This window comes from Modestobacter sp. VKM Ac-2979 (assembly GCF_026967995.1).
Classification (GTDB): domain Bacteria; phylum Actinomycetota; class Actinomycetes; order Mycobacteriales; family Geodermatophilaceae; genus Modestobacter.
The window spans coordinates 394,622-451,354 of the sequence record NZ_JAPVBO010000003.1 but is presented as its reverse complement, the minus strand read 5'-3'; the positions used below and the strand labels follow the sequence as shown (position 1 = coordinate 451,354).

Below are 56,733 nucleotides of genomic sequence, written 5' to 3'. Positions count from 1 at the left end.
GGAGTAGGGCCCGGTCCAGCGGGCTGCCCGTGACCGCGCAGGTCGACGCGGAGTGTGCGAGGCGCTCGGCCAGCGGCACCCCGCCCCAGAACGTGCGCTCCTCGGTGAGGCCGTGAACGGTCACCAGCAGGGCGCCGGTACCGGCGACGTCGGGCGGAGGGGGACGGCCAAGGTCACGAGCGGACGCCGGCCGGGCTGGCCCCGAGGTGAACTCCGGGTGCCCCGGGGACGGCGACCGTCTCCGTGTCCCGCCGGTCTGGCGGTCACGGGGCGCGCCACACCCAGTTCGGCCGCTCGTACAGGTCGACCAGTCCGGCAGCCCGCAGGTTGGGCAACGAGGAGTTGGGTGACTCTGGTGTCTCCGTCGAGGTCTCCGCGCTGACCCAGCGGGCACCGGCGTCGACGGCAGCGCCCAGCCGGGCCGCGATGAGTGCCGACTGCGCTCCCTGCCCCCGGTGGCCGGGCAGGGTGCTGGCGCCGAACAACCCGGCCGCGTCGCCGTCGACGACGACGCTCGCGCTGGCCACCAGGTCCCGGCCGTCCCAGGCGGCGAAGCGGTGGACCAACTCGGGGTCGGCAGCTGCGCCCAGCCCCTCGAACACCGGGGGCATGCCGAAGCCGCTGATCAGCACCCGCGCCCACTCGTCGTGCTGGTCCTCGGGCACGGGCCCGATCCTCAGCCGGGTGGCGGCCGGCTGGAAGGTGATCGGATCGGGGACGTGGCGTTGCAGCTTGATCCACGTCGAGCTGTGGACCAACCCGAGCTCCGCGGCGATCTCCGGCCAGTCCTCAGGCAGGGCGGCGGGGGCGATCTGGAGGGTGGCCACGGCCACTCCGCTGCTCCGGTAGAAGGCGCAGATCTCCTGCACGAGCGACCGCGTCACCGGCTCGGTGACGCCGAAGCCCAGGGCCTTGCTCCAGTAGTGGGTCGGGTCGTTGGCCACCGCGACGACCACGCCGCCGCCCAGTCGGGCCGTGCTGATCCCCAGCTGGCGGTGTGCTGCGGGTGAGGCGTCACGGACGAAGGTCTCCATCGCGCGGGCCTCGATCTGCTCGGCGCGGGCCGCGGTCTCCTCGATCACGCGGCACCTCCCGGAAGTCCGTGGTGCTGGGCTGCGCAAGTGGATCGGCGGAGACGCGTTCCGGTCATGGTGATCAGGAGTTCCTCTCGGGGTGGACGTCATCGGACCTCTCGGCGACGAGGTCGAGCCGCCGGGTGGAGCGGTGAGGGCGCGACGGGCGGCGGCTGTCGCGGGCGGGCACACCCGGCCGTCGTCGTGCGTCCGCGGGTCGGGACGGCCGGGCAGCCTGTCAGCCGCGCTCCGTCTTGTCGGCTGCCGGTCAAGACACAATCTGGCCGCGGGTGGAGCGCAGGCGAAGCCCCTGCGCTACCAAGATCAGGTACAGCAGGCTGTACCTCTCGGCAGCCGATCGGTCGCTCATCACAAGCGGAATCGCCCGACCAACATCTCCGGTCAGTACACATGGTGCCCTGACCACGGACGTTCACGGTGTTGGGACCGTGTGTTGGGTGCAGGAGACGCGCCGGCTGTCATGGGCAAGAGTGGTGGTCCTGAAGGGCTGGCCCGCGGGCGTAGTGAGCAATACGGTGGGGAGCCCGTGAACTACGACGTCCTGAGGCCCGTTGTGGTGGGCGCGTTGTCGGCCGTGGTTCGGCTGGTGTTTGCATGCTGTCTGGAGGATGAGTTGTGAGGGTCACTGTCATCGGGGTCTTTGCGGTTGCCGTGGAGCGGCAGCAGGATCTGATCGATGCGATCCATCGCGCCGGCGAGGTCATGCGGAAGAAGTCGGGTTTCCTCGGCTCGACTGTCTACGCTTCTCTGGACGGCGCCAAGGTGGTGAATCAGTCGCATTGGGCCAGCAGTGATGCTCTTGCCGCCGCGCGTGAAGATCCTGAAGGGCTGGCCCTGGCCGAAGCGATGTTCGAGATCGCGAAGCCCGATCCGATCATCTGCGTGGAGCGCGGTGAGCTTCGTCCGGAGTAGTGCCGTGTGACCACGATCTTCGAGGCGCCGAAGGGGCGTAACGGCCCGAACTGCGCCTCGATCGGATTGGCCCAGGACGCGTGAGTCGGGGTGGAGCACAGCTCGACCTCGTGCCGTGCCGCGCACGCCCGGACCCCCTTGTCTCGTCCGGCGGAATGATCTCAGCGCGGCCAGGGTGCTCGCCGTGCTCTTGCGCCGGTGCACGACGCCCCAGAGCTGGTCGTCACCGACGCTGTAGCAGCCGTGGAACTGTCGGACGCCGTGCAGCTTCTGGTGGTTCGCGGGCGGCCTCGGGTGCCCAGTCGGAACCGGCCTGCGGACGGATGACAAGCGGCCCGCACTCGTCGAAAGCGGACACCCGTTGCGGGGAGTCGGTGGTCACGTACTCGCCACGGGCCAGTCCGAGTCGGATGCGCGCTGGACAGGCTCCCTCCGCGGACTGCCCCCGGCGTGGGCGTTGGTGCCGTCGGTGGATAACCACGACAGCGCGGAGTCGTCAATACAGCCTGCTGCACCTGTGACTGAGCAGTCAGCTGGATGGAACGAGACATCGGTGTCCGCGCACCATGGACGCATGTTGATCGGTCACGCCGGTTGATGAGCTTCCGCGCCTGACAGGCAAACCGCTTGCCGCTGGATTGTGGAGAAGGGCGACCTGCCCGTTGCAGGAGTGGGTGAGCGAACGCGCGTTCAGCTCGAGCCCCGCGTAATCGTCGGACAGTGCAGCGGACCGTGGCGCGGCGGCTGTGGAACACGAGTGGACCCTGATGTATCGAGACGTGGGGACGACATGCGAATCCTGTTCACCAGCACGCCCGCCTACGGTCACCTCCTGCCGATGATCCCCTTGATGCGGGCGGCTTCGGCGGCGGGTCACGAAACCGCCCTGATGACCCATCGATCGGTCGCTCCACTTGCCGCAGACGTGCGTCTGTTGCCGGCTGGACCGGACTTGGCCACGACCCTGGCTGACGTGTCGCGTCGGACGGGTGCGGAACCTCTCGAGGACCCACTCGTGTCGGCTGTGGAGATCCTCATCGAAACCCGGCTGACCTTGGGAGCGGAAGCGGCGATGAGCGCCGCTGACAGCTTCGCGCCCGACGTCATGATCTGCGACCTGGTGGACTACCTGGGGCAGCTCGCCGCGTCCTCGAGAAAGACCCCGTGGGTGGCGCACGGTGCGTCGCTTCCCATGATCCCGCTCTTGGCCGATCAGTTCGCTCAACGTGCGGCCCGACGCTTCGCCGACTTCGGTGTCGTGCCGAGTGCGCCGATCGCATACCTCGACCCGTGGCCGGATGCTCTGGTGAGCGAGGCTGACCGCTACCCAGCTCCTCGGATCCCCGTTCGCCCTCAGCCTCACGGCAGCGGGCCCGGGCACGAGGGGCGGGTACACAGCTCTCACCCTGACGGTGGTGGCGACGTGGTGGACGCGGAGCGCCAGCGCGCAAGGGTGCTGGTGACCCTGGGCACCGTGGTCGACGATGCCGATGTCCTGGTCGCCGTCGTTGCGTCGGCGGCAACCGCAGACGTCGACCTGCGCATCGCAGGTGCCGAGGGGATCGACCTGTCCGGCAGCGACGGTGTGCCAGACCGCTTCGAAGTGGTCGGCTTCGTGCCGATGCACGACCTGCTGCGAGACGTCGATGTCGTCGTCTCCTCAGGTGGCGCCGGAACAGTCCTGTCCGCCCTCAGCGCAGGCGTGCCGCTGGTGCTGCTCCCGCTGGGCCTGGACAAACCGATGAACGCTGAGCGGGTCGCTGTCGCGGGAGCGGGGTTGGTCGCCACCGCACCCGGAGACGTCGGAGCGCTGATCGCCGCAGTGCTCACCGACCCGTCCTACCGGCGAGCCGCTGAGGCAGTAGCCGCCGACATGGCGCAGATGCGCAGCCCGCACGACGCTCTGACCGACCTCATCGATGCCATCTCCTGACGCAGACGTCGCGCACCCGCGAGTACGGCCGACAGCGTCCGCCCAGCGGTGGTGCCGTGCGTGCGCACCGACATCGCGACCCCGGCCACGGGGGTCGTGACGGACAGGACCTCCATCGCCACACCCGCGGCGTCCATGCGGGCCAGGTTGCTCGGATAGGCGGCCCGTTTGGCAGAACCAAGTCGAAGTCCGGGTCAAGATAGTCGCGCCAAAGATCTGATCAGTAGATCGTCGAGATGTGAAGGCCACGGGAACAGTGGAGCAGTCTGGCGTAAGCCCGCCATTCCGTGCAAGGCAACCCAGAGGGCGGTGGCGTCGGTAAAAGGATCCGAACTGTCTGACACGCCCGCCTCACTGCACGCATCAAGGGCCTCGACCAGAACGTTGAAGGCCGATCGGCCGACGCGCGCACGTTCCTCCAACTCGACCTCATCGTCGGTATCCGACACCTCCCAGACGCCACCGAACATCAATCGGTAGCGTTCCGGGAAGTCGCGCGCAGTCGAGATAGCCTCGGCAGAGGCTGAACAGCCGGTCTACCGGGTCGTCGTCCTGTGCGCCTGTGTGTAGGACGGCGATCAATTCATCGAAGGCCTCAGCGACGACCGCCCGCAATATAGATTCGGGCCTGAACCGAAATGCCGGCCCGCCAGTGCATGAGGGGCTGGTCGACCGGAAATTCACCGCGACCGCGCCCGACGTCACCTGGCTGACCGACATCACCGAGCACAACACCACCGAGGGCAAGCTCTACCTCTGCGCGATCAAGGACGTCTGCTCCGGCCGGATCGTCGGCTACTCCATCGACTCGCCGTGAAGGCATCACTGGCGGTGGCCGCACTGCGGAACGCCACCATCCGCAGAGACCCGGTCGGCACCGTGGTCCACTGTGACTCGCGGCAGCCAACTCCGGTCGAACGCCTTCGTCCGCATGATCACGAACAACGGCCTGGTCGGCTCCATGGGCCGAGTCGGTGCCTGCGACGACAACGCAGCCACGGAGTCGTTCTTCGCCCTGCAGCATGAATACGTTCTGGACCAGCAGCGATAGAGCACTCGCGAAGAACTGCGGCTGGCGATCATCACCTGGATCGACCGCACCTACCACCGCCGACGCCGGCAACGCTACCTCGGACGACTCACACTCCCCGAGTACGAGACACTCCACCTCGCCGCTACCGCGGCCTGACCACCACACCCGACGAGTCAACTGAACTCGGGGCAGTCCCGTCCACCGGGTCTGGTCAGTGTTCTCCGTCAAGAACCGCATCAAGGCGGTGGAGTACTTGCTGGAGGGTGGTCGACTGTGTGGCGAAGTTCAGCCGCGCGAACGTCGTGGTGTCCACAGGGGTGTACTGGCTGAAGTCGGTACCTGGGCTCAGTTGCACGCGGGCACGCTGCATGAAGTTCCCGGCTGGATCGGCGGCAACGGCGCTTCGGGCGAAGTCGATCCAAGCCAGGTAGGTCGCCTCGGGCGGCACGAGGTCGATGTCACCTCGCCGACGGACCCAGTTCTCGACCAGCGCTCGGTTGGCAGTCAACCCGTCCATGACGATCTCGAACCACTCGGCCGACTCGCGCCAGGCGGCGACGGCAGCGATGCGGCTCAGCACGCTGGGTGTCCCGAAGTAGTCGAGTGGCGCCTTCGCCAGTGCTTCCGCCGTCGGGGTGTGCCCGACGTGGGCGATGGCACACCGCATGCCGGCGAGGTTGAACGCCTTCCCCGGTGACGTCGTGGTGATGGTCAGGTCAGCGATCTCATCGCTGAGGGAGGCGAATGGGGTGTGCGTGTGGGGGGCGTAGGTCAGGTCGGCATGGATCTCGTCAGCGAACACGGGGATCCGGTGGGTGAGTGCGATGTCTGCGATGCCGAGCAGTTCGTCCTGCCGGAAGGCCCGTCCGGTCGGGTTGTGCGGGTTGACCAGGACCAACAGCCGTGGCCGGTGGTGGGCCACGAGCCGCCGGTGCTCTTCGAGGTCCAGGTGCCAGCCATCGGTGGCCCGGTGCACCGGCAGCGGCACGATGGTGCGACCTGCCCGGGCGATGGACGCCAGGAAGGGGGGGTAGGTCGGCACATGGAGGGCGATCGCGTCACCCGGCTCGGTCGTGTGCTCGATGGTGACCTGCAGGATCTGGATGAGGTCGCTCATCACCCGGCTCCGGCCCGGAGCTGGTCGCCACCCGAAGCGCGTGAGCATGTGCTCCTCGAAGGCATCGACCACCGGGTCACCTGCCGCCCAGTACGGGTACCCGAGGTCGCCGCGCTCGATGGTCTCGGCGAGGCGCTCGCGAACGGGGCCCGGGATCCCGACGTCCATGTCGGCGACCCACGCCGGGATGACGTCCTCGGGGACGGCGGTCCACTTGGCGCCATGACCACCGCGCAGGCGAGCCGGGTCGAGCCCCGCGATCTCGGTCACGCGTCCACCCGTCCGGCCCGCTGCAGGACCAGCAGGTCCCGCAGGATCTCCATCTGCCCGTGGTGCTGGGCGAGCTCCTCGAAGACGTGCTGGAGTGCGGCGCCCTGTGTCAGGCTCCGCCCGGGACCCAGGAAGTCCGCGGGCGGCTCCACCGCCAACCGATCGTGCGGCTGGGCGGTGGCCACATCGCGACGGAACTGTTCCATGACTGGTCCGGCGCGGTCCGCCAGTGCGCCGACCTCGCCGCTGGCCTCGAATTCCGCGTCACGGTCGCGGTCGACGGTCCGGCCGTGCACGAAGCCCCCCGCCCAGGTCTCGACCACGGCGAGGCAGTGGCAGAGCAGCGCGTAGGGCGTGTTGGCCCCCTCATGGGCACGCCGGTTGGCCGCGTCGTCCCCCAGCTCGAGGACGATCCTGCGCATGCCCGTCAACGCCCTCTCGGCGAAGTAGAGGTAGTCGTACTCGTCGATCACTCGCGGCCTCCCGTCACCTGTCAGAGTGGTGACGAGCTTGAACCGCGCCGTCGTCACCTGTCAAGATGGTGACGTGGCCTTCTCCTTCGTCAGTGGCAACCCGGCCCTGGACCTGGCCGGGACGCGCAAGTGGCGCAACGACGCTCAGCCGGAAGAGCTGCTGCGCGGGGCGGCCGACCTGCAGCGATGGCTGGTGGAGGTCGCCGACCTCGCCCCGGACCTGCCGGTCGACCACACCGCGTTGGAAGCGGCGCTGGCCCTCCGCGAGGCTGTGTACCGGCTGGCCAGCGACCGCTTGCAGGGTGTGCCCTTCCATCCGTCCAACCTCGCGGTGGTCAACGCGCTGGCTGCGCTGCCCGGCGTGCGGGTGCGGCTCTCTCCCGATCGCGTCGAGCGGGATGGGAGCGCCCAGAACGCCCTCGCCGACGTGGCGCGCTCGGCCATCTCGGTGCTGTCGGACCCGGACGCGTGCCTCAAGGAGTGCGGCCGCGCGTCGTGCACGCGGATCTATCTGGACCGATCGCGCGGCGCCCGGCGAACCTGGTGCGGCATGGACGAGTGTGGGAACCGCATGAAAGCGGCTGCTTACCGCGCGCGTAAGCGGGTCGCGGCGGACACTCAGGCGCACGTCACCACCTGACCGGTGCGCTCCCGAGTACCGATCACCGCCGGCGTCGCCTGGGCGTGAGGCGCACGAACTCCCGGCCGTCGTCGGTCGCGGCGCCCTGCGTCAGGCACTGCGCGATGGAGTCGGCCGACACCGCTCTGGGTCAGGGCCTGGATGAGCTCGGGCTTGCCGCCCACACCGGCGTACACGGTGGTCACCGCCACGCCTGCGGCCGCTGCCACCTGCGCCACGCAGGCTGTCCGCGACGGCCGGCCAGGCAGGCGGCCGGGACTCAGGGCCGATCTCGGCCGCTCGGCGCCGGGCGGCCCGCTGGGCCGGGAGCCGGGCTGCGCCGGCGGGCCGTTGAGGGCGGGGAACACTGGGGGCCCTGAGTGGAGACACCGCCCGACGCCGGACCCCGTCGTCCGGCGCCGGGCTGTGCTCAGCCCTGCGGGATGGACGCGCTCGTCGACGCCCTCTCGCCGACCAGCGTGGCGATGACGTCCGCGGGGGTGGGGGTGCGGGCGATCTCGGCGGCGAGGTCGCGGGCCGCAGCGGCGAACGACGGGTCCTCCAGTACCCGCCGGGTCGCCGCCCCGGCCTCCCGCGGGTCGTGGACCACCACCGCTGAGCCGGCGGCCTCGGTGCGCGCGGCGTTGAGCGGCTGGTCGGCTCCCTGGGGCAGCACGACCAGCGGGATGCCCCGGCTGAGCGCGCCGAGCACGGTGCCCGAGCCGCCCGCGCAGAGGACCACGTCGACGTCCAGCAGTTCGGCGAGGGGTGCGAACGGCCGGTAGTCCACACCCGGGGTGTCCGGCACCGCCAGGCCGGTGACCCCGAGCGTGGCGACCACGTCGACGTCCGCGTCGTCCAGCGAGCCGACGATGGTGGCGAGCAGGTCCGGGTCGGTGAAGACCGTGCCCAGGGTGACCAGCACCCGGCGGCGCCCCCGGGTGCCGGGCTCGGCGGCCGTGGAGGACCCCGGTCGCTGGTGGGCCTCGGCGCGCACGGGCAGGTGCCGTGCGGGGGAGGTGAAGCCCGGGGTCTGCAGGGCGGCGGGCACCGGGTCGATGTAGGACGACGGGGGAGTGAGGGCCAGGCCCCGGCTGGCGTAGCGCTCGGCGGCCAGCGCGACCATCGGCGCGGTGAACTCCGGCGGCACTGCCGGGCCCAGGGCGAGCACGTGCCACGGCACGCCGAGGGTACTGGCGACCAGCGGGCCGACGAAGTCGGTGGCCTCGCAGATCATCAGGTCCGGCGCCCAGTCCCGGGCGACCGCGACGGCCTCATCGGCGGTCAGGTCGACCCGGACGCCGACGAAGAACTCCGCGACCGCCTCGGGCTGGGGATCGGCCGCGGCGTCGGCGACGCCGGTGCGCCGGCCGACCTCGGCGAAGAGCACGTCCGGCATCGGGCCGGCCGGCAGCACCTGCACGCCCGGCAGGTCGGCGGCCAGGGGCGGGGCCATGCCGCCGCTGGTCAGCAGGGCCACGTCGTGGCCGGCCGCGAGCGCGGCCCGGGCCAGTGGTGCGAAGGGGAGGAGGTGCCCGAACGCCGGGACACCGCTCAACAGGATGCGCATGGGGGCCTTCCGATCATCTGGTGGTTGGGGGATGGGCGATCTCGGTGCATCAATCGGGTGTCAGAGCGCGCTGAGTGAGAGCCCCGCTGTGGGACTCGCGATGGAGCCGCTGCATGGTCTGGTCCAGGGCGCTCGCGCTGCGGGCTGCTTCGAAGAGCTCTTCCCGCAGGGCGATCGGCACGTGTCGATGCCACTTGTAGAAGATCTTGTGCTCGAGGCTGGCCCAGAAGTCCATGGCCACGGTGCGTAGCTGGAGCTCGACTCGGGCGGTGGCAACCCGGTCGGACATGTGAACGGGTGTGTCGACGATCAGGTGCAGGCTCCGGTAGCCGTTGGGCTTCGGGTCGGCGATGTAGTCCTTGGCGATGACCAGGTCGACGTCGGGCTGGCTCAGCAGCATCTCTGCGACGGTGTAGACGTCGGACACGAAGCTGCACACGACTCGGATGCCGGCTATGTCGTGGATGGAGTCCTGGACGCTGGCCGTGGTGAGCGGGACGCCCTTCCGCTGCGCCTTGGCGGTGAGACTCTCGATGGTCTTCACCCGCGAGGCGATGTGCTCGATGGGTGACTCGCCGTTGATCAACCGCATCTCCTCCTGGAGGATCTTGACCTTCGTCAACATCTCCAGGAGCCCGAACTCATAGACCATGAGGAACCGGCGCAGGCTCGCACCGGGCTCCCAGGGGCCCGTTGCCATCGTGGGACCTTCTCGGCCGGTCGACGGTTGATGCTGCCCGGCGATCACGTCGATCACGTCATCGCCTCGTCATCGGTGATGCGGTGCCCGCCGGGGCGTGCGTCGCGCAGGAAGCGCCGACCGGCACGAGGACGGCAGGTGGGTGGGCCGCGAGCGCGGCACTCGCCAGGTTGCGTGGCCCGGTGTTCCGTTGATCGTCGGCGTCGCGGTGCCGTGCCGTTCCGAGCACCTGCGGCGCCTCATCCGGCGAGGGGGCCTGGAGCTCGAGCTCAAGCGGTGTGTCTGAGTTCCGTGGGGCTGCCGCGACGATCGCTCGCTGGGGCCGGCGGCGGTGGCGGACCAGCTCGGTGAGCGCAGCGATGCCCAGGGCGATGGCCACGCCGAGGACTACGGCAGGGAGTGGGTCCTCCGCGAAGGCAGCACCGCCGATGGCCCCGATCGCCGTGCAGTACGCGGCCCAGGACAGGGCCGCGACGGCATCCCATCGGGAGAAGTCGGCCAATGGGTGCCGCAGAGCGCCCATGCCCAGGGTGACTGCCGTACGCCCCCCGGGGATGTACCGGGCCACGACCAGGGCCATGCCGCGCCGCTCGGCGAGAAGAGAGTCCGCTCGGCTCAGCGTCCGAGCCTGCCAGCCGGCAGGGTCCCGCTCGGCGGTCCACCTGCTCATCAGGCGACCGATCAGGTAGGACAGGTGGTCGCCGGCCAGCGCGCCGGCGGCCGCGCTGGCGATCACGAGCAGCATGTCGCTGCCAGAGGCGGCGAAGACCCCGGCGGTGATGACCACCGTCTCACTTGGGGCCAGCGGGATGAGCGCATCCGCCAAGGCCACCAGGGCGATGAGCAGGTACACCCACGGTGAGGACATGAGCGAGCTCACGGCGTCCAGCAGGCTGTCAATCACAATCGGCGTCCTCGTGGCAAAAGGGGCTGCGGTGTCGGGACTGCGCTCAGGGCAGGCTGACCGCCCCCTCGAAGAAGACGGTCGATCTGCTCAGCGGCAGGGTCAGTGCTGTCCCGATCGGGTCGAGGCAGGCCTGCGGGGGTGGGGTGCGTGGGTTCAGACCGAGTGGCGCGTGCGCGCTACTGCGGCGGCGGTTGACCGCCGAGCTCCCTGAATCGGGAGCCCCCAAGCCCATCAAGATGCACATCGTGGTGGATTTCTGACCTCGTTGGGCCGAGGAAGCCGGTGACGATCCCTGGTCGGACGGTGAGGGTGAGGTCATCGACGACGGTGGTTGGGCCACACCTCTTGGTCAGACCGTGCAACTCGCTCATGGCGTCCTCCTGAGACCGTCCGGTGGTGGGGTCCGGCTGGTGAGGAGGAGCTTTGTCGCTCCTGGGTGAGGTGTCGTCATTCGTGTGCAGGCTGTGCGTACTGCGGGCGGAGTAGATCAAGTCCTGTGGCCGGATGGGACGACGACGGGGCTTGCAGGGCGTCCAACCCGGTGGAGCTTGACCTGCACTCACGACAGGGATCGCGTGTCTGTTGTCTGTGGCGTCGTCCGTACGCAGTAGGCCGGATGACGACGACACGGCCCGGCAGCCCTCTGCTTCCGGCATGCCGGTCGCCTGCTCCCGAGTCGGCGGGTGCAGCACGACCGTGTCGGTTGCCGCGATGCAAGGCACGCGGTGGTGGCGGTTCCAAGGTCACCTGAGCACAGCTTCTGGCGGCCCCGCTTCTCGGCAGTCCTCGTCCCCGACACCGAGCAGAGGTTGCAGTCGTGACCGTCATCGACTCGCTGGCCGAGGACGATGCCGGTCTGACGTTGTCCTGGAACAACCAGTCCGCGGCCGTGCAGGACGCCTTCTACGTCTACATCGTCTCGGCGATCGGCGAGCGGTTGGTGGTCGCCGACGGAGCGGTGCACAAGCACATCCGCAGCATCTTCGCCGAGCTCGACCTGCCTCCCGACGACAGCGCCGACCGCCGCGTCACCGCAGTCCGGCGCTACCTCGACACGTCCGGCTGGGCGCCGCCCCCTCCCGGGGAGGGGGCGGCGCCCGTCAGTTGCAGATCGCAGCGTCGACGGCGTCCTCGACGTCGACGACGCCCTGGAGATCGGTGGGCAGGGCGGTGACGGTGATGACGGCGCCGCGGCCGTCGGTGGTCACCGCGCTGCGGGTCTCGTAGCCGGGGATGTCGCCGCCATGGGTCCAGGCGGTGCCACCGCAGCTGAGGGTGAAGGTCTGCAGCCCCAGTCCGTAGGACTCCTGGGTGCGCGGGGTGGCCGACGGTGCCGGGACGGTGGTCTGCATCTCGGCCAGCAGCTCGGGGCTCAGCAGCTCGCCGTCGACCAGGGCGGTGAAGAAGCCGAGCAGGTCGCGGGGCGTGGAGACCAGCTGGCCACCGGCCCAGCCGGAGGAGGGGTCCTGCACGGTCACGTCGGTGTACTGCTCCTCGGGCGTGGTCCGGTAGTAGCCGTGCGGGTGATCGGCGCGCAGCTCCTGCTCGCCCTCGTGCGGCCAGTAGGTGTCGGTCAGCCCGAGCGGCTCGGTGACCCGGGTGGTGATCTCCTCAGCGATCGGCCGGCCGGTGACCTCCTGGACGAGCAGCCCGGCCAGGACGTAGTTGGTGTTGCTGTACTCCCAGCTGGTTCCGGGGGCGAACAGCGCCGGGCGGGGGAGCGCCACGTCGAGCAGCTGGTGCGGCTCCATGAAGCGGTGCTGGAGGGCGAGGTAATCGGTGAACAGGACGTCGTCGTAGTCGGGCAGGCCGCTGGTGTGCTGCAGCAGCTGGCGCACGGTGATCTCCCGGCCGTCGCCGCCCTCGCCGCGGACCAGGCCCGGTAGGTAGGTCTCGACCGGTGCGTCCAGGTCGACCAGACCCTCGCCGACCAGCTGCAGGACGACGACGGCGGTGAAGGTCTTGGTGTTGCTGGCGATCCGCACCTCCCCGTTCACCGGAACGGGCTCCCCGGTCGCCAGGTCACCGACGCCGGCGGTGTAGTCGCGCAGGCCGTGCTGGTCCTGCACCGCGGCGAGGACCCCGGGGAACCCGCTGTCGGTGACCAGGGCGTCCAGCTCGGTCTGGACGGCGTCGGGCTGGTGCGGACGGTGGGCATCGGTGGTCTCGGCGGGCGTGCTGGCATCGGCGGGCGTGTTGACACCGCTGACGCCGAGGCCGGTGGCGGCGGCAGCGGTGAGCAGGAGGGCTCCCCACGTGCGGCGGGGAGACGAGGTGCGGAGGGAGACGGTCACGGGCTTGCTCCTCACAGGGCGGTTGAGTTGCGGGCTTCCCCAGCCTGTCCGCGTCCATCGGGCGGGTCGATGCTGCTGACGTGACAGCCGGAGGTAGCGCAGGCTGTACCGGCCCGTGAAGGCCGTGCAGGCCATGGCGCATCGGGCGAGCCGGTGGTGGCTGGCCGGTGGTGCCTGCGCCGTACCCGGTCGTAGGGTCCAGCGTCCGGTGCGTGCGGTAGAGCTGCTCGTCCTACTGATGCTGGAGATCTGTGACCCTTTGCCCCCGCTGGGCGCTTCTCACGCCGGCACCATCCACGACGAGATGGCCGCTTTAATCATCGTGGGCGCTGACAGCGGACTGACGGCCTTGGCGGTCCGTCTCTCGGGACGGTTGAGCAGTACCTGGCCTTTTGATCGTCGTCCTGGACTCCGCCACCGTGGCGGTGCTGCCACCGCGCCCACGACGCGGTGCAGCGGACCGTCACCGAGGACTTGCTCGACCTCCCACCCGCCGCGGGTCAGGCTGGCCCGGTCGCACCGTCCGATACAGCGCCGCAGGCGCGCGTCGCCGCGGGCATGCTCGAGCGACGGTGCTCCTTCTCCTGTCCGAGGGTGGGTAGGGGAGTGCTGTCATCCCCGGTAGGTCGTCGGCTATCGCGCGATGGCTACCGCGCGATGAGGCGAAGTCTCGGCGTCGAGGTTCGGTACGGAAGGAAGCGCCTCCGCGAATCAGGGCGCCCTAGCCGTCGTGACCCGGCGAATGCTCGAGGCCTCGACGTCGCGCCAGCCCTTCCTGGTAGGCGATGACGACCAGCTGGGCCCGGTCGCGTGCTCCTAGTTTCATCATCGCCCGGTGCACGTGGGTGCGGACGGTCAGCGGGCTGACGATCAGCCGGTCGGCGATCTGCTGGTTGGACAGGCCGTGCGCGGCTAGTTCGGTGATCTCGCGCTCGCGGTCGGTCAACGTGGGCAGCAGTCCGCGCGGGAGGTCGCCGATGCCATCGGGGCTGGAGAGGAAGCGGTCGATCAGGACGCGCGTGGCGGCGGGGGAGAGGAGGGCGTCTCCAGCTACGACGGTCCGGATTCCGTCGAGCAGGCCGGCGGGGGTGACGTCCTTGCCCAGGAAGCCGCTCGCCCCGGCCCGGAGCGCGTGCGCCACGTGCTCGTCGGACTCGAAGGTGGTCAGGATCAGCACCCGCGTGCCCGCCAGGTCGGGGTCGGAGCAGATCTGCCGGGTCGCGGCGAGCCCGTCCAGGACCGGCATCCGGATGTCCATCAGCACCAGGTCCGGATGGTCGGCCCGGGCGAGCTCGACCGCCTCCTCGCCGTTCGCGGCCTCGGCGACGACCGTCATGTCGTCCTCGGCGTCGATCAGCATGCGGAACGTCGAGCGCAGCAGCGCCTGGTCGTCGGCCAGCAGCACCCGGATCATCGGGGTCCCTCCCAGGGCGTCAGCGGGGCGGTGAAGGTCACGGCGTACCGGCCCTCCCCGGCCGGGCCGGCGTGCACCGTGCCGCCCACGGCGAGGGCGCGCTCGTGCATCCCGATCAGCCCGTAGCCCGATCCGACCGGCCCGGGGCGGACGCCGGTGTTCTCGACGTGGACGCTGAAGGTGTCGCCGGTGCGGCGCACGGTGATGGTCACGGCCGGCCGGTCGGCGTGCTTGGTGACGTTGGTCAGGGCTTCCTGGACGACCCGGTACGCGGTGACGTCGACCAGCCGGGGCAGGCACTCCAGCGGCCCTTCGCGGTGCACGGTGACCTCGATGCCGGCTGCCCGGCAGGGCTCGATCAGCTCGTCGAGCTGGTCGAGCCCTGGTGCCGGGACGGTGTCGGCCGGTGGGTCGTCGTCGGAGGTGCGCAGTACCGCGACGGTGGCCTTGAGCTCCTGGAGTGCCGCCGATGTGGAGGCGCTGAGCCCGGCCAGCAGCTCCCGTGCCTGCTGGGGGCGCTTGTCCAGGAGGTGCTCGGCGGTGCCGGCCTGGGCGTGGGCCACGGTGAGGTGGTGGGCGACGACGTCGTGCAGTTCGCGGGCGATGCGCAGGCGTTCCTCGCCCACCCGGTGCCGGATCTCGTCGTCGCGGCTGCGTTCGGCGTCCTCGGCGCGGGCCTGGACCACGTCGAGGTAGGAGCGGTGGGTCTGGGTGGTGCGGCCGGCGAACACCGCCGGGAGCAGCCACAGGGCGACGCCGACGGTGCGCAGCACCAGCGAGCCGCCGGTGGGGGTGTCGATCAGGCTGCCCAGGATCACCGCGGCCACTGCGGACCCGGTCCACCAGGCGACCGCCCGTACGGACCCGACGACCGCGAGCCAGTAGAGGCAGCCGATCAGCGGGGCCAGCAGCAACGGCGTCGGCAGGTAGCCGAGCGCGCAGGCGGCGGTCTCGCAGCAGATCGCCACGGCCGTCGCGGCGCGCGGCCACCGGGGCGCGGTGAACAGCGCGCCGCTGGCGACCAGGCTGAGCAGCACGCCGGGGACGAGCTCGGCCGGCCCGAGGATGCCTTCGGTGTCGATGCTGGTACCGAGGGCGGCGAAGAGAAACGCGACGAGCGCGGCCGCCGCATTCCGCATCCCGAGCCGGCCGGTGCTCATCAGCGGTTGCTCAGCACCAGGTCCGGTTGCGCCTGGGCCGGTGCGGGGGCCAGCGACGCGCCCTCCACGTCGACGTTCGGCAGCAGCCGGTCGAGCCAGCGCGGCAGCCACCACGCCCGCTCCCCGAGGAGCTGCAGGACGGCGGGCACCAGCGTCAGGCGGACGATGAAGGCGTCGAAGAAGACCGCTGCGGCGAGCCCGAGACCGACCATCTTGATCAGCGGTTCAGAGGCCGCCGCGAACCCGCCGAACACCGCGATCATGATCACCGCGGCGGCGACCACGACCTTCGAGCTCTGCGCGAAGCCGGTCGTGACCGCCTCGCGGGCCGGCACACCGTGCACGTGCGCCTCCCGCATCCGCGACACCAGGAACACCTCGTAGTCCATGGCCAGCCCGAACACGATCCCCACCAGCAGGATCGGCATCAGGCTCATGACCGGGCCAGTCTGCTCGACACCGAGCAGATCACCTGCCCAGCCCCACTGGAAGACCGCGACGATCACCCCGATTGAGGCGAACAGCGAGAGCAGGAAGCCGACCGCGGCCTTGATGGGCACCCAGATCGAGCGGAAGACCACCAGCAGGAGCAGCACCGCGAGACCGACGACGAGCGCGACGTAGGGCACGAGGGCCGACTGGGTCTTCTGCGCCATGTCGATGTCGAGCGCCGTCGTCCCGGTGATCTCGTAGCTCACGCCCTGGTCGCGTTCCACGGCCGGGCGGGCGTCGCGCAGCGACTCCACCAGCGCCTCGGTGCGCTCGTCGGTCGGCCCGGTGGTGGGGACGGCGGTGAGGATCGCGGTGTCCCCCTGCTGGTTGAAGGTCGGGGTTGACACCGAGGCCACCCCGTCGGTCGCTGCGAGGTCGTCGGCGACGGCCGCCACCGCGGTCTCGGGGTCGCTCGCCCCGCGGGCGTCGACCACCACGGTCAGCGGGCCGTTGGAGCCGGGACCGAACGCCTCGGCCCGCAGGTCGTAGGCCCGGCGTTCGGTGGCCGTGGTCGGCAGCGACGCGTCGCCGGGGGTGCCCAGCTGCAACGACAGCGCGGGGACCGCGACGGCGGCGAGCACCGCGACCCCGGCGACCGTGACCAGCAGCGGACGGCGCCGGACCATCCGCATCCACGTGCGGGCCACCGGGACGCGGGGGTTCGTGCCGGCCCCACGCCGCTGTGACCGCGACCGAACCCGGTTCGGGAACATGCCCAGCAGCGCCGGGACCAGGGTCAGCGCGACCAGAACGGCCACGATGACGGCGCCGGCGGCGGCGAGCCCCATCTTGGTCAGCGACGGGATCCCGACCACGAGCAGCCCGGCGAGCGCGATCACCACCGTCGTCCCGGCGAAGACGACCGCGGAACCGGCGGTGCCGACGGCGCGGCCGGCGGCCGTCTGGGCGTCGTCGTTCTTGAGCCGTTCCTCCTGGTACCGGGAGACGACGAACATGGCGTAGTCGATGCCGACCGCGAGCCCGAGCATCAGCGCGAGCATCCCGCTGGTGATCGCCATGCCCAGCGGGCCGGCGAGGGCCCAGACGCCGAGGAACGAGATGGCCACCCCGATGATCGCGGTGAGCAGCGGCAGGCCCGCGGCCACCAGCGATCCGAAGGTCAGCAGCAGGACCAGGGCCGCGATCGCGACCCCGATGAGCTCGGTGGCGCTCATGCTGGTGGGGCTCTTGAGCGCCGAGCCGCGCATCTCCGCGGTCAGCCCGTCGTCCCGTGCCTGCTCGACGGCTTCCTCCAGCAGGGCGCGCGACTCGTCGGTCACCTCCGACGAAGGCACGTCGTAGCTCACCGACGCGAAGCCGGTCGTGCCGTCGGCACTGATGCTCGTGCCCGCCGAGGGCGGTACCACCCGCATCACCTGCGGGCTGTCGGCGACGGTGGCCAGCGCCGCCTCGACCGCCGCCTGGTTCGCCGGCGCCTCCAGCGACCCGCCGTCGGGAGCGACGAAGACGAGGGTCGCCGACGCGCTGTCCGAAGGCGTGTCCGGGAAGCGCTCCGCGAGGAGGTCGAACGCGTCCTGCGACTCGATGCCCGGAATCGTCGCCCGGGTGTTCACCGGACCCTCGGACGTCACGGCAGCCGCCACCGCCCCAGCCAGGACCAGCAGCCAGACCACAGCGACCGACCACCGCCGGCGGAAGGCGAAACGCCCAAGACGATCAAGCAGACCTGCCATGTCGGTGCTCCCAGTTCTCGTGGATGTCACAGGGAGCGTTCCCTCCAGGCAGGGGTCCCGTCGTCGTGCAGACGCAGGCTTCATCTACGGTGATCGCAGTAGGCAAGAACTCAACGTCGGGACTGCTTCGCGGAGTCAAGCGGGCAGTATGGGCACGAGCGTCCGTACTGGATGGGCGTGAGTCGACCGAGGCGTCTTGACCGCGCCGCCGGTGATGGGCCCGTTCGATCCAGCTGGCGATCGCGATCCCCAGCGCTTGTCGGGTCCGCGACTGTCGGCGGTCGAGCACGCTCTTCTGCAGCAGGGCGAAGAACGACTCCATGGCAGCGTCGTCGCCGGCCGCGCCGACTCGGCCCATCGAGCCGGTGAGCTGATGCTGATTCAGGGCGTGAACGGACTTCCGCCTGCGGCACTTGTCGATGGAGTAGCCGGCGATTCGGTTGGAATGCGCGTCGTGATCGCGCACAGGTAGAGCTTGCCCTCGGCGGTGCGGTGTTCGGTGATGTCGGTCAACTACAAGGCGTTGGACGCCTCGGCGGTGAGCACCTGGTTGACCCGGTTGTCGTGCACCGGCGGTCCGGCCGGCCGCCCTTGCCTCGTCGGGGCTTGGCGAAAGCGCTCCACCACCGGTTGGCCGCACAGATCGCCAGGCCGTCCGAGCGGTCATCGGCTGCCCGTTCGCGGCGGTCTCTGTGGTGCGCAGTCGGTAGCCGAACTCCGGCTCGTCCCGGTGGGCGTCGAACAGCGCGTCGGCCCGGTGGGCCGTCACGCGGTCCCGGGCGGTGACCCGTGCGGCAGCCATCGCTACCAGGGCTGGCGAGCGAGCTTGGGAAGCCGGCACGTCACCGTCACGAGGACCCCGTCGACGGGGAGCTCACGAACGAGCCGGTAGGTCATGTCCCGGCAGGTTCGCCTGGGACAGATGGGCAGCCGCCCGGCGTAGCACCTCAACCGGCACGGCGTCGTCACCTGGTGAGCCGGTGCCGCCGCCCAGTCAGCCGCCATCGACAGAGACGGAGCCAGCCTTGCTCGAGGAGAGCTCGTTGGATTGGTGGCACGCTCACGGTGATGCATCACCGGATGCTCTGCCTCCTCAGGCGGATGTCTCCGGAGGAGAGCCGGTGGTCGTCCCCGACGTCTGGCAGGATCTGGCAAGTACATGGCTCTGAGTGGTATCCACTCAGCTGTCCTTCCCACATACGTTCGTCTCGATCCAATGATCGCTCTGTCGAACGAATGATGAGGAAGTTCAATCGTGACCGATCAGACCGTTGTTGACGTTCAGGACCTCGCAACCGTCCTCGACCCTTTCGTGACTGGTCTCGCACACTCCTCGCGGTCTCCGGTGCTACGGAACCCGGCGGATGCAGGGATCGCCTATCAGGACATCTCCTACCCGTCTTCTGACGGGACTCCGCTGGAAGCCTGGTTCATCCCGTGTGAGGGATCAACGAAGTTGATCGTCTCCCTGCACGCCTTCGGTATGAACCGTTATGGATTTCCGGCGCACATTGAGCCGTGGAAGTCGGCCTTCGGACCCGGCAACGACACTGAGGTGGACTTCATCCAGGACTACAAGATCCTGCACGACGCCGGCTACAACGTGCTCACCTTTGACTTCCGCAATCACGGCCTCACCAGCGCGGCGAACGGGAACCTCGCATCGAACAACCGATTCGAAGCGCGTGACGTCATCGGTACGTTGAACTACATCCGTATGCGCCCGGACCTGGCAGGTATGACGCTCGGCATCCTCGCCCGGTGCATGGGCGCCAATGCGACGTTCCGGGCCATCGACGAAGACCCGCACGCCTTCAGGGACGTGAAGTGTCTCGTGGCCCCGCTCCTGCTGTCGCCGCTCGCCTTCCTGGAGACAGTGCTGGACGCCTCCGGTCTCGGCGAGCACGCAGACGAGGTCGATCGGCGGTTCCACCTGATCACCGGCGAGCGACTGGTCGGTGGAACCGTGAGCAGGTGGGCGCCGTCGGTCACCATGCCGACGTTGACCTACGGGGTTCATGGCGACACGATCACTCGTCCCGCCGATCTGGAAGACGCCTACGCCGCCCTGGGGGCGACGGAGAAGGACATGTTCTGGATCGAGGACACCCCCCGGCGGTGGGACGGGTACAAGTGGTTCCAGCGGCACCCAGAACGTGTCCTCGAGTGGTTCGACACGTTCATGAAGTAGTGGCTTCGCAGGTGCAAGGCCTGCATGGTCCCTGTCACGGCGCCTCCTCCGGGCGATCCCGGGAGGAGTCGCCAGTCGAGGTGTGCTCGACTGAGGTGGGAGAAGAGAGCGGGAGAGGGATGGCAGGGCTGTATGCAGAGATGCGCCGACGCATCGCAGCGGCGGCCGATGATCCGGAAGGCAGGGCCGCAATCCCCGGGGTGACTCTTCACGCGGTCCGCACGCCCAGCGTCCCGGCTCGTGTGCTCTTCCAGCCGACGCTTTACCTCGTCGTGCAGGGAGCCAAGCGATTGATGCTCGGTGACCGGGAGATCACCTACGGTGGTGGTGAGCTCGTTCTGATGGGTTTGGACCTGCCCGCCCTGGTGCAGGTGACGAGGGCATCCGAGGACGAGCCGTACCTGTCCATGGAGATCGCTCTGGATCGACAGGTGCTCGCCGCCGTCGCCGCGGAGATGCCATCCGGCTCACGTGATGACGCGGAAGCCCTGACCGTCGGGCCCCTGCCCGCCGCGGTGCTCGAGCCAGCGCTGAGGCTGCTGCAGCTGATGGACGTTCCGACCGATGCGCGCGTGCTGGCGGACGCGGTCAAGAGAGAGATTCTCTACCGGGTGTTGTCAAGCCCGGGAGGAGCCAGCTTGACCCAGCTCATCCAAGCCGATTCCTTACTGGCCCGGATCGGCCAGGTCACCGAGTGGATGCGTGATCACCTGGAAGAACCCGTCAGAATCGATGAACTGGCCAGTCGAGCCGCAATGAGCGTCACGTCGTTCCACCGCGGCTTCAAGTCCGTGACCGGAACGTCCCCCGGTCGTTATCACAAGATGCTGCGGTTACACGAAGCGCGACGGCTCATAGTCGCGAGGTCAGACAACCTGGTGCGAATATCAGCCGCGGTCGGGTATGTCAGCCCGTCGCAGTTCAGTCGGGACTACAAGCGCGAATTCGGCTCGGCTCCGGTCGTCGACGCCAGGCGCTTCGGCTGACTGTGAGGCTGGCCGGGTCGGTCTATCGGTGATGGGCTGACGGCTGGCAGCAGTGGGTGTGACCCTTCGTCTGACTGGCTTCGTGCCTTTCGCTCGACTTGTCCGTTTGCTGCTGCCGGCACCGGCCCGGCCAGAGACGTTGGCCTGATCAGGAGCTTGACCGCCAGTGGCTGCTGACGTGCCTCATCACAGTCCTGCCATCTCCGCACCGGACCGGGACCTGCTGCGTCCCATCTGGTGAGGAGAGAACGCATGTCCATGCTGGCAGAGCTGGTCGAGGTCGTCATCGGCGTCGACACCCACAGCCAGACCCACACCGCCGCAGTCCTCGACGCCCGCACCGGTGGCGTGCTGGCCAGGGCGACGGTCACCGCCGACCCGGACGGCTATGCCGAGTTGGTCGCCCTGGCCGAGCAGCACTCGGGGCTTCGGGCGTGGGCGATGGAGGGCGCCGGTGGCTACGGCGCCGGCCTGGCCCGCCATCTGGCCGCCGGCGGGGAGATGGTGGTCGAGCTGGACCGGCCCAAGCGACCGGCACGGCGGGCCGGGGCCAAGTCCGATCCGATCGACGCCGAGCGCGACGCGCTGGCCCGCACCCGGCTGGCCCAACCCAAGACCGGCGCCGAGCGCGCGGCACTGCAGATGCGCCTGACCGCCCGGCCGCCGTGGAGGCCACCAGCACCAGCCAGCGGCAACTGCTGGCGATGGTCATCACCGCCGCTGAGCAGGTGGCGCCCGCTTCCGCGGCCAGAACACCCGCGCGATGATCACCACCGCCGCCAGACTGCGCCCCGGCGCCAGCACCGGCGACATCGAGGTGATCGGGCTGACCGTGCTCCACGACCTGGCCGACCGCATCCGCTTCCTCGAGGCCGAGGCACTCGGCCACGAAAAGGCCATCCGCACCATCGTCCGCTCCTGGCGGTCAGACCTGCTCGAGTTGACCGGAGTTGGACCGATCGTGGCCGCCACCGTGCTCACAGCCTGGTCCCACCCCGGCCGCTGCCGCAACGACGCGGCGTTCGCCATGCTCGCCGGCACCGCCCCCATCCCGGCGTCCTCGGGCAAGACCGTCCGCTACCGGCTCAACCGCTCCGGGGACCGCCAACTCAACCGTGCCCTGCACACCGTGACCCTCAGCCGCCTGCACCAGGGCCTGTGCCCGTCGTCAGATCAACGGGCACAGGCCGTGACTCAGTCGGGGCTACTTCTGCTGGATCCTGGCGAGCGCCGCGCCTTCGCCGGAGAGGGAGGCGATGGCCGTTGGCCACTGCGTGGTGTCTACGCCGAGGGTGTCGCGGAGGTAGGCGAGGGTGATGCGCTGGAGCAGTGCGACCCGCGCCGGGTGCTCGTCGGTGGTCTCCTTCGCGTCGTAGCCGGGGATACCCCCGAGGGAGTGCTCCGCGTCGGTGAGGGTGAGCAGGGCCTTGGGGCCGGGGCTGAGGGTGTAGGGGTCTGCTGACCAGTCGGGGCCCCGGACGGTGAGGAACGACTGGTCGCGGTCGCCGGCGACGACGAGTGCTGGCGCGGTCATGTGCTCGAAGGTGACGTTCAGCCAGGGCAGCGTGTCGATGATGCCCGGCTTGAGGTGCTCGCCCCCGACCCCGGCGGTGCCGAGCAGGATGCCGGCCGAGACCCGGGCGTCGGACATGTCCTCGCCGTCGCCGGCTGGGGCCAGGACGCGCAACCCGAGGAGTGCGGCGGTGGTCTGGCCGCCGAAGGAGTGGCCGGCGGCTGCGATGCGGGTCGAGTCCATCCGCCCGGGCAGGCCGGGGACGGCGGCCTCGAGCGTCGGGAGGTGGTCGAGGATGCGCTTGGCGTCCTGGATGCGGTGGCGCCAGAGCTCAGCGGCGCGCGGGTCGTCCGCGGGGACGCCGATGCGCCGGGAGTCCAGGTAGGTGGCCTGGACGACGACGAAGCCGTGGGCGGCCCAGTAGTCGGTCAGCGGGCCGTAGCCGTCCAAGGACGAACCGAACCCGTGGGAGAAGAGGACCACCGGCAGGTCGCTGCCGGTGACGGGTGCGGAGATCCGCACCTCCAGGTCTGCACCGCGACCGGGGGCGGGCAGCGCGACGGGCTTCACCGAGACGACGGGAACGCCGCCGTCGAGGGCGTCGCGGTTGGTGCTGGTCATGACAGCTTCCTTCTCTCCAGGGGCTGGGGGACGGTGTGAGGGGTGGTCGGGGAAGGTTCAGGCGGTCGGCAGCCGGAACAGCCGCTCGGCGTTGGCGTGCGCGAGCTTGGTGCGGTCCTCGGGGCTCAGCGGCGCGGTCTGGACGAAGATCCGAGCTCCGTTGCTGCCGCTGAAGCGGCCGCGGGAGTCCTCGCCTGCCGTGCCGGTGGTGCGGCCGTAGGGGTCGTCCTGGCCGAACATCACCCGGTCAGCGCCGAGCACGTCGACTGCCTGTCGGAGCATTCGGTGGCTGAAGACGCCGCCGGCGGTGACGTGCACGTTGCCGGTGATGTAGTCCAGGACCCGCCGTTCCAAGTGCCGCGCGGCACCGCTGAGGAGGTCGGCGCGGTCAGCGAAGGGGACGAGCATCTCGCCCCAGTGGCCGAGGACGACCTGCAGGTCCGGGTGCCGGTCGAACGTGCCGGACAGGATCAGGCGCAGGGTGGCCAGCCCGGCCTCGGCGTGCCAGCCCCAGCCGCCGGTGCCCAGGATCATGGACGTCCATTGGTCGAAGCCGCCGTAGGCGATGGTGCGCAACTGGCGGGGCGGCAACGCTGGGTGGATGTAGAGCGGCACGCGCAGTTCCGCCGCCGCCTCGAAGATCGGCCGGAACCGGTCGTCGTCGAGGAAGACGTCGCCGGTCCGGGGGAAGAGCATCGCGCCTACATGGCCGAGTTCGGTGACGGCCCGACGCAGCTCGTCGGCGGCCGCGGTCGCGTCGGGGGTGGGCAAGGTGGCGAAGGCGGCGAATCGGTCGGGGTGTCGACGCACCGCGTCGGCGAGGAAGTCGTTCGCCTCCCGGGCCAAGGGCGCCGCCTCGACGGCGGGCAGGGGCTGCGTCCCAGGGGTCGTGACGGACAGAACCTCCATCGCCACACCCGCGGCGTCCATGCGGGCCAACCGCTCCTCGCCGACGTCGAGCAGAGCCCGGTTGATGTCTCCACGGCTGCTCATCAGGTTGACGGTGTCGTCGCCGCCGAACCGGAGGAGGGCATCGCGCAACTCGGGAGTCCAGGCGTGCTCCTCGACACCCACCACCCGACCAGCGGACGTGCCGGGGCCGGGCTCAAGACCCGCGTCTTCCTCATCCATGCAGACAGTCTGCAGTACAGACGATCCCTAGTGGCAAGCAAACGTGACACGGATCATTGGTGTGCAGGAGTAATCTCGCCGCATGGACATCGGGCAGCCGTCGTCAAACGTCGAGTCGAGTGACGTCGATGCGCTGGATCGTGACCTGGGCTGGGCGATCGGTGTCGTGTCCCGCAGCTACCGTCGGCTCGCCATGGCCGCCGTCGAGCAGTTGCCCGCCGGGCCGCGCGGCTACCACCTCCTCTGCGCGGTGGCTGATGGTCCGCCTCGGTCACAGCTGGCGCTGGCGCGGCGTCTCGGCATCGACAAGACCGTCATGACGTACCTGGTCGACGACCTCGAGAAGGCCGGGATGGTGGTCCGCCGTCCCGACCCGCTGGACCGACGAGCCCGTCAGGTGACCATCACGGCGAATGGTTTCCGGGCGTTGCAACGAGCGCGTGAGCAGGTCCAGGACGCCGAGTCGGAGCTCCTGGCCAACCTCACAGCGGAAGCGGCCGACGTGTTGCGGAGTGTGATGGCCCGCCTGGCGCGAGACGCGCAGGAGGTCGCCGTTCAGTCGGGTGAGTCTGCGGCCCCCAGCTGCTAATCGCAGCGCCCGTCGACCCATACACGTGCAGGCCAGGTGGAGATTCGCCGACCAAGCGCCGAGCCACGTTCTGGGGGTGCGCAGCAAAGCGAAGTGACGAGATCGGCGGCGGGTCCACGTCAGATGCTCGTCGATCCGGGCCGTGGATCCCGGTCGAAGGTTGTGGGCCGGTCAGCTGTTGACCGGCCTGCAAGAGGCCTCGCGTGCGCCGCCTTCAGGCGTCATCACCTCCTGCGAGGAGCCGAAGTCCATCCGAGCTCGATACCTCTCAACATAGGATCCTGGCGAGATGGGGGTCAGGGTCAGGTCCGTGACTGATGAGCCTTCTCGTAGTCGCCTATGCCCCTGTAAGGAGCATCGTGATGCTTGCCTATGCCGCACGAGCAGTGTCGTCGGCCCCGCGCCCTGAGTTGTGGTCGCTGTTGCTCGCCTCGGCCAGCTGGCCCGCATGGTCGACCGTCGATGAGCTGGTCCTCGACCGATCCGAGGGGCTGGCACCCGATGGCCGGGACGGCGTCGGCGCCACCCGAGCCTTCCGCACCGGCAAGGTCGTCACGATCGAGCGCATCACCGCTCTCGACCCTCCCCGGCGTTTCGCCTACGAGGGAGCGCGCAATGCCTTCATCTCCGACTACGCCGCGGTGATCGAACTGGACGAGACGTCCTCCGGGGGGACAGTCATCCGGTGGTCAGGCAGCTACACCGCTCGCTGGGGCACCCGGTGGCTGATGCGTCGCATCATGCGCGCGGTGATGCAGAAGATGGCGGACGGTCTGGCGTCCTACTCGTCGGCGCGCTGAACCGCGCCTGTGACCCGAGATCTTGCTGACTGCATCTCCGCGGCGGTGCACTCGGCCCGGCCCGATCAGTTGCTGCTCAGTCGCACTAGCCACCGGGCGGGGAAGCGAGCTTCGTCCAGCCGTCATGACCAGATGAAGACGACGAGGCGGGTCCGGTCGCGCTCCTTGTTTCGTCATCGCTCGGTGTGTGTGCGCGGACCGTCAGGGGGCTGACGAACAGCGGTTCGGCGATCTGGTGGTTGGACAGGTAGTGCGCGTCATCCCATGCCGGTGAGCTCTTCAGCGTCGCGGGTGGCGCCTCATGAAGACCGGGTCACTGTGGCGTCGTCCTGTGGCTGCAACTGGCAGCAGCAGTGCTCACTGGTGTCGCAGCGGCATACTCGATGCTCAACGGCAGCTCGTAGGAGGTCTCGTGAGCGGACCAACCAAACCTCCGTGTCTCACGGTGGGGCCCGTTCCGTCTGCCAGGTGAGACGAAGCGCTGGCGAGACGCCCATGCTCGCGCCGAGCTTGAGATGAAGCTCGCCATGCAACTCGCAGTACCTGTCTGGGACCGAGGACCTGCGGAAGACGCGGTCCCCGATGAACAAAATGTCGAAACTGATGCTGTCGTCGTCCATCCGGGCGAGATCCTCAGCGCTGACGAGATCGCCGCCCTCGAGTTCCACTACCGACAGACTGCTGAGCTGCCGAACTCCGGCGGCAAGCGCACTGGCGATGTGTTTCGCTATAACAGAGGCAAGATGATGGACGTCGTCCGCCCAGATGACGGCGGCCCGAAGGTCATTGTGAAGGTTGGGCTCTTCGAGCCGAACTCGAAGCGACCAAAGCTAACCCCCGGGCAGCGAATCAGCCTGGGCGCCCCTCGCGGGGAGCGATCCGCCGCAGGCACCGAACTGCCGAGGGCCAGCGCCCGGAGGCGCTAGCTTGCCCAGCCAGCAACGCAGCCTTACTCCAAGCCGTATTCGGACTCCTGGCCGTATCCGGCGCCTGGTTGTTGACTAGAAGCATGAGCGATACCACCGTTTTGGTCCTGGGCGCGACAGGCAAGGCCGGCAGACGTATCACTCCGCGGTTGCGGATGCGGGGACTGACCGTTCGCGCCGCCTCGCGGACCAGCCCCACCCCCTTCGACTGGTCCAACCCGGGCGGTTGGGATGCCGCGCTACGCGGTGCCGACGCGGTCTACGTCGTGCCTCCAGCTGTGCCCGGCCCAGTGCACCAGTTGGTTGCCCGAGCCATCGCGACAGGCGTGCAGCGCTTGGTATTGCAGTCCGGGCACGGCGCCGACGTCTGGGGCGACACCGCTTTCGGGAGGGACATGCTCTCGGCCGAAGACGCCGTGCGGGCATCGAACCTCGAATGGACCGTCCTACGTGCGGCGAACTTCAACCAGAACTTCGACGAGGAACTCTGGCACGCACCCCTAGTGCAAGGGGAGCTGGCGCTGCCAGCCGGTTCAGTACCAGAGCCGTTCATCGACCTAGAAGACGTCGCCGACGTGGCGACCGCCGTGCTGATGGAACCCGGGCGGCATGACGGGCGCATCTACGAACTCACCGGGCCGCGGGCGTTGACGTTCGCTGAAGCCGTCGAGGTCGTATCAGTGGCATCGGGGCTACCGATGACCTACCGACAAATCTCTCCGCAGGAGTACACCGACGCCCTGACTCAAGGGGGACTGCCTCTAGAAGTGGCACACCACGTCTCAGAGATGTTCGTGATGATGGCCCGCGGGGTCATCGCTCAAACAACCGAGGACGTCAGCGCAGTGCTCGGTCGGTCGCCCCGCTCCTTCGAGGAGTATGCAGTCCGGGCTGCGGCTAGTGGGGCCTGGCGGCGTTGACCGGTCGCTGGCCCGTTGTCTGCGGTCGCCAGAACAGGAGCTGGCTCGTTGTGCTGCCCGCATCAGCGTCGGTGAGGGAAGCTGGTGGCCAGCCGAAGTCTGCGGTGGCCGAGGAACTGCTGGTGCGTCTCGGGTCCCGGCCAGAAGCAGCTACGCGCAGAACAGCACCCACGGGGTCATCACCAGCCAGGAACTCGCATCTGCTGGACAACGTCGCCGCGGACCACGGTCACGTGCACGTCCTCTCAGCGGCAGGCTGAACAGTCGCGCCAGGACGATGAGTCCGCCGTTCTAGCGCTCCCCGATCTTGAGTCCAGCATTGGCCCACCAGCTGCTGCGCGATGCTGAAGCATGCCGACCCTATTTCGGCGCACCGATCAGCCGCACCTGCCGCTGGGGTACATGAGCATGGTCGCGTCGAGTAGGGCGCCCGGTGACTGGTTGAGCGGGCGGTGCGTTGGAGCGACCACGGCAGGAGGCGAGCTTCAACCCACCAGGCTGCACAACTGGTCACTCAGACAGGCGGGCAAGGCGGCCCAGCCGGGCGGCAGAACTTGGTCGAGACTGCATCCGGGTCTAGCCGGTCGGTCGCCACGGCTGACGTTGGGCGGTCGTTGAGGTCGAAGCCGCCGAAGGGGACGCGGTGCTCGGCGTACTCGCCCAAGGAAGAGCGCTCAGCGTCGGTGAGGGCGTGGAAGCTGGACTCGAGGTTGTCGGCTGGCCGAGATCGAGGAGTTCTTCAGCCGCGCCCCCGATCGGGTCGCCTGGGCGATGCACTACACCGTCGCCGGCAACGTCCACGTCGCTCCGGATGCCCAGTCCGCTACCGGCACCGGCACCTGGTACCTGTGGCAGCCGATGACCCTCGATGGCGTCGCTGTGTGGCTGATGGGCCGCTACGACGACCACTACGTCAGATCCGGCGAGGACTGGCGCTACACCAGCCTGACCCTGGATGTCCAGGCGGTTACGCCTATCGACCGGGGCTGGGTAGCGGAGCGCTTCGCGAGCTCGGAGTAGCGGACCGACACCGTCAGAAGCCTGCCCGCGGCGGCGCTCGATGCTCGACATCCGAGCTGGGTCGCACCGATCGGGAGTCGTCGTGCCACGGTCGCCCGCGCCGACGCGGTGACGGCGTCGACCCCCGGAAGACCGGTCGACGCCGTTCATCTGCCCTCGGTCAAGGCCGCAAGGCCCATGAACTCCCCGGACGAGTGGCGACGTCGCTCTCGTGAGGAGTCAGCAGAGACACGCCGGTGATGCCCCGTGGTTGGGGGAGTCCGGCTCCCGTCGACGCGCCGTCGGAGTCACACAGGTGGCCGTCGCCCAACGCAACAGGAGCGTCATGCGCACGAGGATCACAGAGTTGTTCGGCATCGAGCACCCGATCATCCAGGGAGGCATGCACTACGTCGGTCTCGCCGAGCTTGCCTCCGCCGTCTCCAACGCAGGGGGACTCGGCGTCATCACCGGGCTCACGCAGCGGACCCCGGAGTTGCTCGCAGCAGAGATCGCGCGGTGCCGCGAGATGACCGACAAGCCGTTCGGGGTGAACCTGACGTTCCTGCCCAGTTTCCGCGAGCCGCCGTATCTGGAGTACATCCAGGCCATAGCCGAAGGCGGCGTCACGATCGTCGAAACCGCCGGGCGCAACCCAGCGGCGCACATGCCGGCGCTCAAGCAGGCTGGGATGACCGTCTTCCACAAGTGCACGTCGGTGCGGCACGCGGTGAAGGCCCAGCGCATCGGCTGCGACGCGGTCAGCGTCGACGGCTTCGAGTGCGGCGGCCATCCCGGCGAGGACGACATCCCGAACATGGTCTTGCTCCCCCGAGCGGCGGAGGCGCTGAGGATCCCGTTCGTCGCCTCGGGCGGCATGGCCGACGGGCGCAGCCTGGTCGCCGCTCTCGCGCTGGGCGCCGACGGGATGAACATGGGTACCCGGTTCGTCGCCACCCAGGATGCGCCTGTGCACCCGAGGGTCAAGGCAGCCCTGCTGGCAGCGAACGAGTTCGACACCCGGCTGATCATGCGGCCGCTCCGGAACACCGAGCGGGTCCTCGACAACGCCAGCGTGACTCGGCTGCTCGAGATCGAGCGGGAGAGGGGAGACGCCCTCACCATCGAGGACATCGTCGACCAGGTCGCCGGCGTTTACCCCAAGGTGATGATCGACGGCGAGGTGGACGCCGGGGCGTGGAGCTGTGGCATGGTCGTCGGCCTGATCAACGACATCCCCACAGTGCAGGAGCTGATCAGCCGGATCATGGTCGAGGCCGAGAGACTCATCGGAGTCCGGCTCACCGGACTGCTCGAGAACCCGGCGGGCACCGCGTCCGCTGTGTCTCGGACATGACTGGCCGGGCGTGAACTCGATCCGGTCAGGGGCGGCCCGCACCCCAGCACAGGACGAGACGTTCGGTGGAGCGGGCAGGCGTCCGGTCCAGCAACCGTCGGTGCCCGCCGCCGGCCGCACATGCCCCCGTGGACGGGCATGCCGTGATGCCCCAAGGGCCGTCCGACGGTGAGCATCCCTTCTACGGCGACGCAGCGCGAAGAACCGGAGGGGTAGACATCTGGGTCTGGGTTTGGCCGCGGTCATGCCTTCGGATACGCCGACAAGGTGTTTGCTGGCCAGTCCGATCGTCCTGGGGTGCTCGCGTGGGCACGTGAGCACGTGAGCACGTGAGCACGGCTGGGTCTCTATGGAGGCTGGGACTCCGACACCCCCGGTCGTTGCCGAGCTGATTGAGCTGCCCCCTTGGAGTTCGGCGGTGAGCATGAGCCACGGAATGTCCTGACCGGTCGAGCAGGTCAGGTGGGTGCGCTGGCGTTCGACATTGCGGCGACACCTCAGTGGAGTCCGTGACCCGGAGCGGGTCGTAGCAGGGCAGACGGAGTTCGATACCCGGTGGGCTCTCCGGGCTGAGCCGCGGAACCATGAGCTCCTTCGTCGCTTCGTGGCCGACCCCGGCGCGCACGAGGTGCTGCTTGCCACGGACGACGGTGATGTTCTTTGGGTGACACAGTCAGGTTCGGCAGCTGCCCGAGCAGATGGTCACCGACCATCGCTCCTGGAACATCACCTGCGTCTGCTCACGGCGATACACGGGCGACTTGCAGCAACGGTGGGGGCTAGGAGGAAGGGCGGCCTGTCTGGTCCCGGTAGCTGCACATGGCCGTGTGGTTCGCTGGCCGGTTGGTCGCAGAGGACCAGCGACGTTCACATGGCAAGGCGGGCGCCCGTCTTGAGCATGTCCGGGAACTGGCTCAGCGAAGTCCGGGAAAGGTTGGGTATCGGGCCGTCCGTTGAAGGGTGGTTGTGGGCCGCAATTGCGGAACCCCTTCCTGGTCATGCAGAGCGACACGACCGTTTTCCGCTAGTCGCTCTTCCCGACCGCGGCCTGTGAAGGCCGGGTAGTGGTCAGTCCGTTAACAGGTTGTTCCGGTCAGTCTCGCCCGCAGCGATGAAGACTCGGCCGGCTACGTCGATGACTCGGCGGGAGAACGGGGGCTGTGCCTCAGAGTCCAGCGAGGTGAGTCTGCCCCTAGCAGGCGCGATGAAGTCCGCATGCGCCCACACGGGCCTGGCTTGTCGGTCGGTCGCAGGCCGTCGGCACCGAGGACTGGACGCCGGCGCAGGTGGCCGCGGCGAACGAGCGCCGGCTGCTCGGCGACGACTGACTTCTAGGCCCTCGCCGGGCGCCGTTCGACGACGATCGTGACGATGCCGAGTGCGATCACCCCGATCTCCGAGATCGCCGCCAGCCACTCCGGGATGCCCGACCACCGTGAGTGGACCTCGAAGAAACCGCTGGGCGTCGTCGCGAGGATGAACGCACCCAGCGTCGCGACGCCGAACCCGATCGCCCCGAGCAGCGGCAGCCAGTGCCGCCACACCAGCACGAGCACGCCGAGCACGATCCCGCCGATGCCGTTGAGCAGGAACGCCGGACCGACGATGTCGACCGACCTCATGCCGGTCGCCCACAGGTCGAGGTGGACGACCGCGGACAGCATGAGGCACGCGCACAAGAGGGCGCGCAGCACGTCGGACGTCGCCTGCCGCCCGCGATGTAGCTCCACTGGTTCAGGTCTTCCCTGCGAGGACTTCACCATTGACGACGTGCACGTCCACCTCGGACAGCGGTTTCGGAGCAGGGCCCGAGACGTTCGCGCCGGACAGGTCGAACACCGAGCCGTGGCACGGGCAGACGAGCTCGCCGCCGTCACCCTTGACCGTGCAGCCCTGGTGCGTGCAGATCGCCGAGAGCGCGACGATCGTCCCTGCGGACGCCTGCGTCAGGAGGAGCTCCTTCCCGTCGGCGTCCTTGACGGAGAGCGCGCCGCCCTCGGGGACGTCAGAGACCTTGGCGAGCGCTCCGGACCCGCCGCCGGTGTTCTCGCTCGGGGTGTCGTCGTTCGTCGAACCACCACCACTACCGCACGCGGCGAGCACGCCGGCTGCGGCAACGCCGGCGGTGACCAGTCCGGCCCGCTTCAGCATCTGCCGGCGATCGAGACAGCCGACGCAGTTCGATGCGTGCTTGTGGTTGTTCGGGTCCAGTGTGTTCGGGGCATCCAGCAGCGAGGACATCTGCACCTCCGTGCGCGAGTCGGGACGAGCGGTCACCAGTTGTCACGAGGCGGAGGTCGCGGAAGTCCACCGCAACTTCGGCCTGTTTGCCACGACGCGAGATCGTGGAGTTCGGTGCGGACGTGTGTGAGCTCAGAGCTGATCTTCGGCTTGTTGACCTCAGTGAGCCCACACACGTCCGACGCGGCGTCAGGACTCGCGGGGGGAGACCGTCATGATCCCAATGCACATCTCGTCGGCGGTGCCGTCGCCCCACACGACGTAGCGCGGCGGCAACGTGCTCAGCTGCGGCACCTGCTTGCGCAACCCCGCGTCGTGCGTACACGTCACCCGCAGCGTGTCCCCCGGATCGACCTCCACCGGCTCCGGCAGCTTCAGCATCCGCTGGTTGTCGAAGTCGAACTGCGGCACGTTCAGCAGGACCTTGGCCTCCGGCGTGCCCGGGTTGAGTTCGACCTTCATGGACCGCCCGTGCATGTGCATGTGACCGAAACCGGCGAACACCGTCACCGGCTCCTCCACCTCGTGGTCACAGGTCTGGGTGTCACCGGGCTCCGGCACGCCGCTCTCGTTGCACTCCTCCACCTGCTCGTCCGCGAATTCGCCGACCTCCGGCCCGAAACGCTCGGTCACGTCCGCGATCGAGGCCGCCCGGTCACAGAGCGGACCCGACTCGTCGGCGGCACAGGGCAGGTCGATCGGCGCGTCGAGCGACCACGTCTCGAGCTCCCGGGTCTGCGGCGTGCCGTCCGTCAGCCGCAGCCGCACCGCCGAGCGGTCCGACCCGGCCGGCTCGCCGTCGGTCGCGAGCAGGTTGTAGTGCATCTGGAAGACGATCAGGCTGCCCGGCTCCAGCTTGAAGCCGGCGTCCTGGTCGAGCAGGGTCTCCGTGGCGCCCGGCGCCCAGGTGTCCACCCACGCCGCGCCCGGGTCGGGGCTCTCCTCGTCGTCCTCCACGTCGGCGCCCTCCACGCCGGTCCCGCCGAAGCACTGCCAGCCGAGGCCGGGAGTCTTCGCGTCGTGCTCGCGCACCGCGGCAGCGTCGCCCGCCGGCACCGCGTACACGATGCCGTGGTGCGCGATGTCGACGTTCTCCGGAATGACCTGGGTCCCGGTCAGGAACGCCTCCTCGGTCAGGCCCGGATCGAGCACCTGGCACCGGTACTCGTCCACGGCGCCCTCCGGCGGCGCGGGCGTGTAGGCCTCGGCCATCTCCAGCTCGACGAACCGTTCGCCGGCGCGCAGCGGCTGCGGTGGAGCCGACGACCCGTCCCCGTGCGCGCTGTGCGAGTCGGCCGCGGCGGGCGCCGCAGGGTTGTCCGCACCCGAACTGCAGGCGGCGACAGCGAACACCGTCGCCAGCGCCATGATGGGCGCCCCGACCTTCCACCTTGAACCGGACGGCGCTGCGTTGACTGCCATTACTAGCCTCCTAATGCGGATTGCACCGCTTACCTGAGGCCTGCTTCCTACCGAGCGAAACTTAGACACCCATTAGAGCGACGCTCGGGACTGCTCCGGGTTCGGTTGACTCCTGGCCTGTAAGGACGTGGTCCTCGCTGGAAGGATCAGGATCGTGCCTGGTGCATACCCGCCGGGGTTCCGGCGTGACGTGATCGCTGTCGCCCGTCGTGGCCAGCAGTCCCGGGCGCAGGTCGCCCGCAGCTTCGGGATCTCCGAGTCCTGCCTGGGCAGGTGGTTGGCGGTCGCGGACCGGGGGGACGCGCGCGCCTCGAGCCGCCGTGAGCCTGATCCGGCGCCCGGCGCCCGGCGGTGATGATGAGATCCGTGAGCTGCGTCGACGGCTCAAGCAGGTCGAGCAGGAGAACGAGATCCTGCGCCGGCGACGGCCTACTTCGCCCGGGACGTCCTCCCGAGATGATGTACCCGCTGGTCGCTGACCTGGCCGCGGACGGTATCCCCGTCGCGGTGACCTGCCGGGTGCTCGGGTTCTCCAAGCAGGCGTACTACGCCTGGGTTGCGGCCGGTCACCGACCAGGACTGGGACGACGCGCATCTGATCAACGCCGCGATCGACATCCACCACGACGACCCGGAGTTCGGCTACCGGTTCATCGCCGACGAGCTGCCCGCTCGAGGCGGCTGGGGTCGGCGCACTGTGTCCTGCCCCGACGGTGAGCCGCGCGGGCCATGCTCGAGGGCCGCCGTGGCTTGTCCTGCGTCGCGCCGCCGGTGCGGGTCAGCGCACCGCGGTGTCCTCCCCGACGGTGAGCCGCGCGATCGGGGAGGGCGGGGCCGCGGCCGGGAGGTCGACCCGAAGCAGCGCGCCACCGCGTGCGGAGCGGGCGACGGTGGCCCGGCCGCCGTGGGCGTCGACGACCCGCTGGACGATCGACAGCCCCAGTCCGGATCCCGGCAACGCCCGGGCGCTGTCGGCACGGTAGAACCGGTCGAACACCCGCGGTACGTCGGCCGCGTCGATGCCCGGCCCGGCATCGTCGACCTCGAGCACCGCCGACGTGCCCTCGGCACGGAGCCGGACCTGGACCGGCTGGTCCGCGGGGGACCACGTGCCGGCGTTGTCGATGAGGTTGAGCACCGCCCGCTGGAGCGCAGCGGGACGCCCGCTCACCCACACGGAGGTCACGTCGAGCGCGACCTCGATGTCGGGCTTGCGGGAACGCGCCCGGGTCGCGGCGGCCGCCACCACGTCGGCGAGGTCGAGCAGCTCGGCGCTCTCGTCGCTGACGTCACCGCGCGCCAGGTCGGTCAGCTCGGCGGCAAGGGTGCTCAACTCGGTCACCTGGGCGCCGAGATCGTTGAGCAGCCGGGTCCGGCTCTGCGCCGGCAGAGCGCTGTCCAGGGTGCCGCGCCGATCGAGCCGGATCAGCAGCTCGACGTTGATGCGCAGGCTGGTGAGCGGGGTCTTGAGCTCGTGGGCGGCGTCCTCGGCGAGCAGCCGCTGGGCCTGCCGGGAGTCCCGGAGCGCGGCGAGCATGTCGTTGATCGACTGGATCAGCCGCCGGATCTCCCCTCCGCCCTCATCCGGGACGTCGGCGTCGAGATCGCGGGTGTGCGCGACACGCACCGCGGCGGCGGTCAGCCGGTCGATCGGTGCCAGCCCGATCCGCGCCACGGTCCGCCCGACAAGGGCGCCCCCGACCACGCAGAGCAGCCCGGTCAGCAGCATGGCCAACCCGAACTGGGTGAGCGGGCTCTCATCGGCGACGCGGGCCACCTGGACCGCGCCGTCGCCCGCCCGCACCGTGTAGATGTAGTAGTCGTCGTCGCCGCCGTCGTTGTCCTCCATCAGGTCGTCCGGTGCGCCACGCGCCACGCGCCCGGCGCCCTCGCTGACCGGGGGCAGCGCGGGTTGGCCGGCCGGCGTCCGGGTGGAGCCGTCGGGCAGGATGACCCGCACCAGCCGACCGGATCCGGCGTACGGCGGCAGCTGGACCTGCGCCAGACCGCCGCGCTCCGCATTCGTCGCCAGCACGCGGGACTCGGCGCGTAGCTCGTTCTCGGCGGTGTCCTGCAGCTCCCAGTACAGCAGCCCGACGCCCCCCAGGAACGCCAGGAACACGCTGACCGTGATGGCCGCCGCCGCGATCACCGTCAGCCTGGTCCGCAGGGACCACCTGCGCCACCATCCGGTCAGCCATCGCGGTTCGCGGCCGACGGGCCCGCTCACGGAGGAGTCTTCCGCAACGTGTACCCCATGCCGCGCAGCGTGTAGATCAATCGCGGCTCACCCTCGGCCTCCATCTTGCGGCGCAGGTAGCTCACGTACACCTGGAGGTTGTTGGCGGTTGCGCTCATGTCGAAGCCCCAGATCGCCTCGAACAGCATGTCGCGGGTCAGGACCCGGGTCGCGTTGCCCATCAGGACCTGCAGGAGGGAGAACTCGGTCCGGGTCAAGCGCAGCGGCCGCCCGCCCCGCCACGCCTCGAACCTGTCGGGATCGAGCCGGACGTCGGCGAACGACAGGATCTGCGACTCCTCGTCGGTCGCCGTGCGCCGGCGCAGCAGGGCCCGCACCCGGGCCAGCAACTCCTCGGTGGCGAATGGCTTGGGCAGGTAGTCGTCGGCGCCCGCGTCCAGCCCCGCGACCCGGTCGGAGACCTGGTCACGAGCGGTCAGCATCAGCACCGGCAGCTCCCGACCCGCGGCCCGCAACCGCCGGCAGGTCTCCAACCCGCCGAGGCGGGGCATCATCACGTCGAGGATCAGCAGATCCAGCGTGTCACCGGCGGCCCCACCGACCCCGTCGAGCACCGCGAGACCGTTGGGCACGGTGCTGATGTCGTAACCCTCGACCTGGAGCACCCGCTCCAGCGACTCACGGATCGCCGCGTCATCATCCGCGATCATGATCCGCACGCCGGCCCACCCCCTCCCAGTCGGTGCTCGTGCCGCTCATGGTCTCCGATCAACCTGAGGCCAGGATCAGCTGTCTTCTCACCAAAGCAGGGGACTGCTGCAGCTTCGGTTGACCGTGGTTGGGACTGATCATGCCGCGATAGCGGCCTGGGTGGTGAAGGCGAGTTCGAACTCGACTGGGGCCGGCTTGCCGAGGGCACGCTGGCGCCGGCGGCGGTTGTAGGTGTGCTCGATCCAGAACACGATCGCGGCGTGGAGCTCGTCGCGGGTGCGCCAACGCCAGCGGTCCAGAACGTTCTTCTGCAGCAGCGCATGCCAGGACTCCATGGCGGCGTTGTCACCCGCGGAGGCGACGCTCGCATCGATCCCTGCAGGCCGGCGACAGTCAGAACGGCGCGGAAGGATCTTGCTCGGAACTGGGATCCGCGGTCGCTGTGCACCACCACCAGGCCCCGCGGCTGGCGCCGTGCAATCGCCGTACGTAGCGCGGTGACGGCCAGCTGGGCGGTCATCCGCTCGTCGATCGCGTAGCCGACGATGCGGTTGCTTCTGCCTGAGCGGTTGGGGCCGTGACAGACGGTGTGGGCATCCGAGTGGTCCGGCTTGGACCGGGTAGGCCCCGCACCCGCCCGACGGCGATACTGGGCGATCGGGCCTACTGCTCCAAGGCCATCCGCGCCCATCTCCGATCCCGCGGGATCGCGGCGGTCATCCCCGAACCCCGCGACCAACAAGCTCACCGCCCACGCCGCGGCGATGAGGGCGGACGCCCGATCAGCTACGACCGCGGGTTCCACAAGAAGCGCAACGTCGTGGAAGGCTCATTCGCCCTGCTCGAGCAGTGGTGCGGACTGGCCACCCGATACGACGAGCACGCACTCATCTACCGCGGAGCCGCCGTCCTGGCCGCCGTCCTCTCCTGGCCAGAACGTGAGAGACATGCCCTGGGCGAGTCCATCGCCCGAGTGGCCACGTCCACCGGGCTGGGCCGCAAGCGGGTCGCCAAGGCCGCCGGGGTCGCCCGGCTGGACGAGGCCACCGCCGCCGCCGTCACGGCCGCCAACCTCACGCTCGACCAGGTCGTCGCCGTCTACGCCGAGGACCCCGACACGACCGCCGCCCTGATGGAAGCGGCCACCCCGGGGCAGTCCGCTCACGCCCTCACCCGCGCCAAGCGCGCCCGCGAGGAAGCCGAGCGGGCCGCCGCGCTGCTCGCGCAGCTGACCGAGGCCGGGCGGCGGGTGCTGGACGCCGCAGACGGCGGGCAGCTCTCCCGCATCAGCCAGCTGGCCCACGACGGTGCGGACCTGACCGCCGGGAGCCACGTGGCGTGCGAGGAGTCGGCGGTCTACCTCAGCAACAGTTGGAACGGCGTGAGCGCCGTGGGGGTGTGCACCGACCCGGCCACGTACGGCCACGCCAACCGCTACAGCAGGATCGGCATGCCGCCGATCCCGCGGCCCTCGGTCGGGTCGTCGGTGACGCCCCTGGGTCAGCTTGCCGGGTTCATCCCGCCATCGACGGCGTAACGGCCGCCCGTGAGGTACCGGGCATGCGCGGAGGTCAGTAAGATCACGAGTCGTGCGACGTCGTCAGCGTGGCCCATCCGTCCCATCGGGACCGAGAAGCCGTCCGTGAACGCCTGGCGGGCGGTGTCGATGTCCGTGCCGTCTGCCTCGGCGAGGAAGGCGAGGTGGTCGGTCATCGTGTCCGTCTCGATCAGGCCGGGCAGCACGGAGTTGACCCGGATCCCGTGTCGGGCGACCTCGTTGGACAAGCCCTTGCTGTAGTTGTTCAGCGCTGCCTTCGCGGTGGCGTAGGGCAGCAGGCCCGCCGGGGGGAAGCGGGACACCACCGAACTCATGTGGATGATCACGCCGCTGCCCCGGTCGATCATCGAGGGGATGACGGCGCGGTCCAGCCGGACCGCCGTCATCAGGTTCATGTTCAGATCGCCGAGCCAGTCCTCGTCCGCCATCTCCCAGGCAGCAGCTGGGGTGTGCGTGGGGTTGCCCACGTTGTTGACGAGCACGTCGATGCCGCCCAGGAGTTGCGCCGACTCCGCCATCAGGCCCGCCACACCGGCAGGCGTGGAGACGTCGGCCTGGACGAAGCGGACGCCGAGCAGGCCCGGTGCCGCGGACCGGGCGGCGGCCACGACGTCCGCACCGGCCTCCGCGGCGTGCAGCGCGATGGCAGCCCCGATCCCCTTGGTGCCACCGGTGACCAGGAACCTGACCCCGGTGAGGTCGATGGCTGGGAAGGTCGTCGTCAGGGAGTCGTGCGTCAGGGAGTCGTTCGTCATGTTCGGTCCTTCGTGGTCGGAGACGGGTGGCGTACAGCGCGGGGAGGTGGTGGAGCGCCGGCGACGAGGGTCTTCGCGAATTCCGCGTCCGGGTCGCCGGCCGCGGGTTCAGTCCACGAGGAGGACGAGCTTGCCGCTGCGGTGGCCGGTCTGGCTCAGGCGCTGGGCCTCGGCGACCTGCTCCAGCGGCAGCACCTGCTGCAACGGCAGTGCCAGCTCCCCCTGGGCCGCGAGGCTGGCTGCGTGCGGCAGGACGTCCCAGCGGAAGGTCGTCCCGGCGGGCCCGGTCGTCCGCACTCCGCTGGCGGCGGCGTTCGCGAAGTCGGAGATGGTCAGCACGCGTCCGGGATCACCGGTGAGCTGCACCAGCCCGGGCAGCGCCCCCGCCGGCCCCATGTCGAACCCGAGGTCCACACCCCCGGGGGCGAGCTCGGCGACGCGTTCGACGAGGCCGTTCCCGTAGGACGTGGTCACGGCGCCGTATCCCCGCAGCCTCGCGGCGTTCGCCTCGCTCGTCGTCGCGATCACCGTCGCTCCGCCGGCGATGGCCAGCTGGGTCGCCACCGTGCCCACAGCGCCACCCGCACCGTTGATCACGAGGGTGTGACCGGCCCGTACACCGAGCAGGTCCAGGCCGCGGGTTGCGGTCTCGACCGCGACCGGCAGGGCCGCGGCCTGGACGAGGTCCAGTCCGTCGGGGACCCGGGCGTAGTCGGACAGCAGGGCGTTGTCGGCGGCGCCGCCGGACGTCGATCCGAACACCCGGTCGCCCAGGCCCACGTCGCTCACCCCGGCGCCGAGTTCGTCGATGACCCCGGACACCTCCAGGCCGACGCCTTGCGGTAGCTCGCCGCCCAGATCGCCCTGGCGGATCTTCCAGTCGGCGGGGTTGACGCCGCAGGCGTGCACGCGCACGCGCACCTGACCCGGGCCGGCGTGGGGTTCGACCACCTCCTCGAGGCGCAGTACCTCGGGGCCGCCGAACTCGTGGAACCGAACTGATCTCACTGTGGCGCTCCTGTTCTGGTGGTTTCGCTGCACGGCTGATCGAGCCGCGACGCCCTGAGACGGGGAGGTGCGGCGGGATCGCCCGGCGGTCGACGTGGTGAGTGCGTGTGGTGGTGACGACCGGCTCAGCCGGCGATGGCCTGCGGCAGGGGTGCCGACGTCAGTCCCCAGGCGTCGGCGAGGAGCTCCAGGGTCTGCACCCGGGTCGCCGCGCCGTGCGCGAAGGAGCAGAGGAGGAGCTCGTCGGCGCCGGTCGCGGCTGTGAGGTCCTCGAGCACGCCGACCACCCGGTCAGGGGTTCCGGCGACACCGCCTTCGGGCATCGCCAACATGGCCTGCTCCTCAGCAGGGTCCAGCCGGACCCGGGCGGCGTCATGGGGGCTGAGGAACGGTGTCACCGCGCGCCCGGTCCGCTCGGCGAAGCGCTGCAGGCGGCCCGGCCGGGCGAGTCGCACGACCTCGTGCTGGGTGCGCGCGGCCAGCACGCTGACGCTGACCATGGCATGCGGGTGGGCGCCGGTGTCCACGTCGTCGCGGAACGAGCTCCGGTACAGGTCCAGGACGCCGGCCACCGCTGCGGCAGGTACGCCGTTGTGTCCGGCGAAACAGAACGGCAGGCCCAGCGAAGCGGCCAACTGGGCGCTGTACACGGAGGAGCCCAACAACCACATGACGGGTGCGCCGACGGCGCGTGGCGTCGGACTGATCGGGTGGTGCGCCCGCGACGGGGCGGCCTGCGCGGGTGCCCTCACCCCGAGCATCGCCTGGACCTCGTCCACCTGGTGGGCGAAGTCCTCGCCGCCGAGCCCTGCGGGTGAACGCCGGAGCGCTGCCGCGGTCACCGGGTCCGCGCCGGGCGCCCGTCCGAGGCCCAGGTCCACGCGTCCGGGGTGCAGCGCCTCCAACAGCGCGAACTGCTCAGCCACCACCAGCGGTGGGTGGTTGGACAGCATGACACCGCCGGAGCCGACCCGGATCCGCGCTGTCCGGGCGGCGAGGTGGGCGAGGAGCACCGAGGGGGAGGTGGAGGCCAGCCACGGGGTGGCGTGGTGCTCGGAGACCCAGAACCGCTTGTACCCCAGCTCGTCGGCGCGCTCGGCGAGCCGCGTGGTGTCAGCCAGGGCCTCGGCGCTGGTCTGTCCGGCGGACAGCTGCCCGAAGTCCAGGACGGACAGCGGAACCCTGTTCGTCGGTCCCGCAGACCCCAACTGCTGCACGTGTGGCTCCGATGGTCGGCGATCAGTCGGGGTGTTCCGCGACCACCGTCGACGCTAGGCACGGGCAGGGCAGCCGTCGTTGTCCCACGAGCTCAACAGCGTGCCCGTCTGACTCACCCGGCCCGGAACAGCACCGGTCGTCCGCCGCGGCGCACGTACAGTTGCTGCGTGGACCTGCTCGCCGACCTGTTGCGGGTCGCCGGCGTGACCGGCTCGATCGGCACCCGCATCGAGGCCAGCGGCGCCGCCGGCAGCTGGGGAGTGCGCCTGGACCGGTACCCCGGAGCGGCGGTGCACGCGGTCACCGAGGGATCCGCGTGGCTGACCACCTCCTCGCGCCCGCCACGGCGGCTGGAGTCCGGGGACGTCGTCCTGCTGCCTCCGGGGACCGTGCACGAGCTGACCAGCCGACCGTGGGCCTCCGCGGCATCGTGCGACCGTGCCGCCGCTGCTCGAGCCCGCGAGGTCGGGGACGTGGTCCGGCTGGGGATCGGGCCGGTGGACACCCGCATCGTCACGGTCCACTACCTCCAGGACCCCGGGGCACGAACTCGCGTGCTCACCGCGCTACCCGACGTCGTCCACGTGGGAGCGGGTGCGGGGGCCGGCCACCTTCAGGACACCGTGCGCATCCTGGGCCGTGAGCTCACCGAGCCCGGGATGGCCTCCTCGGTCCTGCTGGACAGGATGATCGACGTGCTGCTCGTGCAGTCGCTGCGGGCCTGGGCAGCAGCGCAGACGGCGACCCAGCCGGGGTCCTGGCTGGCTGGGCTGGGTGACCCGGTCGTGAGCGCCGCCCTGACGTTGATCCACCAGGCACCGGAGCGGGCCTGGACGGCGGAGAACCTGGCAACCGGCATCGCAGTGTCCCGAGCGACCCTGGCGCGGCGGTTCACCGCCGCCCTGGACATGAGCCCCACCGCCTACCTGCTGCGCTGGCGGATGGACCTGGCGGCCGCTCGCCTGCGCGATACCGACGAACCGCAGCAGTCCATCGCACGAGCCGTGGGTTATGCCTCCGTGCACGCGTTCAGCCGGGCCTTCAGCCGTGCCCACGACGAAGCCCCCGGGCGCTTCCGCGACCGGCACCGACGCACCGGGGTCGTCGCCGGCGATCTCGGTGACGCATGTTGAGTGCCACGCCACCGCCGTTCTAGCTGTACCCAGCCAGGACGTCGGTGACAGCTAGGGCATGTCTCTCACATGCGGTTCCAGGCGAGGACGGCATCGAAGACGATGGCCGACGACGTTCAGGAGCTCGGGCCACCGATTCGGTGATCTGGACTGCGCGCATGGCCGAGGCCATGGGTCCGTCCGGTCGGCCGGGGTCCAGGTCCACCCCGGCAGGTGCAACGCTCGACCACCGGATCAGTCAGGCAGCGGCAGGAGTGCGTGCAGGACGCGGCCGGCGCGGTCGGGATCGGGCTGTTCGCCGGTGATGAGGGTCAGGTAGACGTAGGACTCCATGATGCGGACGACGACGTAGCCGAGGTCGTCGAGCGGGATGTCGCTGCACATCTTGCCGGCGTCGAGGGCCTCGGCGAGGAGCGCACGGACCCGGCCCAGCAGCCGCGCCTGGAAGTCGGCGGCGCGGGTGGTGAGCAGGCGCAGCGCCAGTTCGCCCTCGTTCTCCATGAAGACCTGCATGCCGTGGTTGCGGCGTCCGCGTGATCGGCCGCCTGTGGCGCCTGCACATGTACTGGCCCCGGATGGTGCGGCCGGCCGCGATGGTTGGCTGCTGTTACTGGATTGTGACGTTCATCGGGGTTCGTTGTAGCGTCTCGGCCGGTCCGCCCGAGCCCCGATCTCGCCCAGAGGTCCTCGCGCAGACCCCGTCGAACTGCCACCGCTCGCGCGGTGGCAGACCGGGGACCCATCGTTCCCTGGGGTGAATCTCACGTGGCCAGTGCGCCGCAGCGAGTAGGGCTGTCTCCGGCCCGAACCCGTCAGCTAACTCGGTAGACGGTGAGGGAGAACGGAGCTCGCCGCGTTGGCGACGTCGCACGACACCGTCTTGCAGCACCCTGTCCACCCACGCCGCCGCGCCCGATGGCGCGCCGCGGTCACTGCGCCGACGCTGGCCGCCGGTGCTGCCCTGCTGCTGGTGCTCACCGGTCCGGCAGCCCACGCCGCACCTGAGCCCCCGCCGGCCCCGGCAGGCCAACCCGGACTCGCCGGGGCCGAGGCCGCGCTGGCCAGCGTCGAGGCGTCGGTGGTGGCGGCAGAGGAGACCCTGCGGCGGCTGACGGTGGAGGCTGAGGCGGTCGCCGATCGGAGCCTGGTCGCCCAGGCTGCGCTGCTCACAGCCCGGCAGGAGGCCGATGCCCGGGAGGCCGAGCTGACGGCTGCGCAGGCAGCAGTCGGGCAGGCCCGAGCCGACGTCGTCGCACTGGCCCGGCAGAGCTACATGGGCGCTGACGCCTACGGCAGTGCCTCGGCCTTCTTCGCCGCAGGCAGCCCCGAGGAAGTCCTCCAACGAGCCGCCACGCTGGAGCTGCTGGGTGATGACCGGGGCGAGCGACTGGACGAGCTCGAGGTCGTCCAGCGCCAGCAGCAGGCGGCCACCGAGGCGGCGAAGGCCGCCGTGGTTGCCCGCGATGCGGCCGCCGCATCCGCCGCGGAGGCTGAACGGGTCGCCAACGACGAGCTCGCCGCGGCGCAGCAGACCTACGACGCCGCCGTGGGGGACAGGGCCGCGTTGGAGCAGCAGTTGCAGGAGGCGCGGGAGCGGGTGGTCACGCTCGCCGGCGATGCTGCTGCGGGGTCGATGGAACAGCCGGCCGGCAGCGATGTCACTGCGGTACCGACGGAGCAACCGAGCAGTGGCGATGTCGATGCACTACTGGCGGAACGGCTGGACGGTGCGGCTTCCCGGGGAGGTGAGCGGTCGACTTCCGGCGCCGGGATCCCGACGTCGGGGCGGGTGACCTCCTGCTATGGCGCCCGCTGGGGGACCATGCACCACGGCGTGGACATCGCCGCCCCGATCGGCACACCGATCTATGCGCCCGAAGCCGGCGTGGTGCTCCAGGCCGGCCCCGCATCCGGCTTCGGGCTGGCCGTCTACCTGGAGCATGAGGACGGCTCGATCACCCTCTACGGGCACATCGACAGCTACTCGGTCGACGCGGGACAGCAGGTGTCCGCTGGGCAGCAGATCGCGCTGGTGGGCAACACGGGTCAGTCCACCGGCCCGCACCTGCACTTCGAAGTGCATCTGGGTGGGCTCTACCAGAACCGCAGCAACCCGGTTCCGTGGCTGGCCGCCCGCGGCCTGCCGTTGGGCGGAAGCTGCGGCTGACCTCGACAGCCCTCGAACCTCGTTCGGTGACCCCGCTGGGCGGTCAGCGCCGCCGAGCAGTCGCTGCAGTGGGCACTTCGCGCCGGGGTGCGGTCATGATCAGCGTGGGGACGGGCCCGGGTGTCACTCCAAGGGGCCGACGGCCTTCTCGGGTGCGCCAGCCAGGCCGTCGTACCTTCGTGTGGAGGAGGTGGTCCTGGTGGCACGGCTCTGGGCGGCGCTGCTGCTGTTGGCCGCTGTCTTCGCCATGCACGGGATCCAGTGCGCGGCCGCGGGGTCAGCGCTGGAAGACGGGTCCACATCGCTCAGTGCGGCAGCCTCTGTCGATGTACCGGCAGCGTCCGTCCATCTGGGCCCCGTCGCAGGTGCGATGCCCGACCACGGGCACGGTGCCGCCACACCAGAGGCAGACGCCGACGGTGCCACCGGGTCCAGCGGGCTGCCGGCCCCGTGGCACGACGCCCACCTCCTGGCGGTGTGCCTCGCCGTCCTGCTCGCGGGTCTGATGGTTCTCAGGGCCGTGGTGCTCCGCCGAGGCGTGGCGATCCCGCCCGTCCGCGGCTCGCCCACACCGTCCCGCTGGCCCACCGGGTGGTCGAGGCAGCCTCGACCACCCACCCTCTCCGCTCTCTGTCTCCTGCGGATCTAGGCCGAGCAGCTGCACCCCGACAGCTCCCGCTGTCCCGGGGTCCTGCACGCACGCCCACATCCCCCAGACAGGAGACCCAGCATGACCCGCACCAGCATCCGACTCGTCCGCCTCACCGGTGGGCTGATGGCCGCCGTCGTCGTCCTCGCCGGCTGCTCGGACACCGAGCAGACCTCCGCCACCGGTGGCAACGCGGCCGACGACAGCTCCGCCGAGCAGGGCGCGGAGTTCAACGACACGGACGTCGCGTTCGCGCAGGGGATGATCCCGCACCACGAGGGCGCGCTCATGATGTCCGCGGTCGCCATCGACCGCGCCTCCGATCCCCGGGTCGTGGACCTGGCCGAGCGGATCGAAGCAGGTCAGGACCCGGAGATCGACCTCATGACGGCCTGGCTGGAGGAGTGGGGCCAACCGCTCGAGGAGTCCGGTTCGATGGGCGGCATGGACCACGGGTCCGGGGACATGGGCGGCATGGGCATGGACGGCGGCATGGGCATGGAGGAGATGCCTGCGGCCGGCCGGGACTTCGGCCGCATGTGGCTCGACGCCATGATCGAGCACCACGAGGGCGCAGTCGAGATGGCGCGGACCGAGGTCGAGGACGGCCGCAACGCCGAGGCCGTCGACCTGGCTCGCTCGATCAGCGAGGTCCAGGCGCAGGAGATCGAGGAGATGCGGCAGCTGCTCACCGAGCTGGGTGGCTGATCTGTACCGGGTGGGGCGCGGTGCCGTCCGGGCACCGCGCTCCACCTCTCCCGCCCGACGACCCAGGGCCGCGCCTCGCGCGCGGTGCACCAGCGGGCGGTCGACGCAGTCGGCTGCGTCAACCGCCCGTTCAGGGTCACCGGGTGATGGTGTGTTCGGTTTCGGTCTCCCCGACGACGGGGCCAGGGGCGCTCCCGCGGGGGCCACGGGCGAGGACGATGACGAACAGGACGGCCATGACGGCGGTGCCGGCCCACATGGCCTGCTGCCAGCCGTCGACGAAGGCCTCTTGTGCCGCCCGGACGAGTGCGCTGGCCTGGGGGCCGGCCACGTCGGCGGCCGCGAGGCCGTTGGCCAGGCCTTCGCGGGCTGCCGCGACAGCGTCTGCAGGAGCCCCGGCGGGGAGCTGCTGGTCGAGGGCGCTGCGGTAGCCGGTGGCCAGGACGGCACCGAGCAGTGCCACGCCGAGTGCGGTGCCGAGCTCGCGGGTGACGTCGTTGAGGGCGGAGGCCACACCCTGCCGTTCGCGAGGCAGTGCGCGGGTGATGGCCTCGGTGGAGGACGTCATGGCCAGGCCCATGCCCAGCCCGATGGCCAGCAGCCCGGCCAGCACCGAGCGGTAACCGCCCTCGACGGAGACGAAGCTGGCCATCAGCACCAGGCCCACGGTGCCCAGCAGGATCCCGGTGGCCATGGTCAGTCGTGCACCGATGCGTGCGGCCACCTTCGGTGCCAGCCCGGAGGAGGCCATCATCAGCAGCGCCATCGGCATCAGTGCCAGCGTCGAGCGCAGCGCCGACCAGCCCAGCACCGCCTGCAGGTAGGGGAAGAGGACGACGAAGATCCCGGCCTGCACGCCGAAGACGACCAGCAGTGCAAGGGAGCCACTGGCCAGGCCGCGCTCGCGGAAGAGCCGGATCTCCAGGAGCGGGGCCGGCTGGCGCAGCTCCCATGCGATGAACGCGGCGGCGGCCACGGCGCCGCCGAGCAGGCTCAGCAGCGTCGCCGGTGCCGTCCACCCCTGCTCGGGACCTTCGTGGAGGACGAGGATCAGCGCGAGGACGGTGAGCACCGAGGTCAGCGAGCCGACGAGGTCGAAGCGGTGGGTGGCGCTCTCGCGTGAGTTCGGCACCGACCTCAGCGTCAGGACGACGGCGGCGGCGACGAGCGCGACGGGTAGGACGAACAGCCACCGCCAGTTCGCCACGTCCACCAGCAGGGCGGACAGGTACATGCCCAGGATGCCGCCTCCGCCGGCGACGGCGGTCCACACGCCGATGCCCGTGGCGCGTTCCTCGTCCGGGAAGGTCGAGGTGATGACGGCGAGGGTGACCGGCATGATCATCGCCGCGCCGACGCCGCTGAGGGCGCGGGCGGCGACCATGACCTCGGTCGAGGGAGCCAGGCCGGCTGCCACGTTGGCGGCGGCGAACAGGGTCAGGCCGGCGAGCAGCATCGGCTTTCGGCCCCACCGGTCGGCCAGTGCGCCCACGGGGAGGAGCAGTGCGGCCAGGACGATCGTGTAGCTGTTGATCATCCACAGCACGGCGCTCTGTGAGGCGCCGAACTCCACGGCGAGCTCGGGCTGGGCGACGTTCAGCCCGGACACCGACGCGATGACGGCCATCAGGGCGATGCAGACCGCGATCAGGACGGCGCGGCGCTGGCGTGGGTCGGAGATGGTCGGGGCGAGGGTCGGCTCGGATGCGGACGCTTCGGTGGTCATGGCGCCTCTCGGCAGGTGAGGTCGAGCAGGGGGCAGGGGGCAGCAGCCAGCGGCGCTGGGGCTGTCGCCCGAGCGCTGGTGGTCGTGCTGTGGTGGGGCGGAGGTCAGCTGCGCCGGGTGGCGCGTACGACGAAGTCCTGCAGGGCGACGGTTCCGCCGTGCGGTGCGAGCACCGTGCGGTGCACCTCGTCGGCGGTCTGGACGTCCCACTCGGCGTCGGCCAGCCGCGCGGTGACGGCGTAAGCAGTGGCGGTCGCCTCGGCGGGGGGCTGGTCGCCGTGGTCCTGGCCGTGGTCGTGGCCGTGGTCGTGGCCATGGCCGTCCTCGCCCGTGTGCAGGTGTCCGATGACGAGCAGGGTCCCGCCGGGGGCGACCCAGGTGGCGAGGCGGTCGTAGAACGCCAGCTGCGGCATCGCCGGGTGGGCGTAGGAGGTCGTGACCAGGTCGAACCGGACCTCGGGCTCCCAGCTGCTGAGGTCGGCCTCGACCCACTGGACGCGGTCGGCGCTCCCGCTCGAGGCGGCGCGGGCGGCGGCCCGGGCCAGCGCCTCGGCCGAGATGTCGGCGGCGGTGACTTCCCAGCCGTGCTCGGCCAGCCACAGTGTCTCGGCACCCGTGCCGCACCCGGCGTCCAGGGCCGTGCCCGGCAGCAGGCCGCCGAGCTCGGCGGCAAGGTACGGGTGGGGCGGGCTGCTGCCCACGGCGCCGGGACTGCCGGTCCGGCTCTGCCAGTGCTGCTCCCAGTAGGCCTTGTCGAAGGCGTGGTCGCCCCCGTGCGTCATCGGTCGCTCCCGGCGGCGGCGAGGCCGGCGACGGCCCGGTCGGCGTCGGACATGACCAGGTCGGCGTTGATGTGCTGAGCGGCGCGCGCGCCGTCGGCCGCGGCGGCGGACACCTGCGCGGACAGGTCGGAGACGTTGCCGGCCGCCCACACACCGGGCACCGCAGTGCGGCCGGTGGCATCGGCGGGGATGAACGAGCCCGCGGGATGCAGGGTCGGTGTGATGCCGATGTCGGCGAACACCTCGGCGCGGGCCACCATCCGTGTCGCCACCACCACGACGTCGACGGGCACCAGCCGGCCGTCGGCCATCTGGACGCCGGTCAGCTGGTCCCCGCTGACCGCCAGCCGGGCGACGGCGCCCGCTGTCACGGTGATGCCGAGGGCGTCGAACCTGGCCCGCTCGTCCGCGGTGGGCTCCTGGTCCCGGGAGAAGAAGCGCACGTCCTCGCTCAGCTGCCGGAACATCAGTGCCTGGTGCACCGACATGGGCCCGGAGGCCAGGACGCCGATGGCGCGATCCCGCACCTCCCAGCCGTGGCAGTACGGGCAGTGCACGACGTCGCGCCCCCACCGCTCCTGCACCCCCGGGACGTCGGGCAGCTCATCGACCAGGCCGGTGGCGATCAACAACCGGCGGGACTCCAGCACCCCGCCGTCCCGTGTGGTCACCACGAACCCGTCGGGGACGGCGGACACGTCGCTCACCTCGCCGTCGAGCAGCTCCCCGCCGTAGCGGACGACCTCCGCGCGACCCCGCGCGACCAGGTCCGCCGGGCGCACGCCGTCGAGCGCCAGCAGACCGTGCACCCCGTCTGCGGGCGCGTTCCGGGGCGCGCCACCGTCGACCACGGTCACCCGGCGGCGAGCGCGCGCCAACGTCAACGCCGCGCTCAGGCCCGCGGCACCGCCCCCGATGACGACGACGTCCCGCTGTCTCGTTGCCTGTCCGCTCATGTCCTGGTCTCCCTCGTCCGTGTACGGCCTGACGATGGACCACGAGTTCGCGGTTGCGCAAAGGTTCTTGCCGAATGGAAAATAAGCGGCATGGACGACATGTGGGGCAGCACGCTCGACGCCGTGGGCCCGAGGCTCAGACAATTCCGCCAGCGTCGGGACGTCACGCTCACCGACCTCGCGGGGGAGACCGGCATCTCGATCAGCACCCTCTCCCGGCTCGAGGCCGGGCTGCGGCGCCCCACCCTGGAGCAGCTGCTGCCGCTCGCCCGGGCCAACGGGGTCACGCTCGACGAGCTCGTCGACGCCCCGCCCACCGGTGACCCGCGGATCAACCTGCGGCCCATCCCGTGCGGGGACGGGGCGGTGGTGCTGCCGCTCACGCGCCGGCCTGGCGGCATCCAGGCCTACAAGTTCGTCCTCCCGACCGGACGTGATGACGCCGCGCCCGAACTCCGTACGCACGAGGGTCACGACTGGGCCTACGTCCTCAACGGCACCCTGCGCCTGGTGCTGGGCGAGCACGACTTCCGCCTGAACCCCGGGGAGGCCGCGGAGTTCGACACCACCACGCCCCATTGGTTCGGGGCCACCAGTGCTGGCCCGGTCGAGTTCCTGAGCCTGATCGGCCGCCAGGGCCAGCGTGCACACGTGCGGGCCACACAGACGGCGGGGGAGTAGTCAGGTCGACTCGGACGCTGCTCGCCGCGTCGAGCTCGTCGGCGGTGACAGCGGCCGCTCGCACGCCCATGGGCGGCCGCGCCTGCCGCCGGCCCGGCGCGGCCCTGGTGCGTCACAGCACCAGGGCGGCCGGGTGGTCGGTCACGTCCAGCGGGACGCCGGGCCGGTGGGTGACAGGAGCCGACAGCATCCCGGCGATCGCGTCGGCGAGGAAGTCGCCCACCGCCTGCCAGGAGGGGGCCGCGCCCTCGTGGTCGGACAGCCGCTCGACGTCCGCGCACGTCGTCGAGACGATCCGGGTCATCAGCCTCGCTCGCCCCACGACGACGTCCTGGTCCAGGTGGTCGAGACGAGCCACCACGGAACGGGTGATCGCGGAGGCGGATGGTGCCAGGTCCGTCGAACGGCCCAGCAGGCCCGCGGCCATCGGGTCGTGCAGCGCCTGGGCGAGGAAGCGGGCCCGGCTGCTGGGCTGCGGCAACGCCCCCAACGCGTCGGTGAACGGGACCACCAGGCTGCGGACGTCCCCCAGGACCGAGTCGGAGCCGGCGAACATCGCCCGCCGGGGGGGCTCCAACGCGACGAGGTGGCGGGTGATCAGCGCCTGGAGCAGCCCTTCGCGGCCGCCGAAGTAGTACCGCACGGCGGAGTGGTTGGTGTTGCCCGCGCTCTCGGCGACCTTCCGGTCGGAGACCTGGGCGATGCCGGACTCGGCGAACAGGCGCTCGGCCGCGTCCAGCAGGGCCGCGCGGGCAGCGTCGGACCGTGCCACCTGGGTGCCTCCTCGGCTGACTGCCGCTGTTGTGACCGGTGTCAAGCTAGCCGGTTGCTGACTTTGTAAGTCACATGACTTACATTCAGATCGTCTCAGCCCGGGCGCACGCGTCCCGGCTCCGCCGCCGCAGCCGGAGCCGGTCACCTCACCGATGCTCGCCCGCCCTCGTCAGGAGCAGTCGCATGGAGCCCCTCACTGCCGCATCGTCCGTTGCCGGTCCTCCCGTGGTCGGCCCGCCGATCGAGGACCGCCGGACCCGCATCGCGCGCTACGTCTTCCTGTTCCTCATCCCCTTCCTGATGGTCACGATGATGTACGCGACGTACGTCGGGACCATGCACGCGCCGCACCCGCGGGACATGCCCGTTGCGGTGGTGGGCGTCGGCGCGCAGGCGGAAGCGGTCGTCGACTCGCTCGCCGCCGTCCCGGACGACGCCGTGGCCCCGCGTCTGGTCCGCTCGGCGGAGGAGGCCGTCGAGCTGCTGGAGAGCCGTGAGGTCGTCGGCGCGCTGGAGGTGCCGCAGCCGGGCACCGACGCGGCGACCCTCTACACCGCGAACGCGGCCGGGCCCTCACAGGCCGCGACCGTCCAGCAGCTGCTCGCGCCGGTCGCCGTCCAGCAGGGCTGGACCATCGAGTCCGAGGACGTCGCCCCGCTGAACCCGGGTGACTCCTCCGGCACGGCGGTGCTCTTCGCCGCCATGGGGATGATGCTGGCCGGGTACGTCCCGCTCAGCGTGGTCCTGCTGGGCCTGCCGCACCTGCTGGCGGTCCGGCGGTTCGTGCCGGTGCTCCTGGGCTGGGCGGCCGGGACGAGCGCGCTCATCTGGCTCATCCTCGGGCCGATCGTGGGTGCCGTGGACGGGCACTTCCTCGGCTTCTTCGGCGTCGGCATGCTGGCCGTCGGCGCGGTCGGGGCGGCCCAGCTGCTGTTCACCAAGCTGATGGGCCCCCTCGCCGTCCTGATCGGCATGCTGCTCTACGTCGTGCTGGGCATGCCGGCTTCGGGCCTGGCGCTGTCGGTCGACGTCATGCCGGGCTTCTTCTCCTTCCTGCACGGCGTGCTGCCGCTCCCGGCCGCGGGGGAGGCGCTGCGCTCGCTCGTCTACTTCGACGGTGACGGGCTCGGCAGGCACCTGCTCACGCTCACCGTCTGGGTCGTGGTCGCGCTGGGGCTGTCGCTGCTCAAGGAGCGCGCGAGCGGCCTGGCGGTCCCCGGCGCCCCGCCGGTCACCGCCCCGGACGCGCCGCTCCCGGCGTTGGCCGGCGGCCCGCTGCGGTCCCTGCGGTTCCGCTACGTGACCGCAGCGGCGTTCCCGCTGTCCATCCTGGTCATGGTGGTCGGCCTGATGAGCTTCGCGATGCACGAGCCGACGGTGCGTGAGCTCCCGGTGGCCGTGGTCGGGTCGACGGAGCAGCAGGCGTCGCAGGTGGCCGACGGCCTCGAGTCGAGCCTGGGGTCGATGGTCGACGTCCAGGTGGCCGGGTCGGTGGACGACGCGACCGACGCCGTCGTCGACGGGGAGGTCGTCGCCGCCTACGTGCTCCCCGCCGGCCCGGGTGAGGACGCCACCCTCTACACCTCCGCGGGCGCCGGCGTCAGCCAGCAGAGCGTGGTGCGCGCGGTGTTCGGTCAGGTCGCTGCCGGGCAGCAGGTGCCGCTCACCGAGACCGACCTGACGCCGCTGCGCGACTCCGACACCATGGGCAGCAACAGCATGTACGTCGGCATGGCCTGGATCATGGCCGGTTTCCTGATCATGGCCGTCTTCCGCGGTGGTGCTCCCGAGCTGAAGCGCTTCCGCCAGTTCGTGCCGCACCTCGCCGGTTGGTCGATCGGCATGGCCCTCTGGCTGTGGCTGCTCTTCGACGTGGTCATCGGTGCGGTCAACGGGAACGCCTGGCAGATGATCGGCTTCGGGGCGGCGACCATCTTCGCCATGGCGGTGGTGACCGGCGTCTTCACCCGGACGCTGGGGCTGGCCGCGATCGTGCCGGTGATGGTCGTGCTGATGCTGGCCGGCGTCCCGGCCTCGGGGGGCGGACTGTCGCTGTACATGGTCCCCGAGGTCTTCCGCGGCCTGTCGGAGGTGCTGCCGCTGCCCGCGGCGGTGGACGCGGCGAGGTCGCTGGTCTACTTCGACGGTGCCGGGGTCGGCCGGGACCTCCTGGTCATCGCCGTCTGGGGCGTCATCGGCCTGCTGCTCAACCTGGTCGTGGACCGGTGGCTGCGGCGCCGCGAGGACGGGACCGGCGTCCCCGGGCCGGACGGCCGCCCCTCGCCTCCCGGGGCGGCGGACGAGGACACCGACCGGGACGGGACCGACCGCACCGATGCCGACCGGCTCGAGGGCGCCGGGGCGCGCTGAGGACGACGGGCTGGACGGCGATCCGCCGTCCAGCCCAGGCCGGGTCCGGGACGGGGTGGCACGGAGGCAACTCCTGGCACCCGCTGCTGCTGCGCGGTCGCCGGCCACGGAGCTGGGGATCGCCGACGTGGTCATCGGTACGAACGCCGATGACCTGCGGGGGGCGGCAGCCGACGGACACCATCGGTTCAGGTCTTGAGGGCACACTCCGGCTGTGGACCGTCATGAGTTCGGTGCAGCAGTGCGCCACCTGCGGGAGAGCACGGACCCCGCGGCTGTCGGGCTGCCGGTGGGCGGGCGGCGGGTGCCCGGGTTGCGGCGGGAGGAGCTCGGTGAGCTCGCCGGCATGTCCGCGGACTACGTCCGCCGACTGGAGCAGGGGCGGAGTCATCCCTCGGCCGGTGTGGTGCGGGCCATCGCCCGGGCCCTGCACGCCGGACGGGCGGACTACGAGCGGCTCTCGGCGCTGGCCGGGTACGCCGCCGCGGACGGGCAGGTGCCGACCGACCTCGGCCCGGGCGCGACGCGACTGCTGGAGCGGTTCGCCGACACCCCGATGATCGTCACCGATGCAGCGATGAACGTCGTCGCGGTCAACAGTGGGTTCCTGGCCCTGGAGCACTGGGACCTCACCGGGGACCGCTGGGAGTGGAACGTGGCCTGGCGCATCTTCTGCCACCCGTTCGCTGCCTTCCAGCAGTCCGACGCCGACGCGACCAGTCACGAGAGGATCCAGGCGGCCCAGCTGAGAGCCGCGCTGTTGCGGTACCCCGGCGATGCGTCGCTCGCGGACCTGGTCGACGAGATGCGGACCCGGAGCCGGCGGTTCGACACGCTGTGGCGGGCACCGCGACCGGTGGAGGCCTACGAGAGCAGCGCGACGTTCACCCAGTCCGACGGGGACTCCGTCTCGCTCGTCGGGAACCTGATCGCCATCCCCGGTGACGACCTGTCGGCCGTCCTGCTGACCGCGGCGCCGGGTTCGCGTGACGAGGCCCGACTGGCGGAGGTGCTCAGTGCCGCCGATGGGCAGGCGGTCATCAAGGTGGGCCAGTCCGGCCCGGGCTGCTCGCGCCGGGACCAGCGACGTCGGGTGACGTCTCAACGCTCGTGAGCCTGGTCCGCGACGGTGGCAAGGTCGTCAGCACCACCGGAGACCTGCAGGTCGAGGTCACCCGCCGCATCCCGCTGACCGAACTGCCCGCGCTGCACGCCGAAGCCGCCGCCGGCCCATCGAGGGCAAGGTCGTCGTCGAGCCGGCCTGAGCCCGCGACAGGAGCCCGCCGCGCCGCTGCCGTGCTCCTGTGCTTCCCGGGCCGTCGCGCTGGGGGCTGGGTGTGGTCGACTGGAGTTGCTGCCTCGCGTGCCGATGTGGCTGGTGTCCCCTGCGGGACGTACACCGATGAGGGGATGTGGACATGGAGCACCTGCGCCGACTGCAGATCGAGCGGCCCGTGGTCTTCTGGGTCGTCATGCTGGCGGGCTTCTTCGTGGCCTTCCAGCTGCTGTTGTTCGTGGCGGCGCTGCTGCTGGGTCCGTTCGGGCTGCCGGCCTGGGCGCCCATCGCGGTGGTGCTGGCCGGTCTGGTCTTCGTCGCGCGACGGCAGCAGCGCTGACCCGACCGCCGGGCCGGGACGACGTGCCCGGCCGGGCGGCTGCGGTCAGAAGGAGACCGGGAGCTCCTCGACGCCGTGGACGAAGGACAGCCCGCGCCAGGGGACCTGCTCCTCGGGAACGGCGAGCGCGAGGTCCGGGAAGCGGCGGAACAGCGCCGGGAGCGCGATGCGGAGTTCCAGGCGCGCGAGTTCGGCGCCGACGCAGCGGTGCACCCCGTGGCCGAACGCCAGGTGACCGCCGGCGGGGGACCGGGTCGGCTGGAACTGGTCGGGCTGCGGGCCGGCCCAGGCCGGGTCGCGGTCGGCCCCGCTGAGCGAGACGGCGACGAGGTCGCCCTGCTGGATCGGGCAGCCGGCCAGCTCCAGGTCCTGCTTGGCGAACCGCGGGAAGGCCACCTGGACCACCGACAGGTAGCGCAGCAGCTCCTCCACCAGGCCGTCGATCTCGGCCGGTGAGCCCCCTCGGACGATGGCGGCATGGGCGGGGTCGCGCAGCAGCACCATGGTGCCCAGGGAGATGGAGCTGGCGGTGGTCTCGTACCCGCCGGTGACGATCCCGTCGACGAGGCCCGCGAGGTCGTCGTCGGAGATGCCGTCGCCCTCGGCCAGGAGGATCCGCCCGATCAAGCCGTCCCCGGGCGCCGTCCGCTGCCGCGCCACCACGTCGAGGAGGATCCGCTTCTGCTCCGACACCGCACCGAGCGCCGCGGCCACACCCCCCGTGGCGTCGAAGCGCTGGGTGCCCAGCCGGACGAAGGCCTCGTGGTCGGCGTCGTCCAGCCCCAGCAGCCCGCAGATCACGTCCATCGGGACCCGCCAGGAGACGTGCTCGGCCAGGTCTGCCGGCGATCCGGCGGCGGCGAGCTCGTCCAGCCGGCGGGTGACGATCGCCTCGACCGTGGGCTCCAGCCGGTCCAGCCGGCGCCGGGTGAACTCCGGGGCCACGAGCTTGCGCAGCCGGGTGTGCAGCGGCGGGTCGGTGAAACCGAGGCCGCCGACGTCTGCTGTCGACCCCGGTCCGGCGTCGCCGAACAGGTGCCGGATGTCGTTGCTGTAGGAGTCGCGGTCGGCGAGGACGGCGCGGGCCTGCTCGTAACCGGTGACCAGGTGCGCCGCGAGACCCATGGGCAGGTCGAGCCGCTCCACCGGACAGCGGGCGCGCAGCTCGGCGAGCTCCGGCACCGGGTCCACCCCGCGCCGCAGCAGGGGCAGTCGAGCGCTCTCCGGGAAGAAGGTCAGCTCGGTGAGGTCGATGCCCTTCTTGCGGATCCGTCGCTCCACGATGCGGCCGAGCCACGCCTGGGCCACGGCCCGCGCGCTGCGCTGGCGCCGCGGCCACCCGCCCGACCTCCGCGTCACCGGTCGGGCGGCCAGGGCGGCGGTCCGCCGCACGCGGCGACGCCTGGACCCGGGTGGTGTTGAGAAGTCGGTCGTGGACATGATCCCTCGTCGTCATCCGGGCACCGGCGCGACGTCGAGCCACGCCGAGCCCACCGGGGGAGCGACACCCGACCGGCGCCGGGTGCTGATCGTGCGACGTCCGCCGTGCGACGACGTCGTGGGACCTCGATCGGATCACGGGCCTCGCGCGGTCGCCGTCGACTGTGCCCGCACCGTGGCGGACCATCCGTGGCGGTGGGCTCTGCCCCGACCATCCCACGCGGACGGTCGGACACCGTCGGCGGCCCTCGGCGGCGGAGACGCACAGTGCCCCCCTGCCCGCGGTACGGGCAGGGGGGCACGGTGTCCGCCCTGGTGGAGCGGGGCCGGGCGGGTCAGCCCGCCTGGTAGTTCACGTGCGGGTGGTCCATGTGGTTGGCCGTGGCGCTGCCGCGATCGGCCATGGGGCTCCACGAGCCGGTCGGCGACATGAGGATGCGCTGCTGCCAGATGATGTAGTCCACGCCGAGGGCGTCCCAGTTGGCGATGTGGTACTCGACGATCGCGTTCCCGAGCGCGGTGTCGGACATGACCATGTAGTCCAGGGCCAGCCCGGAGGGGTGGCCGTTCGGGTCGGTCGCGCTGCCGCGCGTCCCACCGATGGTGATGCCGGCGGCGCCGGGGACGTCGCGCACGACGGCGTCCGCGGCGGCCGCGGCCCGCGGCTGCACGGGCCCGGCGGTGTTGGTGATGTGGGCGGCGGCCGTGGACTGCGAGGCGACGGCCACCACCGGAGCCGGAGCCGCGACCGGAGCCGGTGCCGGGGCGGGAGCCGGTGCCGGGGCGGGAGCCGGTGCCGGGGCGGGAGCCGGTGCCGGGGCGGGAGCCGGTGCGGGAGCCGGTGCGGGGGCAGGAGCCGGGGCCGGCTCGGGTGCCGGAGCAGCAGCAGGTGCCGGTGCTGCG

Annotated in this window: 50 protein-coding genes, 6 pseudogenes and 1 riboswitch (1 of these 57 running past the window's edge); of the genes and pseudogenes, 25 read left to right on the top strand and 31 right to left on the bottom strand. The window is 70.7% G+C overall.

Annotated elements, in window-relative coordinates; translation table 11 throughout:
- Positions 1-263 precede the first annotated feature (263 nt).
- Positions 264-1,082 (bottom strand): hypothetical protein, encoded by an 819-nt coding sequence (locus O2W15_RS10975; protein WP_269179441.1) that lies wholly within the window; start codon positions 1,080-1,082, stop codon positions 264-266.
- A gap of 627 nt (positions 1,083-1,709) precedes the next feature.
- Here O2W15_RS10975 and O2W15_RS10970 point away from each other — a divergent pair.
- Positions 1,710-2,006 (top strand): antibiotic biosynthesis monooxygenase family protein, encoded by a 297-nt coding sequence (locus tag O2W15_RS10970; protein ID WP_269179440.1) that lies wholly within the window; start codon positions 1,710-1,712, stop codon positions 2,004-2,006.
- 790 nt (positions 2,007-2,796) lie between these two features.
- Positions 2,797-3,939 carry a glycosyltransferase gene (locus O2W15_RS10965; protein ID WP_269179439.1) on the top strand — a complete coding sequence of 381 codons (1,143 nt, stop codon included), beginning with the start codon at positions 2,797-2,799 and terminating at the stop codon, positions 3,937-3,939.
- 194 nt (positions 3,940-4,133) lie between these two features.
- Here the strand turns inward: O2W15_RS10965 and O2W15_RS24010 are convergent, their stop codons facing one another.
- Positions 4,134-4,448, bottom strand: coding sequence for a TetR-like C-terminal domain-containing protein (locus tag O2W15_RS24010; protein WP_442928881.1), 315 nt, complete (start codon positions 4,446-4,448; stop codon positions 4,134-4,136).
- Positions 4,449-4,564: 116 nt separating this feature from the next.
- On the opposite strand from O2W15_RS24010, the pseudogene O2W15_RS10960 reads away from it, so the two are divergent.
- Positions 4,565-5,128: pseudogene (locus O2W15_RS10960) on the top strand (IS3 family transposase); the annotation flags it as partial.
- A gap of 55 nt (positions 5,129-5,183) precedes the next feature.
- Here the strand turns inward: O2W15_RS10960 and O2W15_RS10955 are convergent.
- Together O2W15_RS10955 and O2W15_RS10950 are read right to left on the bottom strand one after the other, a co-directional pair.
- Complete coding sequence (locus O2W15_RS10955) at positions 5,184-6,359, bottom strand: MalY/PatB family protein (RefSeq protein ID WP_269179438.1); 1,176 nt, start codon at positions 6,357-6,359, stop codon at positions 5,184-5,186.
- Positions 6,356-6,889, bottom strand: a complete 534-nt coding sequence (locus O2W15_RS10950) for a mycothiol transferase (RefSeq protein ID WP_269179437.1) — start codon at positions 6,887-6,889, stop codon at positions 6,356-6,358. The genes O2W15_RS10955 and O2W15_RS10950 overlap by 4 nt, the downstream gene beginning before the upstream one ends.
- A gap of 16 nt (positions 6,890-6,905) precedes the next feature.
- On the opposite strand from O2W15_RS10950, the gene O2W15_RS10945 reads away from it, so the two are divergent.
- Positions 6,906-7,472, top strand: coding sequence for a CGNR zinc finger domain-containing protein (locus O2W15_RS10945; protein WP_269179436.1), 567 nt, complete (start codon positions 6,906-6,908; stop codon positions 7,470-7,472).
- A 409-nt stretch (positions 7,473-7,881) separates the two neighbouring features.
- Here O2W15_RS10945 and O2W15_RS10940 read toward each other — a convergent pair whose 3' ends face one another.
- From O2W15_RS10940 to O2W15_RS10930, 3 genes are read right to left on the bottom strand one after another with little or no spacing between them, the layout of a single operon-like run.
- Positions 7,882-9,021, bottom strand: a complete 1,140-nt coding sequence (locus O2W15_RS10940; protein WP_269179435.1) for a glycosyltransferase — start codon at positions 9,019-9,021, stop codon at positions 7,882-7,884.
- 49 nt (positions 9,022-9,070) lie between these two features.
- Complete coding sequence (locus tag O2W15_RS10935) at positions 9,071-9,778, bottom strand: GTP pyrophosphokinase (protein WP_269164494.1); 708 nt, start codon at positions 9,776-9,778, stop codon at positions 9,071-9,073.
- A gap of 1 nt (position 9,779) precedes the next feature.
- Complete coding sequence (locus tag O2W15_RS10930) at positions 9,780-10,625, bottom strand: DedA family protein (protein WP_269179434.1); 846 nt, start codon at positions 10,623-10,625, stop codon at positions 9,780-9,782.
- Between the two features lie 820 nt (positions 10,626-11,445).
- Between O2W15_RS10930 and O2W15_RS10925 the strand changes: the two genes are divergently transcribed.
- The gene (locus tag O2W15_RS10925; RefSeq protein ID WP_269179433.1) at positions 11,446-11,802 is read left to right on the top strand and encodes a hypothetical protein; all 357 of its coding nucleotides are present in this window, start codon (positions 11,446-11,448) and stop codon (positions 11,800-11,802) included.
- Here the strand turns inward: O2W15_RS10925 and O2W15_RS10920 are convergent.
- The 5 genes and pseudogenes from O2W15_RS10920 to O2W15_RS10900 all read right to left on the bottom strand — a co-directional run.
- Positions 11,729-12,922, bottom strand: coding sequence for a serine hydrolase domain-containing protein (locus O2W15_RS10920; RefSeq protein WP_269179432.1), 1,194 nt, complete (start codon positions 12,920-12,922; stop codon positions 11,729-11,731). The two genes, O2W15_RS10925 and O2W15_RS10920, sit on opposite strands and share 74 nt — an antisense overlap.
- 721 nt (positions 12,923-13,643) lie before the next feature.
- A complete protein-coding gene (locus tag O2W15_RS10915; RefSeq protein WP_269179431.1) occupies positions 13,644-14,336 on the bottom strand; it encodes a response regulator in 693 nt (230 codons plus the stop codon).
- On the bottom strand, positions 14,333-15,496 hold the full coding sequence (locus O2W15_RS10910) for a sensor histidine kinase (protein ID WP_269179430.1): 1,164 nt from the start codon (positions 15,494-15,496) through the stop codon (positions 14,333-14,335). Before O2W15_RS10910 ends, O2W15_RS10915 begins: the two co-directional genes overlap by 4 nt.
- Positions 15,496-17,580 (bottom strand): MMPL family transporter, encoded by a 2,085-nt coding sequence (locus O2W15_RS10905; RefSeq protein ID WP_269179429.1) that lies wholly within the window; start codon positions 17,578-17,580, stop codon positions 15,496-15,498. The genes O2W15_RS10910 and O2W15_RS10905 overlap by 1 nt, the downstream gene beginning before the upstream one ends.
- A 212-nt stretch (positions 17,581-17,792) precedes the next feature.
- Positions 17,793-18,270, bottom strand: a pseudogene (locus O2W15_RS10900) (hypothetical protein); the annotation flags it as partial.
- A gap of 667 nt (positions 18,271-18,937) precedes the next feature.
- Here O2W15_RS10900 and O2W15_RS10895 point away from each other — a divergent pair.
- The 3 genes and pseudogenes from O2W15_RS10895 to O2W15_RS24005 all read left to right on the top strand — a co-directional run.
- Entirely contained in the window at positions 18,938-19,873 is a 936-nt protein-coding gene (locus O2W15_RS10895; RefSeq protein WP_269165348.1) for an alpha/beta hydrolase family protein, read from the top strand.
- 119 nt (positions 19,874-19,992) lie between these two features.
- Positions 19,993-20,859 carry an AraC family transcriptional regulator gene (locus O2W15_RS10890; RefSeq protein WP_269179428.1) on the top strand — a complete coding sequence of 289 codons (867 nt, stop codon included), beginning with the start codon at positions 19,993-19,995 and terminating at the stop codon, positions 20,857-20,859.
- Positions 20,860-21,111: 252 nt separating this feature from the next.
- Positions 21,112-21,384 (top strand): annotated as a pseudogene (locus tag O2W15_RS24005) (IS110 family transposase); the annotation flags it as partial.
- Positions 21,385-21,570: 186 nt separating this feature from the next.
- Here O2W15_RS24005 and O2W15_RS10885 read toward each other — a convergent pair.
- A complete protein-coding gene (locus O2W15_RS10885; protein ID WP_269179607.1) occupies positions 21,571-21,717 on the bottom strand; it encodes a hypothetical protein in 147 nt (48 codons plus the stop codon).
- Between O2W15_RS10885 and O2W15_RS10880 the strand changes: the two are divergent.
- A pseudogene (locus O2W15_RS10880) lies at positions 21,677-21,946 on the top strand (transposase); the annotation flags it as partial. The gene O2W15_RS10885 and the pseudogene O2W15_RS10880 sit on opposite strands and share 41 nt — an antisense overlap.
- A gap of 117 nt (positions 21,947-22,063) precedes the next feature.
- Here the strand turns inward: O2W15_RS10880 and O2W15_RS10875 are convergent.
- Together O2W15_RS10875 and O2W15_RS10870 are read right to left on the bottom strand one after the other, a co-directional pair.
- Positions 22,064-22,993, bottom strand: a complete 930-nt coding sequence (locus O2W15_RS10875; RefSeq protein WP_269179427.1) for an alpha/beta hydrolase family protein — start codon at positions 22,991-22,993, stop codon at positions 22,064-22,066.
- A gap of 57 nt (positions 22,994-23,050) precedes the next feature.
- A complete protein-coding gene (locus O2W15_RS10870) occupies positions 23,051-23,986 on the bottom strand; it encodes an amidohydrolase family protein (protein WP_269179426.1) in 936 nt (311 codons plus the stop codon).
- Positions 23,987-24,206: 220 nt separating this feature from the next.
- On the opposite strand from O2W15_RS10870, the gene O2W15_RS10865 reads away from it, so the two are divergent.
- The 6 genes from O2W15_RS10865 to O2W15_RS10840 all read left to right on the top strand — a co-directional run bounded on the left by O2W15_RS10865 (position 24,207) and on the right by O2W15_RS10840 (position 29,715).
- Positions 24,207-24,713, top strand: coding sequence for a MarR family winged helix-turn-helix transcriptional regulator (locus O2W15_RS10865; protein ID WP_269179425.1), 507 nt, complete (start codon positions 24,207-24,209; stop codon positions 24,711-24,713).
- Positions 24,714-25,075: 362 nt separating this feature from the next.
- Complete coding sequence (locus tag O2W15_RS10860; protein WP_269179424.1) at positions 25,076-25,513, top strand: SRPBCC family protein; 438 nt, start codon at positions 25,076-25,078, stop codon at positions 25,511-25,513.
- 515 nt (positions 25,514-26,028) lie between these two features.
- A complete protein-coding gene (locus tag O2W15_RS10855; RefSeq protein ID WP_269179423.1) occupies positions 26,029-26,439 on the top strand; it encodes a hypothetical protein in 411 nt (136 codons plus the stop codon).
- A gap of 83 nt (positions 26,440-26,522) precedes the next feature.
- A complete protein-coding gene (locus O2W15_RS10850) occupies positions 26,523-27,359 on the top strand; it encodes an NmrA family NAD(P)-binding protein (RefSeq protein ID WP_269165355.1) in 837 nt (278 codons plus the stop codon).
- A gap of 717 nt (positions 27,360-28,076) precedes the next feature.
- Positions 28,077-28,379 carry a nuclear transport factor 2 family protein gene (locus O2W15_RS10845; RefSeq protein ID WP_331253871.1) on the top strand — a complete coding sequence of 101 codons (303 nt, stop codon included), beginning with the start codon at positions 28,077-28,079 and terminating at the stop codon, positions 28,377-28,379.
- Between the two features lie 325 nt (positions 28,380-28,704).
- Positions 28,705-29,715: an NAD(P)H-dependent flavin oxidoreductase gene (locus O2W15_RS10840; RefSeq protein ID WP_269179422.1), complete on the top strand. Its 1,011-nt coding sequence runs from the start codon at positions 28,705-28,707 to the stop codon at positions 29,713-29,715.
- 1,331 nt (positions 29,716-31,046) lie between these two features.
- On the opposite strand, the gene O2W15_RS10835 is transcribed toward O2W15_RS10840, so the two are convergent.
- The 3 genes from O2W15_RS10835 to O2W15_RS10825 all read right to left on the bottom strand — a co-directional run bounded on the left by O2W15_RS10835 (position 31,047) and on the right by O2W15_RS10825 (position 33,378).
- Positions 31,047-31,445 carry a hypothetical protein gene (locus O2W15_RS10835; RefSeq protein WP_269165356.1) on the bottom strand — a complete coding sequence of 133 codons (399 nt, stop codon included), beginning with the start codon at positions 31,443-31,445 and terminating at the stop codon, positions 31,047-31,049.
- 4 nt (positions 31,446-31,449) lie between these two features.
- Positions 31,450-31,956 (bottom strand): QcrA and Rieske domain-containing protein, encoded by a 507-nt coding sequence (locus tag O2W15_RS10830; protein ID WP_269165357.1) that lies wholly within the window; start codon positions 31,954-31,956, stop codon positions 31,450-31,452.
- 189 nt (positions 31,957-32,145) lie between these two features.
- Positions 32,146-33,378, bottom strand: coding sequence for a monooxygenase (locus O2W15_RS10825; RefSeq protein WP_269179421.1), 1,233 nt, complete (start codon positions 33,376-33,378; stop codon positions 32,146-32,148).
- A 154-nt stretch (positions 33,379-33,532) separates the two neighbouring features.
- On the opposite strand from O2W15_RS10825, the pseudogene O2W15_RS10820 reads away from it, so the two are divergent.
- Positions 33,533-34,057, top strand: a pseudogene (locus tag O2W15_RS10820) (transposase); the annotation flags it as partial.
- 99 nt (positions 34,058-34,156) lie between these two features.
- On the opposite strand, the gene O2W15_RS10815 reads toward O2W15_RS10820, so the two are convergent.
- The 3 genes and pseudogenes from O2W15_RS10815 to O2W15_RS10805 all read right to left on the bottom strand — a co-directional run.
- Positions 34,157-35,530, bottom strand: a complete 1,374-nt coding sequence (locus tag O2W15_RS10815) for a HAMP domain-containing sensor histidine kinase (protein WP_269179420.1) — start codon at positions 35,528-35,530, stop codon at positions 34,157-34,159.
- A gap of 74 nt (positions 35,531-35,604) precedes the next feature.
- The gene (locus O2W15_RS10810) at positions 35,605-36,288 is read right to left on the bottom strand and encodes a response regulator transcription factor (protein WP_269179419.1); all 684 of its coding nucleotides are present in this window, start codon (positions 36,286-36,288) and stop codon (positions 35,605-35,607) included.
- Positions 36,289-36,426: 138 nt separating this feature from the next.
- A pseudogene (locus O2W15_RS10805) lies at positions 36,427-36,845 on the bottom strand (transposase); the annotation flags it as partial.
- Positions 36,846-36,866: 21 nt separating this feature from the next.
- Between O2W15_RS10805 and O2W15_RS10800 the strand changes: the two are divergent.
- Positions 36,867-37,826 carry a transposase gene (locus O2W15_RS10800; RefSeq protein ID WP_331253868.1) on the top strand — a complete coding sequence of 320 codons (960 nt, stop codon included), beginning with the start codon at positions 36,867-36,869 and terminating at the stop codon, positions 37,824-37,826.
- On the opposite strand, the gene O2W15_RS10795 is transcribed toward O2W15_RS10800, so the two are convergent.
- The 3 genes from O2W15_RS10795 to O2W15_RS10785 all read right to left on the bottom strand — a co-directional run bounded on the left by O2W15_RS10795 (position 37,790) and on the right by O2W15_RS10785 (position 40,827).
- Positions 37,790-38,602, bottom strand: a complete 813-nt coding sequence (locus O2W15_RS10795; RefSeq protein WP_269179417.1) for an oxidoreductase — start codon at positions 38,600-38,602, stop codon at positions 37,790-37,792. The genes O2W15_RS10800 and O2W15_RS10795 overlap by 37 nt on opposite strands.
- 108 nt (positions 38,603-38,710) lie before the next feature.
- Entirely contained in the window at positions 38,711-39,610 is a 900-nt protein-coding gene (locus O2W15_RS10790; RefSeq protein ID WP_269179416.1) for an NADP-dependent oxidoreductase, read from the bottom strand.
- A gap of 125 nt (positions 39,611-39,735) precedes the next feature.
- Positions 39,736-40,827 (bottom strand): LLM class flavin-dependent oxidoreductase, encoded by a 1,092-nt coding sequence (locus tag O2W15_RS10785; protein WP_269165365.1) that lies wholly within the window; start codon positions 40,825-40,827, stop codon positions 39,736-39,738.
- A 168-nt stretch (positions 40,828-40,995) separates the two neighbouring features.
- Here O2W15_RS10785 and O2W15_RS10780 point away from each other — a divergent pair, with 168 nt between their 5' ends.
- A complete protein-coding gene (locus O2W15_RS10780) occupies positions 40,996-41,961 on the top strand; it encodes an AraC family transcriptional regulator (RefSeq protein WP_269165366.1) in 966 nt (321 codons plus the stop codon).
- A 234-nt stretch (positions 41,962-42,195) separates the two neighbouring features.
- Here O2W15_RS10780 and O2W15_RS10775 read toward each other — a convergent pair whose 3' ends face one another.
- The gene (locus O2W15_RS10775; RefSeq protein ID WP_269165367.1) at positions 42,196-42,474 is read right to left on the bottom strand and encodes a QsdR family transcriptional regulator; all 279 of its coding nucleotides are present in this window, start codon (positions 42,472-42,474) and stop codon (positions 42,196-42,198) included.
- Positions 42,475-42,650: 176 nt separating this feature from the next.
- Positions 42,651-42,806, top strand: a riboswitch (cyclic di-AMP (ydaO/yuaA leader).
- Positions 42,807-42,931: 125 nt separating this feature from the next.
- On the opposite strand from O2W15_RS10775, the gene O2W15_RS10770 reads away from it, so the two are divergent.
- The 3 genes from O2W15_RS10770 (at position 42,932) to O2W15_RS10765 (ending at position 45,485) form a co-directional block, all read left to right on the top strand.
- A complete protein-coding gene (locus tag O2W15_RS10770) occupies positions 42,932-44,128 on the top strand; it encodes a peptidoglycan DD-metalloendopeptidase family protein (protein WP_269179415.1) in 1,197 nt (398 codons plus the stop codon).
- On the top strand, positions 44,049-44,777 hold the full coding sequence (locus O2W15_RS24000) for a DUF6153 family protein (protein WP_442928877.1): 729 nt from the start codon (positions 44,049-44,051) through the stop codon (positions 44,775-44,777). The genes O2W15_RS10770 and O2W15_RS24000 overlap by 80 nt, the downstream gene beginning before the upstream one ends.
- 81 nt (positions 44,778-44,858) lie before the next feature.
- Positions 44,859-45,485, top strand: a complete 627-nt coding sequence (locus tag O2W15_RS10765; protein WP_269179414.1) for a DUF305 domain-containing protein — start codon at positions 44,859-44,861, stop codon at positions 45,483-45,485.
- Positions 45,486-45,621: 136 nt separating this feature from the next.
- On the opposite strand, the gene O2W15_RS10760 is transcribed toward O2W15_RS10765, so the two are convergent.
- The 3 genes from O2W15_RS10760 to O2W15_RS10750 all read right to left on the bottom strand — a co-directional run bounded on the left by O2W15_RS10760 (position 45,622) and on the right by O2W15_RS10750 (position 48,949).
- Positions 45,622-47,211: an MFS transporter gene (locus O2W15_RS10760; protein ID WP_269179413.1), complete on the bottom strand. Its 1,590-nt coding sequence runs from the start codon at positions 47,209-47,211 to the stop codon at positions 45,622-45,624.
- Between the two features lie 104 nt (positions 47,212-47,315).
- Entirely contained in the window at positions 47,316-47,993 is a 678-nt protein-coding gene (locus O2W15_RS10755) for a class I SAM-dependent methyltransferase (RefSeq protein WP_269179412.1), read from the bottom strand.
- The gene (locus tag O2W15_RS10750; RefSeq protein ID WP_269179411.1) at positions 47,990-48,949 is read right to left on the bottom strand and encodes an NAD(P)/FAD-dependent oxidoreductase; all 960 of its coding nucleotides are present in this window, start codon (positions 48,947-48,949) and stop codon (positions 47,990-47,992) included. The genes O2W15_RS10755 and O2W15_RS10750 overlap by 4 nt, the downstream gene beginning before the upstream one ends.
- A gap of 90 nt (positions 48,950-49,039) precedes the next feature.
- Here O2W15_RS10750 and O2W15_RS10745 point away from each other — a divergent pair, with 90 nt between their 5' ends.
- Complete coding sequence (locus O2W15_RS10745; RefSeq protein ID WP_269179410.1) at positions 49,040-49,630, top strand: helix-turn-helix domain-containing protein; 591 nt, start codon at positions 49,040-49,042, stop codon at positions 49,628-49,630.
- Positions 49,631-49,742: 112 nt separating this feature from the next.
- Here the strand turns inward: O2W15_RS10745 and O2W15_RS10740 are convergent, their stop codons facing one another.
- Positions 49,743-50,402 carry a TetR family transcriptional regulator gene (locus O2W15_RS10740; protein ID WP_269179409.1) on the bottom strand — a complete coding sequence of 220 codons (660 nt, stop codon included), beginning with the start codon at positions 50,400-50,402 and terminating at the stop codon, positions 49,743-49,745.
- A 185-nt stretch (positions 50,403-50,587) separates the two neighbouring features.
- Between O2W15_RS10740 and O2W15_RS10735 the strand changes: the two genes are divergently transcribed.
- The 3 genes from O2W15_RS10735 to O2W15_RS10725 all read left to right on the top strand — a co-directional run bounded on the left by O2W15_RS10735 (position 50,588) and on the right by O2W15_RS10725 (position 54,390).
- Positions 50,588-52,774 (top strand): ABC transporter permease, encoded by a 2,187-nt coding sequence (locus tag O2W15_RS10735; protein WP_269179408.1) that lies wholly within the window; start codon positions 50,588-50,590, stop codon positions 52,772-52,774.
- Between the two features lie 214 nt (positions 52,775-52,988).
- Positions 52,989-53,888, top strand: coding sequence for a helix-turn-helix domain-containing protein (locus O2W15_RS10730; protein WP_269179407.1), 900 nt, complete (start codon positions 52,989-52,991; stop codon positions 53,886-53,888).
- Between the two features lie 304 nt (positions 53,889-54,192).
- Positions 54,193-54,390 carry a hypothetical protein gene (locus O2W15_RS10725; protein ID WP_269165377.1) on the top strand — a complete coding sequence of 66 codons (198 nt, stop codon included), beginning with the start codon at positions 54,193-54,195 and terminating at the stop codon, positions 54,388-54,390.
- A 45-nt stretch (positions 54,391-54,435) separates the two neighbouring features.
- On the opposite strand, the gene O2W15_RS10720 is transcribed toward O2W15_RS10725, so the two are convergent.
- Together O2W15_RS10720 and O2W15_RS10715 are read right to left on the bottom strand one after the other, a co-directional pair.
- The gene (locus O2W15_RS10720) at positions 54,436-55,698 is read right to left on the bottom strand and encodes a cytochrome P450 (protein ID WP_269179406.1); all 1,263 of its coding nucleotides are present in this window, start codon (positions 55,696-55,698) and stop codon (positions 54,436-54,438) included.
- Positions 55,699-56,165: 467 nt separating this feature from the next.
- Positions 56,166-56,733: the 3' portion of a hypothetical protein gene (locus O2W15_RS10715; RefSeq protein ID WP_269179405.1), read on the bottom strand. The gene runs 317 nt beyond the window's last position; 568 of the gene's 885 nt are visible here — the last part of the coding sequence; the start codon falls outside the window, past its right edge — the gene reads right to left on this strand; its stop codon occupies positions 56,166-56,168.

Bases quoted from the DNA above. Each gene is read 5' to 3' on its own strand.
- O2W15_RS10965 (WP_269179439.1), top strand. From the start codon at position 2,797: ATGCGAATCCTGTTCACCAGCACGCCCGCCTACGGTCACCTCCTGCCG.
- O2W15_RS10940 (WP_269179435.1), bottom strand. From the start codon at position 9,021: ATGCGCATCCTGTTGAGCGGTGTCCCGGCGTTCGGGCACCTCCTCCCC.
- O2W15_RS10915 (WP_269179431.1), bottom strand. From the start codon at position 14,336: ATGATCCGGGTGCTGCTGGCCGACGACCAGGCGCTGCTGCGCTCGACG.
- O2W15_RS10910 (WP_269179430.1), bottom strand. From the start codon at position 15,496: ATGAGCACCGGCCGGCTCGGGATGCGGAATGCGGCGGCCGCGCTCGTC.
- O2W15_RS10890 (WP_269179428.1), top strand. From the start codon at position 19,993: ATGGCAGGGCTGTATGCAGAGATGCGCCGACGCATCGCAGCGGCGGCC.
- O2W15_RS10885 (WP_269179607.1), bottom strand. From the start codon at position 21,717: ATGCGGTCGGCCAGGTCGTGGAGCACGGTCAGCCCGATCACCTCGATG.
- O2W15_RS10875 (WP_269179427.1), bottom strand. From the start codon at position 22,993: ATGACCAGCACCAACCGCGACGCCCTCGACGGCGGCGTTCCCGTCGTC.
- O2W15_RS10870 (WP_269179426.1), bottom strand. From the start codon at position 23,986: ATGAGCAGCCGTGGAGACATCAACCGGGCTCTGCTCGACGTCGGCGAG.
- O2W15_RS10865 (WP_269179425.1), top strand. From the start codon at position 24,207: ATGGACATCGGGCAGCCGTCGTCAAACGTCGAGTCGAGTGACGTCGAT.
- O2W15_RS10860 (WP_269179424.1), top strand. From the start codon at position 25,076: ATGCTTGCCTATGCCGCACGAGCAGTGTCGTCGGCCCCGCGCCCTGAG.
- O2W15_RS10855 (WP_269179423.1), top strand. From the start codon at position 26,029: ATGAAGCTCGCCATGCAACTCGCAGTACCTGTCTGGGACCGAGGACCT.
- O2W15_RS10850 (WP_269165355.1), top strand. From the start codon at position 26,523: ATGAGCGATACCACCGTTTTGGTCCTGGGCGCGACAGGCAAGGCCGGC.
- O2W15_RS10840 (WP_269179422.1), top strand. From the start codon at position 28,705: ATGCGCACGAGGATCACAGAGTTGTTCGGCATCGAGCACCCGATCATC.
- O2W15_RS10830 (WP_269165357.1), bottom strand. From the start codon at position 31,956: ATGTCCTCGCTGCTGGATGCCCCGAACACACTGGACCCGAACAACCAC.
- O2W15_RS10825 (WP_269179421.1), bottom strand. From the start codon at position 33,378: ATGGCAGTCAACGCAGCGCCGTCCGGTTCAAGGTGGAAGGTCGGGGCG.
- O2W15_RS10810 (WP_269179419.1), bottom strand. From the start codon at position 36,288: ATGATCGCGGATGATGACGCGGCGATCCGTGAGTCGCTGGAGCGGGTG.
- O2W15_RS10795 (WP_269179417.1), bottom strand. From the start codon at position 38,602: ATGACGAACGACTCCCTGACGCACGACTCCCTGACGACGACCTTCCCA.
- O2W15_RS10775 (WP_269165367.1), bottom strand. From the start codon at position 42,474: ATGCAGGTCTTCATGGAGAACGAGGGCGAACTGGCGCTGCGCCTGCTC.
- O2W15_RS10765 (WP_269179414.1), top strand. From the start codon at position 44,859: ATGACCCGCACCAGCATCCGACTCGTCCGCCTCACCGGTGGGCTGATG.
- O2W15_RS10760 (WP_269179413.1), bottom strand. From the start codon at position 47,211: ATGACCACCGAAGCGTCCGCATCCGAGCCGACCCTCGCCCCGACCATC.
- O2W15_RS10755 (WP_269179412.1), bottom strand. From the start codon at position 47,993: ATGACGCACGGGGGCGACCACGCCTTCGACAAGGCCTACTGGGAGCAG.
- O2W15_RS10750 (WP_269179411.1), bottom strand. From the start codon at position 48,949: ATGAGCGGACAGGCAACGAGACAGCGGGACGTCGTCGTCATCGGGGGC.
- O2W15_RS10745 (WP_269179410.1), top strand. From the start codon at position 49,040: ATGGACGACATGTGGGGCAGCACGCTCGACGCCGTGGGCCCGAGGCTC.
- O2W15_RS10735 (WP_269179408.1), top strand. From the start codon at position 50,588: ATGGAGCCCCTCACTGCCGCATCGTCCGTTGCCGGTCCTCCCGTGGTC.
- O2W15_RS10725 (WP_269165377.1), top strand. From the start codon at position 54,193: ATGGAGCACCTGCGCCGACTGCAGATCGAGCGGCCCGTGGTCTTCTGG.